The following is a 56,681-nucleotide window of genomic DNA, read 5'->3' as shown; positions in this document are numbered from 1 at the left end:
AGGCGTGGGCCGGCGGGTACTTCGCCCGCTCGGTGGTGCCGGTCCGTGACGGCAACGGGCTGGACATCCTCACCGTCGACGAGCACCCGCGCCCCGAAACCACCCGGGAGGCGCTGGCCAGGCTCACCCCGTCCTTCGCCACGATGGGCGCGGCGGCCGGCTTCGACGCTGTCGCGTTGCAGAAGTTCCACTGGTTGGAGGCGATCGAGCACGTCCACCACGCGGGCAACTCGTCAGGCATCGTGGACGGCGCCGCGCTGGTGCTGATCGGCTCGGGCGACGTCGGTCGGGACCTCGGCCTCACCCCGCGCGCCCGGATCGTCGGCGCGGCGGTCACCGGTGCCGACCCGACGCTGATGTTGACCGGCCCGATCCCGGCCACCCACAAGGCGCTCGCCGTCGCCGGGTTGACACTCGACGACATCGACCTGTTCGAGATCAACGAGGCCTTCGCCGCTGTGGTGCTCAAGTACGTCAGTGACCTGGGCCTCGACCCGGACCGGGTGAACGTCAACGGCGGCGCGATCGCGCTCGGCCACCCGCTCGGCGCGACGGGAGCGATGCTGCTCGGTACGGCGTTGGACGAGTTGGAGCGCCGCGACCTGCGCCGCGCCGTGGTGACCCTGTGCATCGGCGGCGGAATGGGCGTCGCCACGGTTCTCGAGCGCTGCTGACCCGGAGGACGACAATGACCAACACCATCCGGTACGACCGCGGCGTCGACGGCATCGTCACGCTCACCCTGGACGACCCCACCCAGTCCGCCAACACCATGAACCGGGCGTACGCCTCCTCGATGAGCGCGGTCCTCGATCGGCTGGAGGCCGAGCCCGATCTCGTCGGGGTCATCGTGACCAGCGCGAAGTCGACCTTTTTCGCCGGCGGTGACCTGCCCGAGATGATCCGGGCCACCCGCGCCGACGCGCCCGACCTGGCCGTCCTGCTCGGCACCATCAAACGGGACCTGCGCCGGCTGGAAACGCTGGGCCGGCCGGTGGTCGCCGCTGTCAACGGCTCGGCGCTCGGCGGTGGCCTGGAGATCGCGCTGGCCTGCCACCACCGGATCGCGTTGGACGTGCCCGGCAGCCGGCTCGGGCTGCCCGAGGTGACCCTGGGCCTGCTGCCGGGGGCGGGAGGCGTCACCCGGACGGTACGGATGCTCGGCCTGGCCGGCGCGCTGACCACTGTGCTGCTCACCGGCCGGCGGATGCGCCCGGCCGACGCCCTGTCCGCCGGGTTGGTCGACGAGGTGGTCACCACGCCGGCGGAGCTGCTGGAGCACGCTCGGGCCTGGATCGCGGCGAACCCGCACCCGGCGCAGCCGTGGGACCGGCCGGACTATCGGATGCCGGGCGGCACCCCGGCCAGCCGCTCGCTTGCCGCACAGCTGCCCGCGTTCCCGGCGACGCTGCGCAAGCAGCTCAAGGGCGCCCGGCTGCCCGCGCCCGAGGCGATCCTGGCCGCCGCCGTCGAGGGCGCGCAGGTCGACCTGGAGACCGCCCTGACCGTGGAGACCCGGCATCTGATCGGCCTGCTCACCGGGCAGGTCGCCAAGAACATGATCGGCGCGTTCTTCTTCGACCTGAAGGCCGTCAACGGTGGGGCGGCCCGACCGGCCGATGTGGACGCCCCGCCGGTACGCCGGGTGGCGGTGCTCGGGGCCGGCATGATGGGCGCGGGCATCGCGTACGCCTGCGCCAGCGCCGGGCTTGAGGTCGTGGTCAAGGACGTCACGCCGGAGGCCGCCGGCTGGGCCCGGGAGCACGCCGAGCGGTTGCTGACCCGGGCGGTACGCAAGGGCCGCACGACCGAGGCGGAAGCCCGCGCGGTCCTGGACCGGATCACCACCACCGACCAGGTGGACGCGCTGAACGGCTGCGACGCGGTCATCGAGGCGGTCTTCGAGGACCCGACGCTGAAACAGCAGGTCTTCGCCGAGGTGCTGCCCGTGCTGGCGCCCGACGCGCTGCTCGCCTCCAACACCTCCACCCTGCCGATCACCGGGCTGGCCGCCGGCGTGGACCGGCCGGCGGACTTCATCGGCATGCACTTCTTCTCGCCGGTGGACCGGATGCCGTTGCTGGAGATCGTGGTGGGCGAGCGGACCGGGGACGTGGCTCTGGCGCGGGCGTTCGACCTGGGCCGGCGGATCGGCAAGACCCCGATCGTGGTGAACGACGGCCGGGGCTTCTTCACCAGCCGGGTGATCGGCCGGTTCATCGACGAGGCGGTCGGCATGGTCGCCGAGGGTGTCCCCGCCGCGTCGGTGGAGCAGGCCGCCCTGCAGGCCGGCTACCCGACCGGGCCGCTGGCGCTGGCCGACGAGGTCAGTCTCACGCTGATCCAGCGGATCCGCCGTCAGTTCGAGGCGGCCAGCGAGGAGTTCCGACCGTTGCCGGCGCACCGGCTGGTGGACGAGCTGGTCGACGCGTACGGCCGGTCGGGACGCGCCACCGGACGCGGCTTCTACTCCTACGACGACGGCGCCCGGGGCCGGTTGTGGCCCGGTCTCGCCGACCTGACCAGCGACGCGGGCCGGTCGGTGCCGTTCACCGACCTCCAGGAGCGGATGCTCTTCGCCGAGGCGCTGGACGCGCTGCGCTGCCTCGACGAGGGGGTGCTGCGCACCGAGACCGACGCCAACATCGGCTCGATCTTCGGCATCGGTTTTCCCGCGTGGACGGGAGGGGTGATCCGCTACGTCCGGCAGTACGCGGGCGGCCCGGCCGGCTTCGCGGCCCGTGCCATCGAACTGGCCGACCGCTACGGCGACCGGTTCACACCCCCCGCCGACCTGGTCGACCGGCTCGCCGCCTCGGCCGACGGCCCCGCCGCACCGGTGGGGGTCGCGTGACGGCGGCGCGCGGCGGGCCACTGGCCGGGGTGCGGGTCGTCGAGTTGGCCAGCCTCGCCCCGGCGCCGTTCGGCTGCATGGTGCTCGCCGACCTCGGGGCGGACGTGGTGCGGGTGGACCGGCCGGGCGCCCCGGGAGCGGGCCGGCTGGCCGCACCGACCAGCGGGCCGTTGCAACGCGGGCGGCGGGTCACCGCGCTCGACCTGAAGTCCCCGGCCGGGGTGGCGGACCTGTTGCGCCTCGTCGAACGCGCGGACGTGCTGGTCGAGGCGTACCGGCCCGGGGTGGCCGAGCGGCTCGGCTTCGGCCCGGAGGTGTGCCAGGCCCACAACCCCCGGCTGGTGTACGCGCGGATGACCGGCTGGGGTCAGGACGGCCCGCTGGCAGCCCGCGCCGGGCACGACATCGACTACATCGCGGTGGCCGGGGCGTTGGAGCCGCTGGGACGGGCCGGCGAACGCCCGTACGCGCCGATGAACCTGCTCGGCGACTTCGGCGGCGGCGGCATGCTGCTCGCCGTCGGGGTGCTGGCCGCGCTGCTGGAACGGGAGCGCTCCGGTATCGGCCAGGTGGTCGACGCGGCCATGGTGGACGGCTCGGCGCTGCTCACCTCGTTCCTGCACGGGCTGCTCGGCACCGGCCTGTGGGCTGCCCCGCGCGGGCGCAACATGTTCGACGGCGGGGCGCCGTTCTACGACACGTACGCCACCGCCGACGGCGGATTCATGGCCGTCGGCGCGATGGAACCAGCCTTCTACGCCGTACTCCTCACCGGTCTCGACCTCGCCGACGACCCGGACCTGCCCGCCCAGTACGACCCGAGCGGCTGGGACGAGCTGCGCCGCCGGCTCACCGAGCGGTTCGCCGAGCGGACCCGGGACGAGTGGACTGCGGTCTTCGCCGACCTGGACGCCTGCGTCGCGCCGGTGCTCGCCCCCGGCGAGGCGCACCAGCACCCGCACAACGCCGCCCGGGGCACGTTCGTCGAGGTTGGTGGCGAGATCCAGCCAGCACCAGCGCCCCGCTTCGACCGCACCCCGACCGCCCGCCCAACCCCGGCACCAGACCCGGAGCGGGACGTCCAACCGGTCGAGGAGATCCTCCGCGAATGGCAGTGACCTGTCGAAGGCAGGCGGCGTCGACTTTCGCCCGATCCACATGGGACCTCTCAGGGCAGCCGCGCGAGCTCGCCGTTGATACCTTCAACAAGCGAGGTGGACTGCAAAACGTAGGGGGACGAGCATGGCGGGCACAATTGATCCCTCCGGTCTGAACCGCTCGCTCGAAGAGGCGATGCGCCTACTGAGCCAGGCCTCAGGTCTCACCGCCGCACCCACGGACGATGCTGACGAGCTGAACGGACAACCGGCTCCGCCGGCCGAGCAGACGATGGGGCGCGGCACTGGCGCGGATGGTCTTGTCGAGGCGGAAGTCTCCGCCTTCGGCGCGCTGCAGACCCTGGTGATCGACCCGAACCTGTCCCGGGCCGGCACCAGCGCGATCGCTGGATACGTCCTGGAGGCGGTCCAGGCGGCACAGGCCGACGAGCGCGCCCGGCGGGCCGAGCTGATGGCCGCCGGCCAAGTCGACACCTCGGCCCTGACCCAGCAGCTCGAACGGGTCTCCGACGACGCGTTCCGGGGTTTCCAGCAGATGATCGGCGACCTGGACGTGGTCACCCGCAGGCTGAATCAGCGCTGAGCCATGTCCGACGGGATTCAGGTAGACCTCGACGCTCTACACGCCGCGGCTGCGTCGCTCGCGAAGACCGGCCAGCAACTCGGCGAGGAGATCGCCAGCCTCGAGTCGACTGTCAACGGGGCGGGTAATCCCTGGGGTGACGACGAGGCGGGCTCGCTCTTCGGCGCCGCGTACGTCGAAGTTCTGACGCATGCGCTCGACGTCTACCGGTCGATGGCCGACCAGTTGTTGGAGGCCGCCGGGAATCTCGATTTCAGCGCCGACTCACACGAGGCGACCGACATCGCCAACGCGGAACTCTTCACGAGGATGGAGCTGCCCAGTGGGTATGCAGCTTCCTCCTGAGCTCACCGAAGCCCTGGGCTGGGTCGGATTCACCTGGCCGGCTGCCGACGAGGAGCTGCTCTTCCAAGCGTCCCAACTGTGGTTCGCGTTCGCCGGCCGGCTGCGCACGGCGGTCGGGGAAGCGGAGGCAGGCGCAGCCAAGGTCGGAATGACAAACAGCGGGGACGACGTTCGCGCGTTCGAGCAGGCGTGGCAGGGCGAGGAGGGTGCACCGCGCCGAATGGAGGACGGCGCTCAGGCAGCCGAACTGATCGGCATGGCGTTGCTGGTGATGGCCATCATCACCCTGACCCAGAAGGTCCTCGTCATCGTCCAGCTGACGATTCTGGTGGTTCAGGTAGCGATTGCGTTGGCAGCAGCGGCACCCAGCCTCGGCTCCTCGCTGGCCTCGATCCCCGTCTCGATCGGCCTGGCCCGGATGGCGATCCAGCGGATCATCAAGGAGATCATCGAGCGGGTGGTCAAGGAGATCATTCCGCGGTTGTTGAAGCGTGCGAAGACGCTGCTGCGACGTTTCAACCGCAAGGGCACGAAGCCGGGTGGCCCCGGACGACCCGGTGTGCCCGGCCCACACAGCACACCGCGCTACCACAACACCAAGCCGATGCTCGACAAGTACCGCAACGAGCACCTGCCCGGCGGGCATTTCCCGACGGCCGTACGCCGGCTCAGTCCGGAGGAACTCGAACAGCACCGAGTCTTCTTCGACACCAACGGCATGTTGCGCAGCGCCAGAAGCGGCGAACCGTTCGACACATCGGGCGCTCAGACCGTCTTCAGCGGAAACGGTCAGGCGATCTTCGTAATGGACCGGAACGGCAACCTCTATGCGTCCAACTACCAGAAGGTCGGCGACTTCCACCACTCGACACTGGGCAACGGGCAGCCGGTTGCCGCGGCGGGCGAGTTGGTCGTCAAGGACGGTAGGGTCCAGTACGCGACGGCGCGCAGCGGTCATTACCAGCCTGACGTGAGCCATATGGCCAATCTCGACGCCGAGTTCAAGCGCAACGGTGTGGGCGGGGTTCCGATCCTTGCCTGGGACGGCAGTCAGATCTTCTAGGGAGTCGACGAGCATGGTTACGGACAGTTGGAAGGGCCACGTCAACGGGATCCTCTACGGGATCCAGTTCGACCGGGTGCTCGACGACTCTGTAGTGACCCGGGTCGTCGACGGGGTGACCGCCGGGCTCTACCCGGGAGGCCGGGCCGAGACGCGGGACGCGCTGGAGGAGGCGCTGCGCTACTCGGGCCCACTGAACGACCAGGCTGAGACTCACCACAGTGAGGACGAGATCCGCTCGTTCCTCCGCCAACTCTCCGCCGCACTGGCAACCCCGCCTTCGAGCTGATCAAGAGGGTCACGTCAGGGCCTCGTCCTTCGGCGACGCAAACCTCTTGATCGAGTGAGCAGGGCGCGAGCGAGGGCGGTTGTACCAGGTGGCGAAGAGGGCCACGGCCAGGAGCAGCTCTGCCAGGTCGCCGCCGTAGTACATGAGTTGGGCGGCCGCGCGGAACGCTTCCGGGTCCCGGTCAGAAAGACCGGGTGGGAGGGTTTCGGCGTGCGCGTACAGGTACTTGGCCAGCACGGCGTGGCCGGCCGCCGCGCCCAGTAGCGCACCGATCCGTACCGCCAGGCCGGGGCGACGTGGCGCCGGGTCCGGCCCGGCCAGGGACCAGGCGAAGAGATAGCCGGCGGCCACGTAGTGCAGGTGCAGGGCGTGGTGCAGCGCGGAGTGCCGTTCGGCCGCCGCGTACAGCGGGGTGAGCAGCACCAGCGCCAGCCCGCCGGTGCTCAGCAGCGCGGCGGTGACCGGGTGGGCGAGCAGGTGCAGTGGGCGGGCGCCCAGCAGCCGGCCGACCGCCCGGCGTACCGGTGGTGGGGCGACCCGCAGCAACAGCGTCACCGGGGCGCCGAACACCAGGCCCAGCGGGGCCAGCATGCCGAGCAGGAGGTGCTGCGCCATGTGCCCGCGGGGGTCGTCGGGGAGTTGGGCCAGCGGTCCGACGGCGACCGCCAGCAGGGCGCAGCCGACCAGCCAGGCGGCTGTGCGGCGGTGGTCCCAACCCCGTGGTTCGCGGACGGCGGCCAGCACGTAGCCGGCCGCCAGCAACACGACCGGGAACAACGGGGACCACGCCGACCCGGCCGTGCCGTGCCCGGCGTGCGCCAGCTGCCCGGCAATCGTCATCGGGGACCAGCGCCGGGCCGGCGGGACCGGGCCCACCACAGGACAGCGACGCCGGCCAGCAGCAGGACCGCGCCGGCCACGTTCCACACCACGTCGTACGGCACCAGGTGTACGCCGTAGCGGATCTGGTGCAGCCGGAGCACCTTGTGGTCGACGAGCCCGTCGAAGAGCTGGAATCCTCCGGCGCCGAGCAGGAAGCCACCCCAGGCCAGTCGGCTCGACAGGGCGCGCCGACGACGCAGGTCGGCGAACCAGAAGAACCCGCCGACCAGGGCGATCACCTCGGCGGCGTGCAGCAGCCCGTCCGAGAGCAGCGCCACCGAGGGAGTGGAACGGTCGTAGAAGTGGTGCCAGGCGAGAAGCTGGTGAAAGACGATCTCGTCCACGGCGGCCATGATCGCGATGCCGATCAGGACGCCGACGAGAGTGGAGGCACGAACGTCGGCGCCGCGTGTCCTCGGCAGGCTCGAATCGACCACCACACACCTCGCAGTCAGCTCGGATCAGGTCACAAATACCCCGAACCCCATGAAACATGCCGAGCCGAACCGGCGGGAAGGCGCAATGGGCCGGCGGCACATCCCCGTTTCGTGACTCCCGGGCCACTGACGGCATGATCATGGAGCCTGAGGGGGCAGCGACAGTCAGATCCCGAGAAGAACGAGCCAGATCCCGAGAAGGAGGTGCCCGTGCCGGACGCGGACGAACTCGTCGCCAACGCGCTCGCGGCGGTGCGCGGCACTGACGTACGCCAGGCCGAACGGCAGCTGGACCAACTGATGGTCGGCACCGGCGACGCGGACGGCACCACGGCGGTGGACGTGGCGCTGCTGGGTCGCCTGGTCCGCGGCCTGGGCCGGCTCTGGCCGCGTGGTTGGCAGCCGGTCGACGTGGACCGGCTCACCGGTCGACGGCTCGACGCCCGCGCGGCCAGCCTGGTCCGGCACGCGCTGGCCGCCCAGCGGCGCGACCAGGCGGAGCCGGTCCCCGCCTGGTGGGACGACCAGCTACGCGAGCTGGCGGCCACCGAGGGTGGCGCCGAGCGGAGCGTGCTGAGCGGCTGGGCTACCAGGGAGGGGCTGGACCGGGCAGACGCGCTCCGGACGGCCGTGGACACTCTCGCGCTGGTGGAGAGCCTGCCGCCGATCGCTGTGCTGCGCCCGCCGCCGGGCACCAGCGGCGCGGCACTGCCCCGCACGGCCGGCGCGGCTCGCAGCGGGTCGCCGATGCTGGATCGGGTACGGGCGCTGCTGGCCAAGGCCGAGTCGACCACCTTTCCGGCCGAGGCGGAGGCGCTGACCGGGAAGGCCCAGGAGCTGATCGCCCGGCACAGCATCGACGAGGCGCTGCTGGCCGCCGGGTCCGAGCGCGGGGACGTGCCCGGCGGTGTACGCCTCAGCACCGACGCCCCGTACGCGGGCGCCAAGGCGCTGCTGGTGCAGGAGGTGGCGGCGGCGAACCGGTGCGAGGCGGTCTGGTCGGACGATCTCGGCTTCGCCACAGTGCTGGGCTGGCCGGCGGATCTGGTGGCGGTGGAGTTGCTCTACACGTCGCTGCTGGTCCAGGCCACGGCGGCGATGCTGCGTGGGCGGGCCGAGCGGCGGCCGGGGTCGGGGCGGCGGACGAAGGTCTGGGACGAGTCCTTCCTCAACGCGTTCGCGCTGCGGATCGGTGAGCGGTTGCGGGCGGCCACCGAAGCGGCCACTGACGCGGCGGACCGGGCGACGGCCGAGACGACCGGCGCGGAGCGGCTGTTGCCGGTGCTCGCGGCGCGCGGCAAGGCGGTCCGGGAGCGGCTGGACACGCTCTTCCCCGGCGTCACCCGGCACCGGCTCAGCGTGCGCGACGCCGAGGGCTGGTCGTCCGGCACCTCGGCCGCCGACCGGGCCTCGTTGGACGTCGGTGGCGGCCGGAAGCCCCGACAGGTGCCCGGCCGACCCGATCCGCGCTGAACCATCCGGCGTGGGAGCACCCCCGGCGGGCGTTTCTGCGATTTTCTTCGGTACGCGGTAGGGATCGGAGGAACGACTCCGACCCTCCGGTGAGCCGCGCCCCGATCGGGGTGCGACCAGAGCCTGAGGAGCATCGCCGTGAAGTACATGCTGCTGATCTGGAACCGGCCCGGCTTCACCGAGGGGCTGAGCGAGCAGGATCGCACCGCCCTCTTCGGTGAGGTCGACGAGATCATGAAGGAGCTGACCGAGACCGGCGAGCTGATCGGCGGCCAGGCGTTGGCCAACCCGTCGCAGACGTTGACGGTCCGGCTCGTGGACGGCAGCCCCGAGGTCCTCGACGGCCCGTTCATGGAGAGCAAGGAGCAGTTCGCCGGGTACCTGGCCGTCGAGTGTGACAGCCCGCAGCGGGCTGCCGAGATCGCCGCCCGCTGGCCGGACGTCCGGTACGGCGGCGCGATGGAGGTCCGCCCGATCATGGACGAGGCCGGGACGGAGATGTGACCGAGGACCGGACGGTCGAGGATCTGTTGCGCACCTTCGCGCCGCAGGTCCTCGGCCTGCTGGTCCGTCGGCACGGACAGTTCGACAGGTGCGAGGACGCGGTCCAGGAGGCACTGCTCGCCGCCGCGACGCAGTGGCCCGGACAGGGCGTACCGGACAATCCGCGCGCCTGGTTGCTCACAGTGGCCACCCGCCGGCTCACCGACGAGTGGCGCAGCGAGAGCGCCCGCCGGGACCGCGAGGTGACGGTGGCGCGGCGCGAGCCGGCGTACGCCGGGGTGGCGCCGGCGGCGGACGCGGAGCCCGACGTTCCGGCCGACGACGACACCCTCATGCTGCTGTTCCTCTGCTGCCACCCGGCGCTGCCCGGATCGGCGCAGGTGGCGCTCACCCTGCGGGCGGTCGGTGGTCTGAGTACCGCCCAGATCGCCCGCGCCCACCTGGTGCCCGAGGCGACGATGAGTCAACGGATCCGGCGGGCCAAGCAGCGGGTCGAGGCCGCCGGGGCACGGTTCACCATGCCCGGGCCGGCCGAGCGGGCCGAACGGCTGGGAACGGTGCTGCGGGTGCTCTATCTGATCTTCAACGAGGGCTACACCGCGTCCAGTGGCCCGGACCTGCGCCGGGCCGAGCTGACCGGCGAGGCGATCCGGCTCGCTCGCATCCTGCGCGGGCTGCTGCCCGACGACGGTGAGGTGACCGGGCTGCTGGCGCTGATGCTGCTGACCGACGCGCACCGGGCGGCCCGGGTGGGCCCGGACGGGGAGTTGGTGCCGCTGGCGGAGCAGGACCGTTCCCGGTGGGACACCGCCGCCGTCGCGGAGGGGATCGCGCTGATCACCGAGGCGTTGACCTGGTCGCCGCCCGGCCCGTACCAGCTCCAGGCGGCGATCGCCGCCGTGCACGCCGAGGCGTCGACGGCGGCGGAGACGGACTGGCGGCAGATCGTGGCGCTCTACCGACTGCTGGCCCGGATCGCGCCGAACCCGATGGTCACCCTGAACCAGGCGGTGGCGGTGGCGATGGTGGACGGGCCCCGCGCCGGGCTCGCCCTGCTCACGCCGTTGGACGCCGACGAACGCACGGCCGGGCACCACCGGCTGGCCGCCGTCCGGGCTCACCTGTTGGAGCTGGCCGGGGAGGTCGGCGCGGCGCGGGAGGCGTACCTGGCCGCCGCGCGGGGCACCACCAGCCGGCCCGAGCAGCGCTACCTGGAGGTGCGGGCGGCCCGGCTGACCGGGCAACCCTGACGGGTGCCCGGTCAGCAGCGGCGCTCACACCTCGGGTTCGACGGCTGGGCAGCTGGCACCCCGGGCGGGCACCACCTGATCGATCAGGTAGGAGTCGACGGCTCGTTGCACGCACGGGCTGCTGCTGTGGCTGCCGTGTCCCCACCCCTGGTAGGTGAGCAGCGCGCCGTGCCGGCCCAACTGTCGCGCCACGCTGCGCGCCCAGCCGTAGCCGCTGGCCGGGTCGTGCACCGTGGCGGCGAGCAGCAGCGGCACGGCGGTGTGGACCCGAAGCCGATGCTGCGGGTTGGCCACCGGAGTCGGGGTGCCCAGGCAGGTGACCAGGGCGAACAGCGCCGGCGGGTAGCGCAGGTCCGGCGCGATCCGGGCCGCCCGGCGCAGATGTCCGACGTACTCCCGGTAGTCGCGGACCGGCAGGCTCCAGTCCTGACAGAAAACCGCGAAGGGGTACGGAGCCACGGCCTGGTCCGCCGACGGACGGACGCTCGGCGTGGTGGTGGCGCCCTCCAGTCGGACGATCCACTCGGCCAGCCCCGGCCACCGCCACGTGTCGTAGAGCTTCTTGTGGGCGAGGCGGCTCAACTCGAACGGGGCGAGCGCTGCTCCGCCGCTGTCCGGGTCGGTAAGCGAGCCACGCTCGGCCCGGGCGTGCAGCCCGGCCCAGCTGGCACGGATGTCGCGACCGTGCAGGACGCAGTCGGCCGAGCGGGCGCACCAGGCCAGGAACTCGTCGAACGGGCCCTCGGCGGTGGCGGCCTGGGTGTCCAGGAAGGCGCGGGTGCCGAGGCTGTGGTCCATCGCGGCCTCCAGCACCATGGCCCGGACCCGGTCGGGGTACAGCTCGGCGTACCGCTGCCCGAGCAGGGTGCCGTACGAGCTGCCGTGGAAGGTCAGTTGCCGTTCGCCGAGCGCGATGCGGACCGCCTCCAGGTCGCGGGCGGCGCTCGTGGTGTCGACGTGGTCGTAGAGCGCCCCGGTGCGGGCCCGGCAGTCGGCACGCAGCAGCGCGTTGTTGGCCAGGACGGCGTCGAACTGGGCCTGGTCGGCGATCAGCTGCGGTTGCCGGACGAGCAGGTCCCGGGCGCAGACCACCGGGTGGCTGTCGCCGGTGCCGCGTGGGTCGAAGCTGACGATGTCGAACCGGGCACGCAGGTCGGCACTGAACCGGGAGCTGCCGTTCACCACCCGGTCGACCCCGCTGTCGCCCGGCCCCCCGGGCCCGAAGACCAGCGCACCTTCCCGGGTGGCCGGGTTGGCGACCCGGCGGGCCAACGACAGGTCGAAGCGCTCGCCACGGGGCCGGTTCCAGTCCACCGGCAGCGACAGGGTGCCGCACTCGGCGCCGGTGTCCGTGGCGCAGGGCCGCCAGTCGATCGTCGGTGCGGGCTGTGGTCGGGCGGCGGCCGGGCTCGCCGGGGTCAGGCCGGCGGCCGTGAGGGCCAGGGCGACCGCCCAGCCGACTGCGGATTTGCGTACGCGCAGCATGAGGTGCTGTCCTCTCCTCGAAGGAGCGTTGCCTGTGAAACTCGCCCACCGGGCGAGGTGATGCTGCTTCCACCCGGGCCGTCGAGTAGCCGCTCGACGGCCCGGGGCCGCTCTCGTCCGCCGGGTCAGTCGACCTCGCGCAGGACGCGTTCGAGCGTGGTCATCCGGGTTTCCATCCCGCCCAGCCGGCCGTCCATCGCCGCGAGCAGTCGGGTGTTCTCCGCCTGGGCCTGAGCGGCCGTCTCGGCGAGCCGGCGGTAGTCGTCCGCGCGGGCCGCCTCGTACCGTGCCCGCCGGGTCTTGGCGAGTTGGACGACGGTCACCGTGAACACGCTGATCAGGAAAGCGAAGATGCCGATCGCGCCGACCACCTCGGTCCAGTCGTGATCGCTCATCGCTGTGTCCCTGGCTGTTCGCCCGAGTCGGGCACGGTCAGCGTCGCGACCGCCGCCGCGATGACCGCGGGGGTGAGTGTGAGCACGAACGGCTCCACCTCGTAGTAGTTCATGGCCTTCCCGTCCTCCGACAACTCCAGGCGGGCGGTGACCAGCCCGGCCGCCGCCAGCTTCCGTAGGTGGACCTGCAACAGCGCCCGGCTGATGCCCAGTTGCCGGGCCAGCCCGCTGACGTACGCACGCTCGCGGGCCAACGCGGCGACGACCCGCAGCCGGTGCGGGTTGGCCAGGGTGGCCAGCACCCGGACCAGGTCGTCGCCGGTCGGCGGCGGAGCGGTGCTCATAACCAGCCCTTGCACATGCCAAGGAAAGTTAGCAGGTGCCGCCGTGCGGCGCTACCTGACGGAAGCGGGATCAGGGAGATCTCAGGGTCGACGAAAAGGGTCACACACACAGCACGCCGGGCCGGTGATGATCACCGGCCCGGCGTGCGGGTTACGTCGTACGTCAGCTCTTGAAGGCGTCCTTGATCTTCTCGCCCGCCTGCTTGAGCTTGGAGGTGGACTGGTCAGCGCGACCCTCCGCCTCCAGCTGCTCGTTGCCGGTGGCCCGACCGGCGCCTTCCTTCAGCTTGCCGGTCGCGTCCTCGGTGGCGTTGTTGATCTTGTCGTCGATACCCATTGCCAACCTCCATTGCAAGCGTCGCTACGACCACAGAGGTACCCCCGCCGTCGCCGGCCCAACCATTACCCCCGTCACAGATCGGCAGCGGCCGAGCGAAAGCGACGCAGGCGCAGGCTGTTGGCCACCACGAAGACCGAGGACAGCGCCATCGTGGCACCGGCGATCATCGGGTTGAGCAGCCCCGCGGCGGCCAACGGCAGGGCCGCCACGTTGTAGCCGAACGCCCAGAACAGGTTGCCCCGGATGATGCCGAGCGTGCGTCGGGACAGCCGGATGGCATCCACCGCCGCGTCCAGGTCACCCCGGACGAGTGTGAGATCGGCCGCCTCGATCGCCACGTCGGTGCCGGTGCCCATGGCCAGCCCCAGGTCGGCCTGGGCCAGCGCCGGGGCGTCGTTGACCCCGTCACCGACCATCGCCACCGACCGCCCCTCGGCCTGGAGCCGCTTGATCACGTCGACCTTCCCGGCCGGCAGCACCTCGGCGATCACCTCGTCGATGCCCACCTCGGCGGCGACCGCGCGAGCCACTGTGGTGTTGTCCCCGGTCAGCAGGACCGGGGACAGCCCCAGCCCGCGCAGCCGGGCCACCGCCGCCCGGCTGCTCGGCCGGACCACGTCGGCGACCGCGAGCACGCCGCGGGCCCGTCCGTCCCAGCCGGCGACGATCGCCGTACGGCCGGCGGCCTCCGCGTCGCGCACGGCCCACTCGACCTCCGGCGGTACGTCGATCTCGTGCTCGCGCAGCAGCCGGACCCGGCCGACCAGCACGGCCCGCCCGTCGACAGTGCCGGTCACACCCAGCCCTTCGAGGTTGCCGAAGGCGGTCACCGGGGGCAGCGCGCCCTCGTCGCTGGCAGCGGCGGCGACCGCACGGGCGATCGGGTGCTCGGAGGCGGCCTCCACCGCCCGGGCGAGCCGCAGCAGCTCGGCCCGGTCCACACCGCTGGCCGGCACCACGTCCACCAGTGTCATCCGGCCGGTCGTCACGGTGCCGGTCTTGTCGAGCACCACGGTGTCCACCCGGCGGGTCGACTCCAGCACCTCCGGGCCCTTGATCAGCACGCCGAGCTGGGCGCCCCGACCGGTGCCGACCAGCAGCGCGGTCGGTGTGGCCAGGCCGAGCGCGCACGGACAGGCGATGATCAGCACGGCCACGGCGGCGGTGAACGCGGCGGTCGGGCCGGCCCCGGTGCCGAGCCACCAGCCGAGCGTGCCGACGGCGAGGGTGATGACGATCGGCACGAAGACCCCGGAGATCCGGTCCGCCAACCGCTGCACGGCCGCCTTGCCGCTCTGCGCCTGCTCCACCAGGTCGGCCATCCGGGCGAGCTGGGTGTCCGCGCCGACCCGGGTGGCGGTGACGATCAGCCGCCCACCCGCGTTGATCGTGGCGCCGACCACGCCGTCACCCGGGGCGACCTCGACCGGCACCGACTCGCCGGTGAGCATGCTGGCGTCGACCGCGGAGGTGCCCTCGTCCACCACCCCGTCGGTGGCGATCTTCTCCCCGGGGCGGACCACGAACCGGTCACCGACGACCAGCCGGTCCACCGGGATCAGGGTCTCCACGCCGTCGCGCAGCACCGCCACGTCCTTGGCACCGAGGTCGAGCAGGGCACGCAGGGCGGCACCGGCGGTGCGCTTGGACCGTGCCTCGAAGTAGCGACCGGCCAGGATGAACACGGTGACCCCGGCCGCCGCCTCCAGGTAGATGTTGCCGGCGCCGTCGGTGCGGGTGATGTCGAAGCGGAACGGGTGCGTCATCCCGGGCATGCCCGCGTCACCGAGGAAGAGCGCCCAGAGCGACCAGCCGAACGCCGCCAGGGTGCCGAGCGAGACCAGCGTGTCCATGGTCGCCGCGCCGTGCCGCAGATTCGTCCAGGCGGCCCGGTGGAACGGCAGCCCACCCCAGACCACCACCGGGGCGGCCAGGGTCAGCGACAGCCACTGCCAGTAGTCGAACTGCCACGCCGGAACCATTGCCAGCAGGACCACCGGCACGCTCAGGGCCACCGAGACCCAGAGCCGGGTACGCGGGCCCCGCAACGGGTCCACCGGGGGTTCCGCGCTGGGCGGGGCCGGCAGCGCCGCCGTGTAACCGGTCTTCTGGACGGTCCCGATCAGGTCGTCCGGCGTGACGCCGTCGGCGTACCGGACTGTCGCCTTCTCGGTGGCGTAGTTGACTGTGGCGCTCACCCCGTCCATCCGGTTGAGCTTCTTCTCGATCCGGGCGGCACACGCGGCACAGGTCATCCCGCCGATCGCCAGTTCGATCCGGTTCGGCGCCTCGGGCAGCGGTCTGCTGGTGGTGGTCATCGTCTGGTCCCGTCAGTTGTGTCCGTGCCCGGGCGTGCCGTGGTCGGCCTCGCCGGTCGGTGCGGGCCCGCTCGGGGTGGGGACGTCGCCGGTCGGGGCAGCGCCGGCGACCACAGTGAACTCGGCGGTGTGCACCCGCCCGCCGTGTTGGAAGTCGAGATAGAGGCGGTAGCTGCCGGCCGAGGGCACCTCGGCGAGGAAGGTGACGGCCGGACCGGGCCGGGTGCGCCCATCGCCGGGCGTCCCGTCCGGGTGCACGTGCAGGTACGCCAGATCACCCCGGCGCAGTGCCACCAGGTGCCCGTACGCGCCCAGGTAGGGCTCCAGGTCGGTGACCGGCTGCCCGTCCCGGCTGACGGTCAGCGTCAGCGACGACGTGCGGCCGGGCTGCGGCGCACCGGTCAGGATGACCGTGTAGCCGTCGACGGTGGTGCTGCTCGCCGGGGCGGGCAACTGCCGTTCGGTCAACTCCCCGGGGACTGTCACGTCCGCGCCGAGGGTCAGCGGCTCGCCCCCGGTCGGCGTGAAGTCGGCGAACGCCCGCCACTGCCCGGGGCCGGTCAGCGGGGAGTCGACCCGCCAGGTGCCGTCCGGGGCCAGTTCGGGATGGACGTGGCGGAAGCCGGAGAGGTCCCGGCGGGCGACGATCAGGTGCATCAGCTTGTCGTGCGCCACCTCGTACCGGGTGACCGGCCGGCCGTCCGGGCCGGCGATCCGGAAGGCGAACTCGCCGGGCGGGGCGTCGACCGGTTCGAGGGTGTAGCCGCGCTCGGAGACGAGCAGCCCACCGGGGAGCCGGTCGGCCGTCCCGCCGCGCTCGTCCGCCGACGGGGCGGCGGCGCCGTCGTGCCGGCTCTCGGCGACCGGGGCGGGGTCGACGACCCGGCCGACCCCGTACGTCGCGCCGAAGACCGCCGCCAGGCCGACGGCGAACCCGGCCAGTCTCGTCACCGTACGCACGCCGGCCCTCCGATCACGCGTCGACGAGGTCGTAGCCGGCCTCGTCGACGGCGGCCCGGACAACCGCGGTGTCCAGCGGCTGGTCGCTGCTGACGGTGACCCGGCCGGCCGCGAGGTCGACCTGGACCTCACGCACGCCCGTGATGGCGCCGACCTCGGCGCTCACCGCGCTGACGCAGTGCCCACAGGTCATGCCCTGCACCTGGTACGTGGTGTTGACCATCGGATCGTCTCCTTACGGTACCGGTACCCCGTGGGGGTATCTCATCAGACCACGACCGTACCATACCCCCTGGGGGTACGCTATCCTGGTCGACATGACCGCACCCACCCCGATCCGCGGATACACCGCCAGCAAGGACCAGCTGCTCGCGCGGCTCCGCCGCGTCGAGGGGCAGGTCCGGGGCATCGAGAAGATGGTCGACGACGACCGCTACTGCATCGACGTGCTCACCCAGATCTCCGCCATCCAGGCCGCCCTCGACAAGGTGGCCCTCGGGCTGCTCGACGGGCACGCCCGACACTGCATGCACGAGGGCGCCGCCGAGGGCCGGGCCGACGAGATGGCCACCGAGATGATGGCGGCGGTCGGCCGGCTCATGAAGCGCGGCTGACGGCCCGGGGGCCGCCGCGCGGGCTGTTCGACCGCCCGACACTCCGCCACGACCTGCAAGCCCCGGGTCGGCTGGCTAGCATCTCCCACGATGGTCTTCCGTATGCCGCTGCACAGTCGGGCACCGGCGACACCACCACGTGGCGTCGCCCCCGGCCGACCGAGCCGAGCACTGACCGTCCGTGATCAAGCGTTGATCAGGCAGCGATCCGCCCCGCCGTCCGCCGCGTTTCCCACCGAAACGGTGAACCGTCCGGCCCGCTGACCCGTACCACGCACCGGATCGTTGGGAGTCCCGCCTTGGCCGCCGACCACACTCACCCTGCTCCGTCCGCCCCACCACGGGTGCGACGGATCCTCGTCCTGACGGTCGTACCCCTCTTCGTCGCCACCGTGCTGGCCGCGGCGCTGCTCTGGCCGCGCGGCGGGTCACCGCAGACCGATGGTGGTGCGGACGTGCCGCGCTACCCCGGCACCGTCACCCGGGTGGTGAGCGAGCCGTGCCCGCCGGTGCCGTCGGTTCCCGAGGGCACGCCGAGGGTCGGCGACGGGCGGTGCGGCACCGTCGACGTCCGGGTGGACGACGGGCCGACCGCCGGCCAGCAGGTCCAGACGCCGGTGCCCGACGGACCCGGCGCACCCCGGGTCGAGGTCGGCGACGAGGTCATCCTTGTCGAACTGGCCGACCCGACCGATCCCACCACGAGCAACTGGAACATCGCCGAGCACCAACGCGGCACCCCGATGGTGTGGCTGGCGGTGGTCTTCGCGGCCGCGATCGTCGCGTTCGGTAGGTGGCGAGGTCTGGCCGCGCTCGCCGGGCTGGCCGCCAGCTTCGCCATCCTGCTCACCTTCGTGCTGCCCGGCATCGGCGCCGGCAGGTCACCACTGCTGGTGGCGGTGGTCGGCGCGGCCCTGATCATGTTCGTGGTGCTCTATCTGACCCACGGGGTCTCCGCACAGACCTCGGTCGCGGTGCTCGGCACCCTGGGCAGCCTGGTGCTGACCGGCGTGCTCGCCACCATCGCCACGGCCGCGACCCACCTCACCGGCTTCGGCAGCGAGGACGCCACCACCCTGTCGATGTTCCAGGGCGACGTGGACCTGCACGGTCTGCTGCTCGCCGGAATCATCATCGGATCGCTCGGTGTGCTCGACGACGTGACGGTCACCCAAGCGGCCACCGTCACCGAACTGGCGAACGCCAACCCCGGCCTGACCCGGTTGCAGCTGTACCGTGCGGCCACCCGGGTCGGCCGCGCGCACATTGCCTCCACAGTCAACACCATCGTGCTGGCGTACGCGGGCGCGTCGCTGCCCCTGCTGCTCCTGCTCACTGCCGACTCGCGGCCGATCGGGCAGATCCTCACCAGTGAGTTCCTCGCGCAGGAGATCGTCCGCAGCGCGGTCGCCACCCTCGGTCTGATCGCCGCCGTGCCGCTGACCACCGGGCTGGCCGCAGTGGTGACCGCAGCCGGCCGCACCGATGCGACGCCGTCCACCGATGCTCCCGCCCGGCGACCCCAGCCGGACCGCACCGAGGCACTCGCCGCACTCAGCTCACCGCGAACCGCCGGCTCCGACGAGCCGGACCAGCCGCGGACCGCACCCCCATCCCAGGCCACCGACAGGTGGCCGGAGTCGAACAGGAGCACGGATACGGCATGGTGACACTCCTCAGCGTGACCAGATCGGGCATCCACCCTGAGAACCACGTCACTGGTCACTCAACGCTATGGCGAAATGACGCTTTTGGTCGGCATCCAGGCGTAGCTCACCCGGTCGACTCTCGGGTAACCTCGCTGCCGGTTACCGATGAAGGCGCGAAGCGGCGCCTGCGGTGCCACCGCCCAATCGCCAACCGGCGAGCCGGGGACCCAGGTACCTGGGGTGAATCCGCGTCAGCGGTAGGGGCCACTTCCGCCCCGAACCCGTCAGCTAACCCGGTCGGCGGTCGACGGAAGGGAACATTGTGACGGCACCCCTACGCCGCTGGTTGACTCCCGTGGTGGCCGTGATCGCCGCACTGACAGTGCTCGCCGGGCCGCTCCCGGCGCACGCCGCCCCGACGACCCCCACACCGTCCGGGCACGAGGAGGACGGCGAGCCCAAGCTGCTCAACGACGTCATCGAGCAGGCCAACCGCGACTACTCCGCCGCGAAGTCCAAGCTGGACAAGTCCAAGAAGCGGCAGGGCGAGTTGGCGGCGGAGGTCGACCGGGCAAAGGCCGACCTGGACGCGTTGGCCCCGCAGGTCGCGCAGATCGCCGCCCAGGCGTACCGGACCGGCCGGATCGGAGCGGTCGCGCTGCTGCTGGAGAGCGACGCGCCCGACTCGTTCGTCCAGCGTGCCGGGATGCTCGACGAGATGAACATGGTCAACGAGAAGAAGCTCTCCGAGGTCAACGAGGTGAAGGCCCGCGCCGAGCAGGCCAAGCTGGCCCTCGACACCGAGGTCCGCGAACAGCAGAAGCAGACCGCCCTGATGGCGAAGCGCAAGAGCGAGGCCGACAAGGCGCTCTCCCTCGTCGGCGGCAAGGGTTTCACCGGCGGCCTGGTGGACGCCACCTCCAAGGTCGCGAAGATCGGCCCGGGTCGCACGGCCGACGGTGACTGGAAGCCCCAGTCGTGCAGCGAGAACGACCCCACCACGTCCGGTTGCATCACGCCGCGCACGCTGCACGCGTACAAGGAGGTCAAGGCGGCCGGCTTCAACCGGTTCGTCGGCTGCTACCGCTCCGGCGGGCCGTGGGAGCACCCGAAGGGCCGCGCCTGCGACTGGTCGCTGCAGAAGAGCGGCTTCTCACCGTGGCACAACAACGACACCCGGACGTACGGCAACAACGTCGCCGCGTTCCTCATCCGTAACGCCGACCGTCTCGGCATCTACTACGTGATCTGGAACCGGCAGATCTGGTTCCCGGCCACCGGCTGGAGTTCGTACAGCGGACCGTCGAACCACACCGACCACGTCCACATGTCGCTGCTCTGACCCGCACGATCCCGGTCGAGGGCCGTTCCGCGCGTGACGCGGAGCGGCCCTCGTCGCGTCAGACGGCGGCAGGGGCAGCCGGGTCGGTCGATTCGGCCGGGGCGTCCAGCGTCGCGAAGCCAGCCGGCACGGCGGCCACCGGGCGCACCGCTCCGGCCGCTAGCCGGTAGGACACGCCCACCACCGCACACCGCCCCCGCGCCACCTCCTCGGCCAGCACGGGGGACTGCCCGAGCAGCGTCTCGACGGTCTGTGCGATGTGGATGTCGACGATGCCGTCGATGTCGTCCACGCCCTCGGCCTCGGCCCGGCGCAGGCTGGGCAGCACGGCGTCGACCACCGCGCGCAGATGCCCACTCGGTGCGGTACCTGTCGCCGCGGACTCTCGGGCGGCCTGCACCGCACCGCACGAGTCGTGGCCGAGCACCACCACCAGCGGAGTGCCGAGCACGGTCACCGCGTACTCGACACTGCCGAGCACCTCGGGGCCGGCGGTGTGTCCAGCCGTGCGGACCACGAACAGGTCCCCCAGCCCCCGGTCGAAGATGATCTCGGCGGCCAGCCGGGAGTCGGAACAGCCGACGACCACCGCGAACGGGTGTTGCCCGTCGGCCACGGCGGCGCGGCGCCCGGCATCCTGGTTGGGGTGGCGGGGGGCGCCACTGACGAAGCGCCGGTTGCCGGCGACCAGCTCGGCGTACGCCAGGGTCGGCTCGCTGAGCGCGGACGCCCGGTCGGTGATCCGCTGCGAACCCGGCTGACCGCCGACGCTCCCGGTATGACTCATCCCGCACCTCGTCTCGACGCGTCTGACCTGGTCAAGCCGGCTCGCCGCCGGCCGGGTGGCGGGCGCTGGCTCGTGCTCCACCGTCACACGTACCGTAAGATGCGTCAAGATATGCGTGATTTAGATTTCATACGTTGACCCCGGCCGCCCCCTGGGCAACCGTGACGGGGCAGGGCGGACCAGACTCTCCCGAGGGCAGGCGGACACCCCGAAAGGCGGTCAGACGATGGCGAGCACGGTGACGGGCGACACCGACGGCGGGCGGAACTGGACGTTCCTCACCAATCACGGGCACGTCCTGCTGGCCATCGCCCGCGACCCGACCGCCCGGCTGCGTGACGTCGCGGCCGAGGTCGGCGTGACCGAACGGGCCGCGCAGGCGATCGTGGCCGACCTGGAGGCGGGCGGTTACCTGCACCGCACCCGGGTCGGGCGACGCAACGAGTACACCCTCAACCCGGCCGGCCGCTTCCGGCACCCCGCCGAGGCCGACCGGCAGGTCGGCGACCTGCTCGCGCTCTTCGCCGACACTCCCAGCAAGAAGGCACAGCAGCAGGCCTGACCCACGTCACCGGGGGCCGCTGCCCGACCCGTCACGGCGGTAACCTTTGCGGGTGCGCGAATGCCCGCCGTTGAGCGCGACCCGGTCCCGACGTGCCCTCCGCGGCGTCCTCAGTGGAGCGCTGGCGGCCCTGCTCGGCGCCGGCCTGGTGGCACCACCCTCCCCCGCGACCGCGGCACCACCCATCTGCGGCCCCAGCGGCGCCGAGAGCCTGACCCAGATGCCGTGGGCGCAACGCCGGCTGGAGCCGTCCTCGGCGTGGCCGCTGTCCCGGGGCGCCGGGGTCACGGTGGCCGTGATCGACTCCGGAGTCTCCGCCGCCCACCCGCTCCTCAAGGGGCAGGTGCTCGAGGGTCGCGACTTCAACGGCCTGACGGCCCGACAGGGCCAGTGCGACGAGGCCGGGCACGGCACGCTGATCGCCGGCATCATCGCGGGCCGGGAGGGCACCGTCGTCCCCTTCAGCGGCATCGCCCCGGCCGCCCGCATCCTGCCGATCCGGGTCCTTCCGCAGCTCGGGGCGGTCAACAACCCACAGCTTCCCGCGGAGATCGCGGCGGCAATCGACTGGGCGGTCACGCAGGGCGCCGACGTGATCAACCTGTCCCTGACGACAATTCCCCGCCCCGAACTGACGGCGGCCGTCGAGCGCGCGCTGGCCAAAGGGGTGGTGCTGGTCGCCGCCGCCGGCAACCGGTCGGAAGACTCCCAGAACCTGCCGGGCTACCCGGCCGCGTACCCCGGGGTGATCGCCGTCGGCGGAGTGGACGAGCAGGGCAACCACGTCGGCACCTCGATCAGCGGCGACTACGTCGACATCGCGGCGCCGGGGATGAACATCGTCGGGCCGGCACCCGGCAACAGCGGCTACCGCACCGTGCCGGAGGGCGGCACCAGCTACGCGGCCGCATACGTCTCAGGAGTCGCCGCGCTGGTGCGGGCCGCCTACCCGAGTCTCAACCCGCAGCAGGTCGCGGATCGGCTGAAACGCACAGCGGACAACCCACCCGAGGGTCAGAACGCCGACATCGGCTACGGGATGGTCAACCCCTACCGGGCGGTGTCGAGCCTGCTCGGCACCCGGGCGAACCCGCCCGCCGGTGCGCTCCCGGCACCCGCCGTGCGGGACGACCCGCTGAGCTGGCAACGCCCCGCCGCGATCTGGGCGGCGGTCATCGGCGCCCTGCTCGCCGGGCTGCTGCTGGTCGCGCGACCGATCATGGCCCGGGGCCGCCGACGCGCCTGGCGCCCCGGCCGACACACCGACGCACCGACTGCCGGCTGAGCGTCGCACCGCGGCGAGGTGGCGACGCCTACGCCAACACAGAGCGGCTCCGGGCCGGGTGAACCGGACCGGAGCCGCTCGTGCGAATGCCTCAGCTCCACACCTTGGAGTTGCTCATCTCCGTGGTGAGGTAGTTTTCGCGGGCGATGCCCACGGCACCGCCGATCTCGTTCAGGATCCGGTTGATGTCCCGGACCGCCGCGTCCCACTTCGCCTGGTGCTGCTCGTAGGCAACCCGGTCCTCGCCGTCCCAGTGCAGCTTGGTCAGCATCGACCGCAGCGTGTCAAGCTTTTCCTCGAGGGTCTTCGAGATGGCCTGCATCTGCTGGTTGCTGCTCTCGAGGACCGCATAGTCAACTTTGATCGTCACGATTTCCTCCTCTGCCGGCTACGGATCACGGGTTGAGAGCAGAGTGGAACTTGTCCAGCATCTGCTGCTGCTCTTCGTCGTTGACCTGGTGCGTCGTACCCGACTTGTCGAGCAGGTCAGCGATGCTGTCCATCGCCGTCAGCAGTTTGACGGTGTCCTCGTTCCAGCGCGTCATCAGCGACTGGAAGCCCGTGGACGCCTGACCCTTCCACGCGATGGCCAGGTCGTCGACGACGTTCCACAGCTTCTTCAGCTCGCCATCGACATCGCTGCGCGTGGACCGCACGTCACTCGCGGCGGTATGCAGAGTCGCAGCTTCGACCTCGAACGCCATGCTTCACACCCTTCCGTCTGTTGTGGTGGCGGCTTCGCCGCACCCCTCCCCCGCGGCAAGGCAGCAACACCCCACCGACGGACACTCCTGTGAAGACCGTAGCGGAACCTGTCCAGCCCTCGCAGCCCTGACCGGGGACGTTCGATGGATGGTGGTGAATCGGACCGAGAAGGCCCGCCACCACCTACCGAACGACCGACCGCGCTCAGGCCGGCTCAGACCAAGCGGTCTGAATCAGCTGCTGGCCGTCACGACGGCGAACCAGGGTGCCCCGACCGGGCGGTTGCGGGCTCGGTCGCAACGTGCCGAAGACCGCGCCCTCCTCCCGGTTGCCGGACATCAGCAGGCCCGGCGAGTCCAACTCACGCAGCCGTTGCAGCACCGGCTCGTAGAGTGCCCTGGACACACCGCCGACCCGACGCGTGACGATCAGGTGCAGACCGATGTCGCGGGCCTGCGGCAACAACTCCTGCAGGGCGCTGAGCGGGTTGCTGCCGCCGGACGCCACCAGGTCGTAGTCGTCCACCAGGATGTACAGATCCGGACCCTTCCACCAGCTCCGATCGCGCAGCTGGGCGGTGGTCACGTCCGGGCCGGGCAGTCGGTTGGAGAGCGCGCTGCGGATCGACCCGAGCCCCTGGGCGAACGCCTGGTTCGACGGGGCGTAGTCGAGCAGGTGGTCACCCTCCACCGCCCCCAGCAGGCCACGCCGGTAGTCGGCGATCACCAGCCGGGCCTGCGCCGGCGTGTACCGCTCGGTGATCCCCCGGGCGATCAGGCGCAGCAGGTTGGTCTTGCCGCACTCCGCGTCGCCGAAGACCGTCAGGTGCGGCTCGTTGGTCAGGTCCAGGTAGACCGGCGCGAGTGCCGACTCGTTGACACCGACCGGGATCCCCGGCGCCGACCGGTCGATGATCCGGGCCAGCTCCGCCACCGGCAGCCGGCGCGGCAGCAGCCGCACCTTCGGCGCCGGGCGGCCCGACCAGTTCGCCGCCACGTGCCCGGCCAGGGACAGCGAGGCCTCACTCAGATCCTCGATGTCACGACGACCGTCGATCCTCGAGATGGCGGTGAGGAAGTGCAGCTTGTCGCGGGTCAGGCCCCGACCGGGCGACTTCTCCGGCACGTTGTTCGCCGCGCGGCGGTCGATCTCGGACTCCGACGCGTCGCCGAGGCGCAGCTCCAACTTGGTGCCGAGCAGGTCCCGCATGTTGATCCGGATCTCCGCCCACCGCACGGCGGTGAGCACCACGTGCACACCGAAGCCGAGGCCCCGGTTGGCCAACGTGGTGATGGTCTGCTCCAACTCCTCGTACTCCTGGCGCAGTGTGTTCCACCCGTCCACCACCAGGAACACGTCGCCGAACGGGTCGTCCGCGAACTCACCAGCGGCACGGCGACGGCGATAGCTCGCCACCGAGTCGATGCCGTGCTGGGCGAAACGACTCTCCCGCTCGTCCAGAACGGCGACCACCTCGGCCACCGTCCGGCGGACCGCCTCGACGTCGCGCCGACCAGCCACCCCGGCCAGGTGCGGCAACCGCTCCATGCTGCGCAGCGCGCCCCCGCCGAAGTCCAGGCAGAAGAACTGCACCTCACGTGGCGTGTGCGTGAGCGCCAGCGAGGCGAGCAGCGTACGCAGCATCGTGCTCTTGCCACTGAGCGACCGACCGACGATGACCACGTTGCCGCCGGCCCCGGCCAGCTCGACCATCATCGGGTCCCGGCGCTGCTCGTACGGGCGGTCCACGACGCCGACCGGGACGGTCAGCCGCCCTCGCCCGGGCCAGGACGCGGTGCACAGTCCGTAGGTCGGGTCGACCGCCAGCGGGCCGAGCAACTCACCCAGGCCGGGCGGGTCGGCCAGCGGCGGCAACCACACCTGGTGGGCCGGGCGGCCCCGGCCCTTGAGCTGGTCGATCAGCACGTCGAGCATCGCCACGGCCTTGCCGTCGGCCGGCTGCTCCGGCTCCGGGGCGGTGTCCACCGGCACCTGCGGGACCTGCGCCGGAACGAAGTCGAGGCCGTACGGCACGATCCGCCGCTGCACCAGCGCCTGCGAGGCGGATGCCTGCTGCCCCGGTGCCCGATACGCCCCCGACACGTACGCGGCCCGGAACCGCAGCATGGTGCTGGTGTCCGTCTTCAGGTAGCCGTGGCCCGGCGCGTTCGGCAACTCGTACGCGTCAGGTACGCCGAGCACGATCCGGCTCTCCACGGCGGAGAACGTGCGCAGACCGATCCGGTACGACAGGTGCGTGTCGAGGCCCCGCAGCTTGCCCTCCTCGAGGCGCTGGCTGGCCAGCAGCAGGTGCACGCCGAGGGAACGACCCAGCCGGCCGATCATCACGAACAGGTCGATGAAGTCCGGTTTGGCGGCGAGCAGTTCGCTGAACTCGTCACAGATGATCAACAGGCTGGGCATCGGAGCCAGCGGCTCACCTGCCGAACGCGCCTTCTCGTACTCGAAGCGGGAGACGTAGTTGCCGGCCGCCCGCAGCAGCTCCTGCCGGCGCACCATCTCGCCGGCGAGCGCGTCGCGCATCCGGTCGACGAGCGGCAGTTCGTCGGCCAGGTTGGTGATCACCGCGCTGGTGTGGGGCAGCGCCTCCAGCGAGGCGAAGGTCGCGCCGCCCTTGAAGTCCACCAGGACGAAGTTCAGTTCCTCCGACGAGTGGGTCACCGCCAACGCGGCCACCACCGTACGCAGCAGCTCGCTCTTGCCGGACCCGGTCGCGCCGATCACCAGACCGTGCGGGCCCATGCCCTCGTGTGCCGACTCCTTGAAGTCGAGCTCGACCACGTTGCCGTCCGGGCCGACACCGAGTGGGATGCGCAGCCGATCGCGGTGACCACGCGGACGCCAGGTGTTCTGCACGTCCACCGCCGCGGCGTCACCGACGCCGAGCAGGTCCGGCAGCTCCGTGCTGCGGGCCAGCGGCTCGTCGCCTCCGGTCTGCTGCTGGGAGAGCCGGTAGGGTGCGATCTGTCGGGCCAGCCCCTCGACGGCCTCGGCGCTGAGCCGGTCGGGCCGACCCAACGTCGACGACGAGCTGCCCCGGACCAGATCGAGTGAGTCTCCGTCGCCCACGTCCAGGCAGAGCAGCCAGCGGCCGGCGTCGCGGGGCACCGTCCCGGAGAGGTCGATCACGGTGGCGCCGAGCAGCCCCGGGCCCACCAGCTGGCAGGTCGGTGAGATCTCCCCACCGTCGATCACCACGACCAGGTGCGGCGCGGTGGTCAGCGGCTTGGCCTCCGGCGCGAACCGGGGCCGCCCGGCCAGCTCGGCGGCGAGCGACGCCTCGGCCTCGGCCAGGCTGGCGAAGACCAGTCGGCGCGCGCCGGCCGCGTCGGTACGACCGCTGTGGTGGGCGTGTGGCAGCCACTTCACCCAGCCCCAGGCCGATTGCCGGTCGGGGGCGGCGACCACCGCGATCACCAGGTCGTCAGGTGCGTGGAAGGTGGCCAGCTGCCCCAGCGCCGCCCGGGTCAGGTCGAGCACTGGCTCGCGGTCGCCGCGCAGCACCACCCGGCTGAACGCGCGCACCGACAGTGCCGTCGGTAGTTCGGGCACCGTGGAGTGTGCCCGGACGAACCGGCGCAGCGCGATGGCGCTCATCGGCTCCAGGTCCTCCACCGGCTTCGTCTCCGGTGGGACGATCTCCACGGCGAGCCGCTGCGGGCCGAGGGCGATCCGGGTCTCACCGAAGTCGTCCTCGGTGATCCGCCGCTCCCAGAGTCGCCGGGACGCGGCGATCGACCAGAGCGCGTCGGGCTCCGGGTGCCGCCAGGCCATCGCGGCCCGCTGCTGCTCGGCGGCACGCCGGGTGCGCTTGCGCATCTGCGCCAGGTAGCGCATGTAGTCACGGCGATCGGCGTTCAGCTCGGCCTTGTCCTTGCCACCGCTGTTGGCCAACGAGCCGATCGCCATGCCGAGCATCGAGACACCGAACAGGCCACCGGCGACGTAGGTCATCATGCCGCCGCCCTTGCCGGCGTACAGGAACGCCATGGCACCGACTCCGCAGAACATCGGCAGGATCATGAGCAGCTGCCCCATCCCGCGGGGTGTCGGCTCGGGCAGCTCGGGAGGCGACTCCAACAACACCTCGCCGCGCGGCAGGGCAGGCCCCGGCTGACGCGGGAGCCGGCGGAACACCACAGTGCTCACGGCTGTCTCCTCCCCAGAAGCGGCCCTGATGACGTGCGGCCGCGGAACACCGCCCGCGGGTGGGCATCGTACGTGCCGTCATCGTAGGTAATCTGCCGTGTGCGCGGTGGACCCGGACCGCAGCATCACAGACAGCCGATCACAGACGCACACCTGGAGGCCACTGTGGCGACGAAGACGGCGACCGGTGGTCTGAGCCGGATCACCATCGTGGCTCCGCGTACCCGGATGGATCTGGCGCTGCCGTCGGACGTTCCGATGGCGGATCTGCTCCCCACCCTGCTGCGCTACGCCGGCGAGGACATGGCCGACGAGGGTGCCCGGCACGGCGGCTGGGCACTGTCCCGGTTGGGTGGTGCGCCACTCGACGGTGGTCGTACCGCTGCGCAGCTCAGTGTCCGGGACGGTGAGGTGCTCTACTTCAACCCCCGGTCGGAGGCCGCGCCGGAGATCGTCTTCGACGACGTGGTGGACGCGGTCGCGACCGCGACCAACCAGCGCCCCGGCGCCTGGCAGGTCGGTGCGACCCGCTCCTTCGCGGTGATCTTCGCGGCGGCGGCGCTCGGCGCCGGCGCGCTGGCCGCCCTCTTCGCCGGCCCGCCGCACCTGCCCGGCGCGCTGGCCGCGCTGCTGGTCGCGGTGGCGTTGTTGGTGGGCGCCGCGGTGCTGTCCAGGGCGGCCGGTGACAGCGGTATCGGCGCGGTGCTGGCCCTGGTCGGCCTGGTGCACGCGGCCACCGGCGGCCTGCTGCTGCTCGCCGACGATCGATCGCTGACCCAGTTGGCCAGTCCGCATGTCCTGCTCGCCGCGACCGCCGCGCTGGTGGCCGGCGCGGTGGCCGTACTGGCGGTCGGCGACCGGTACCCCCTCTTCTTCGCCGCGATCGGGGTCGCGGCCGCGACCGGCCTGGGCGCGATCCTCTGCCTGGTCCTCGGCCTCGACGCGGCGGCCTCCGCCGCGGTGGTGGCGGCGGTCGCGTTCGGCGTGGTGCCGGCGCTGCCGATGATGGCCTACCGGCTAGCCCGGCTCCCGGTGCCGTCGATCCCGACCGGTCCGGAGGACCTGAAGACCGACAGCGAGTCGGTGGACGGCCGGCAGGTGCTCCAGCAGAGTGAGCGCGCAGACCAGTTCCTGACCGGTCTGCTGTGGACGGTGTCCCTGCTGGTGCTGGGCGCGCAGTTCGTGCTGGCCCTGGACGGGCGCCTGCCGGCGGTGCTGCTGTGCCTGGTGCTGGCCCTGCTGGCGCTGCTGCGGGCTCGCCCCCTCCTGGGCCGGGCCCAGCGCACCCCGGTGCTGCTGGCCGGCACCGTGGGTCTGGGCCTGGCCGCCGCGGCCACCTTCGCCGGTGGGTCGCTGCCGGTACGGCTCGGCCTGATCCTGGGCGGGCTGATGCTCGCCGCCGTGATCAGCCTGATCTACGGTCTGACCGTCGCCGGCAAGCGCATCTCGCCGGTCTGGGGCCGCCTGCTCGACATCGCCGAGATCCTGCTCATCATCTCGCTGGTGCCGCTCGCCTTCTGGGTCTGCGGTCTCTACGGCTGGATCGTCAACCTCCGACCCTGACCTCGCCTCGCCGCCCGCACCGGTCAGCGCGACCGCGGACCGGTGGAGACGCCCAACGCCGACGCGACCGGAGCGGCGGCGTAGACGCCCGGAGCATGCTGACCGTCCATCGGCCGGGTGGACGCGCCGACCCGGTCGGCGACCTCGCGCACCACCTTGACCAGGGCCTCGACGTGGTTGTCCATCGCCGCGACCCGCAGCAGCGGTGCCGCCACCCGACCGTCCGCCGAGACGCTCACGGCCACCGTGTGCGACGGCGCCGAGGTGGCGGTGATCGCGTCCACGAGGGGGCCCAGCGGCGCGTCGGACCGCCCTCGCAGAGCCATGACGCGGTGCGTCCAGCCGCCGCCGCGCAACCCGTGCCAGCTCTCCGCCGGCGCCTCCGGCACCAGGTCCAGACCGGCGGCCGAGACGATCGCCGCGCGTAGTTCCTCACGGCCCAACGGGCGGTGGGACAACCCCGCCGAGGTCAGCGCCTTGCCGAGCCGGCCGATACCGGCGGCCACCGTCCGGTGCACGCCGGTCAGCCCACCGCCCCGGCTCACCGCCTCTACCCGGGCGTCCCGGACGGTGAGCCGCACCGCCACCCAGACGGTCCGGTGTGCCGCCGGTGGAGCACCGGGTGCCGGGTACCAGACCAGCGTGTGCGCGACGACCTGGGCCCGGGAGACCGGGGCGCTGAAGTCCGCGAGCACCCCCAGCGCGCGGTCCACCGCGGAGGCGTCGACGGAGCCGACCGCCGCACCGGTGGCGGACTGCAGGGCGACGGCCGCGAACCAGCCCTGGTCGTCGCGCCCGATGCCGAGCCTGGTGCCTCGGTCGGTCAGCTCGATGACACTCAACTCCGGGGCGAGCGCAGCCAACCGCGGGTCGGTCGCCGTGCCGCCGGCCAGCACGGCCGACGCCCGCTCGCCGCGTCGCCGCAGGCGTCGGCGCAGCAGCAGGTCCTCGAACCACCACCGGCCACCTCGACGGGCGAAGGCCGCAAGGACCACAAGCAGCGCCGCCGCGCCCACCGCGGCGAGCACCCAGCTGGGTCCGGCCGTGGCGGCCCAGACGCCGACCACACACAACTCCAGCACGACGAGCTGCCCGACCAACACGGGACCGACCCGTCCACGGCCGGGCCGTTCGGCCGGCGGCACCGACCGGGTCGGAACGTCGACAGGGTCCGTGACCGCTCGGGCGGGTGGCGCCTGAACCTGCGTCATCGCTGACTGTCCCTCCTGCACGGTACGGCTCTGCGCCGGGTCGGTCCGGTGCCGGCCACGAGCGGTGGTCCCAAGGAACCACCGTCGGCCCCTTATCGTAGGGAAGCCCGCGACGGCACCTCGACCTGATCGTCGCGGAAACACCCCGCCGGAGGTAAGTCATGCGGACCCGCCGCGATCAGGTGCAGGCGTACCGCTTCGTCACCCGCCGCATCGTCTCCGCCTTGCTGTCGGGCGACCCGGAGACCACCAACCTGCCGATGCGACGGCTCGGCATGGCCGTCTTCGGCAGCGTCCTGACCGCGGCCATCGTGCTCGGTGGGGTGGGCGCCTACGGCCAGTTGACCGGCGGCGCGGCGCCGCTGGACGACAACACCCTGGTCATCGAACGGGAGACCGGCGCGACGTACGTGTTCATCGAGGGGAAGCTGCACCCGACGCTCAACTACACGTCGGCGCGCCTCATCGTGAACGACGCGAGTGCCGCGGTGCGGACGATGTCCCAGGCGTCGCTGCGGGACCGGCCCCGCGGCGTCACAGTCGGCATCGTCGGGGCACCTGACGCACTGCCGGACCGCAAGTCGCTGACCGGTCTGCCCTGGTCGGTCTGCGACGTGCCCGACCCGGTCGACCGGCAGCGGTCCAGCACCCGGCTGGTGATCGACCGTGCGCTGCCCGGTGGCACGCCGCTGGGCGACCGGGCGGTGCTGGTCTCGGTGGACGACCAGCGGTACCTGATCGCCAACAACACCCGGCTCCAGCTGCTCGACCCGTCCCGCACGATCACGGCCCTGCGGATGGCCGGCACCGACCGACTCGAGATCGGGCAGCAACTGCTCAACGCCGTACCGGCCGGGCCGCCGCTGCGCAGGCCGTCGCTGGCCGGTGAGGGCGAGCCCAGCAGCCGCAAGGTGGGCGGGCAGTCGTACGACGTCGGTTCGGTGTTCAAGGCAGCCGGGCGGCACTACGTGCTGACCCGGGACGCTCTCGTGTCGATCAGCGAGATCACCGCGTTACTCCTGATCAGCAACGGCGGGCGGATCACCGACATCACCCCGAACCAGGCCAGCGAGGCGTTCGAGGAGCGGCGGATCGAGGAGGAGGGGGTGCCCCCGACGATGCCCGCTCTCTACCCGGCCCAGCCCGGTCAGACGACGCTCTGCGCGACGTACCGGAAGGGCAGCGCGGGCGGCCCGCCGACCACCACGATGGAGGTCTTCGACCGGGTGCCGGACGAGCTGACCGACAGCGATCCGGGGCTGGTGCCGGTGCGCCAGACCAGGCGCGACGCCGTACGCACCGCCGAGGCGGTGCTGCTACCCGGCGGCAAGGGTGTCATCGCGCAGGCCTCGCCCGGTGCCGGGACCAGCGGGTCCGGCGCCGCCGGGTCGACGATCTACCTGATCAGTCCGCAGGGCATCCGTTATCCGCTCGGCTCGGCGGCGACACTCGACGTACTCGGCTACGGCGGGATCACTCCGCTGGCGGTGCCCGGCTCCCTGCTCGCACTGATCCCGACCGGGCCGACTCTGGACCGCGAGGACGCGTTCGCCGTCTTCGCTCCGGACGGACCGGCGCCGGCCGCTCCGCCGTCGAGCGCGCCGCGGTCGGGCTCACCGTCGCCGGCGCCGCCCTCGGGCTCGTCGTCCGCGGCGCCACCGTCCCGGTCGTCGTCCTCCGCGCCACCGTCGGGCTCGACACCGTCGACTCCGGCCAGTGGCGCCCCGTCGAGCGGCGGGACCGGCGGCGGGGGGTCCACCGAATCGACAGACACTGACGGCTGAGCAGGTTCGACGGGTCGCCCGGAGTCGCACGGGTGGACTAACCTGGATGTCGCTGACGGTTGTCAACCAGAACGACGGGGATGTTGCCATGGCCGGGCGTACGGAAGTCGACTTGTTGTCCCTTGAGGACTTCCACGAGCACCTGGCGTCGCGGTTGAGCCAGGCCGAGTCGGTGCTGCGCAAGCTCAACACCGAGATGCAGTGCCGGCCTCCGGCGTTGGGCTCGTTCCTCGACGCCACCGACAACGCGCGTCGCTACAGCGAGGTGCACCAGTCCTATGTCGACCAGGCCGAGCGGATCCGACAGGCGGTGCTGGCGGCACAGCAGGCGACCAGCACGATCCTGAGCAACTACCGCACCGCCGAGGCGCGTAACGCGGCCAACTCCGACGATGTCACCGCCGCGCTGACCCCGGTCGACCGGGCGTTGCAGCCGAAGGAGGACGGGCGTGTCTGAATACACCCAGCGCTACCAGGGCAACAGCCACCAGCAGCTGTACGACGGCCTGATGGCGGGCAAGCCGGAGCAGATCGAGGGCGTGGCCACCCAGTGGGCCGAGCTCAAGGGCATCCTCGACGGCCTCGGCCGGGAGTTGAGCGGCGACCTCGACAAGCTCGGCAACACCTGGACGGGTTCGGCAGGTCAGGAGTTCCACCGGCGACTCAGCTTCATCGTCGCCCACACCAACGCGTTGGGCGAGGGGATGGCCGGCATCAAGCAGGGGTTGACCATGATGGCCGACCATCTGCGCGCCGCCCACAAGCAGGCCGAGAGCCCGGAGGAGACCGACGACAACGACAAGGCGATCGGCGGCGCGATCAAGGGTGGCGCGGTCTTCGGTCTGACCGGTCTGATCGTCGGGGGCATCGCGGGTCACCAGCAGGACAAGGCAGAGCAGGAGAAGGCCCACCAGCGGATGGTGAACCTGGTGGCCGACCTGGCCAGCAGTTACGACATCTCCGCCTACGACCGGGTGGTCGACCCGCCCCCGCCCGACCCGGATACTCCGAACACCGCCCGCAAGGATCCGACGACGCCACAGAGTGTCTCGGCCATCGCCAGGGTGACCGGCGGTCCCGACACCGGCGCGGACACCGGGCACACCGGCGACGCGACCATCTCGTCGCCCGACCGGGTTGCCCAACTGCCGGGCGACGGGTCAGCGCCGGGCGAGGTCGGCTCGGGCACCGGGGGCAGCCCGGCTGTCGGCGCCGCTCCGATCGGCGCTGGCAGCGACCTCGCCGACCCCGGCACCTCCCTCGCCGGAGCGGACCCACTTGTCGGCGGCGCGCTGCTCGGCGGGGGTGCCGCCGGGCTGGTCGGCCTGTCCGGGCCGGCCGGCGCGCCCGCCGGGGCGAGCACCGGCCCCGGCCTGCTCTACGCGGGGCAGGGCGGGTCACCGGCCGGCGGGGTGTTGCGCAGCGGCGCGCTCGCCGGCTCGGGCAACGCACCCCCCACCTCGGCTCGACCGACCGGCGGTGGTGCGGCCCCGGCGGAGACCCGTGCCGCCAACGGGGTCGGGCGCAGCATCGACGGCCAGCGCGGTGGGAGCGGCGGACGCCCGGCCATGACCGGTGGCAACGCCCGACCGGGGTCCGGCGGCGGCCGTCCCGGTGTGCTCGGCGGGCAGGGTCGAGCGCAGGACGACGACTCCGACGAGCGGCTGACCTGGTTGACTGAGGACGAGATGGTGTGGCAGGGCAACGAGAAGGCCGCACCCCCGGTGCTCGGCACCGGCGACTGACCACGGCCCACCCCGGCGCGCGCGCACCACACCCGGACGACGCGCGGTGCCCCCGATCGGACCCGATCCGGTCGGGGGCGCTGCCGTTCCCGGGCCCCGATCCACGGCGTCCACAGTGCGCATGGTGGTGGCGGTCACGCCCGCGCGGTCCTTCGCCGTGCTGCGATACGCCAGGACGGGCGATAGGTTGGTCGGGTGTCGTCCGCAGCGTTTGCCCGCCCAGCCCGGTGGGCTGTTCTGCGGTCACTGCGGGAACTGACCCGCCTGGCGGTCACCGCGCTGGTGCTCGCGGTCGGCCTCGGTGCCGCTCTCGCCGCGACCCCACCGCCCGCCCCCACGCAGCTCCGGCCCAGTGCGGTGAGCAGCCGGGTGGCAAGTGTCCGCCCCGACGCCGGCCTGGCCGTCGAGCGGGCCGGCCAGCCCACTGTCGCCCCGCCGGCAGGCACGCGCGATGCCGCCACGGCCGATACCGCCACGGCGACCGGTCCGGTCGCGGCGGGCCTGGTGCAGGCCCCGGCCATCGATCCCGGCCGTGGCACCCCTACCCGACGCGGCCCGCCCGCCCGCTGAGCCAGGCCCGGCGATCCCCGGGGCCCGATCCCGGCTGATCCCGTACGGCAGCTGAGTTCGCCGTCGACGGGACGACCCCGCCACCGGGCCGACCGGTGCTGCCGCGCCTTCCTGCCGCCCGTCGATACCCGCCTTCGACCGCGAGGTGCTGATCATGCAAACCATCCTCTCCGCCGTCCTGCCAGACCTCTCCCGGGTTGCCGTCATCTGGCTGAGCCTGCTCGGCGTGGTCACCGTCGCCGTCTCCGCTCTCCTGCTGCGACCCGGCCGGTTCCGCTTCGATCCGGGCTCCCGGATCCGTCGCGCGGCCATGCCGAGCCAACTCGAGCAGGCGCAGGAGGAGCGGGAGCAGAGCCGTTACGCGCAGGAGGTCGCGGTGGCCGCGGAGAGGGCGACCACCACAGCGCAACGCCGCCGCGCGGAGTGGGTGGCCGCGCAGGAGGAGGTCGAGGCGGCCTGGTTGCCGTACGAGTCGGCCGAGGCCGGCGTGCGGCGGCTCGACGCGGCGGCTGCGATGCCGCTGCCGCACACCGCGCGGACCCCCGCCGAGTACGCGGACCGCGAGCGCTACCTGCACCGGGCGGCGCTGGATGCGTACTGGCGGCGGGAGCTGTCGGTGGAGCAACTCAGCGGCGTCTTCGCGCACCGCGACGGCTGGGACCCGCGACTGCACCCGGTCGAGCAGGAGCTGGTGCTCCAGCGGGCGATCCGGGACAACCTGGCGGCCAAGCACGCCGCGGCCCGCGAGCGGGAGCAGGCCGCGTGGCGGGCGGCGGAGTTGGCGGTGGCCGCGGCTCGCAGTCTGCGCGAGGAGGCGCACGCCGCGACCGGTCGACGGGTCGCCGAGTCAGCGTCGGTGCTGCCGCTCAGCGAGGTTGCCCGACCGGTGGGCGCGCAGATCCGGGAGAACGTCGAGCAGACCCGGGAGAACAAGGTGACGGCTCGCGGTCGTGCGACGGTGCCCGCGTTCTGAGCCGAGCGGGGTCGGGTGGGTTAGCGTGACGGCATGTCCCGACAGGCGTGGGTCCTCGTGGTGGTCGCCGGCATCCTGGCGCTCGCCACACTTGTCGGTGCCGTGGTGCTGGCGGTGCGGGTGGTGCGTACGCGGCGGATGCTGACCGGGCTCGGCGCGGGCGGCAAGGTTGCCTTCTACGGGGCGCTGATCTACACGATCTTCCCGGTCGACGTACTGCCGGACCCGATCTACCTGGACGACATGGGGGTCCTTGCCGCCGCGTTGATCTACCTGACCCGGCTGGTGCACAAACGTCGGGCGGCGGGTCGGCAGTTGCCCGGTCAGCCGGACGCCCTGCCGGATCGGGACCGGGCGCGCCGCGTGCCATGATCAAGGTCGGCTCGGCGGACAGGGGACGGGCATGACGGGCGATCATCGGTTGGACGTGCACGATGACCGTGTTGTCGCCTTCTGCGCAGAACGGCACCTCGCGACGCTGACCACAGTGCGGGCGGACGGCACCCCGCACGTCGTACCGGTCGGCGTGACTCTCGACCCGGCGGCCGGGCTGGCCCGGGTCATCACCTCCGGCGCCTCCCGCAAGGCCCGTCAGGTGGCGGCGGCCGGCGCGGCGGGCGCGGCGGTGGCCGTGTGCCACGTGGATGGCCGCCGCTGGCTGACGATCGAGGGCCGGGCGGTGCTGCGGTCGGATCCGGCCGCCGTGGCGGAGGCGGAGCGACGGTACGCCGAGCGGTATCGGACACCACGCCCGAATCCGGAGCGGGTGGTCATCGAGATCACCGTGACCAGGCTGCTGGGGAGCCTCTGAGCTGACCGCGCGTCCCCAACGTCCGGTTCGGCAGGGCATGGACACCGCGCGACCCCCGGTGCCCCCGGCCGGCGGAATTCTCCGTGGAGCAGAGCGGTTACGCCCTCGGTACGCCCAGGGCCGAGACCACCGATGGTCGGCCCCCGTGTTGCGCCGAGCGCCATTCCCGGTGCTGCCGCCCTCCGCCCGCCGGAGGCGCCAACCCCCGAACGGAGACTCGACCATGAACCCGATCGTCCAGAAGAGCGGTCTGTCAGTCGTCGGCCTGCTGGTCGCAGGCGGTTGCGCCCTCGGCCCGGCGGTGGCCGCGCAGGCCGCCCCGGTGCAGGCCGCACCGGCCTCGGCGAACCAGAACGACCGACACGCCGAACGGATCCTCGGCGTCGACTACCAGGCCCAGCCGAACTTCTACTACTGCGGTCCGGCCGCGACCCGGATCGCGTTGTCCGCCCAGGGCAAGGCGCTCTCCCAGGACGAGGTGGCCCGACTGCTCGGCACCACCGAGGCGGGTACCCCCTCGGCCCTGGACACCACCCGGGTGCTGAACGAACTGACCGGCGGCAAGTACCGGACCACCGAGATCCGTGATTCGGTGGCCCGCCCCGACCAGGTCGAGCAGCTGCGCCGCGACGTGCTGGCCGCTGTCGACGCCGGCCGGCCGGTGGTGGCCAACATCAAGGGCACGACAGTGGACACCGACGGCAACCCGCACTCGTACGAAGGCGGCCACTACCTGACCCTCGTCGGCTACCGCGACGGTGGTGACACGATCCGGGTCGCCGACCCGGCAGACCCCGCGTTGGGCGAGTACTGGATGAGCCTGCCGAAGATCGCCAACTGGATCGCCGAGCGCGGCTACTCCTCCTGACCGTTCACCGGGCCGGCCTCTCCCGTGCGGGGAGGCCGGCCCGACCGTCGTTACGGGTCCGGGCGGCGAGGTGCGCGCGTCGACGGGCGCGGGCAGCCCGCGTTGGTCGGGCCCGGTGCAGGTGTCGCCGGACCGGCGGGTGGATCTCCGCTTCCCCGGCACCGGTTGCCCGGCGCACGATCCGGTTCGCGTCGTCGGGTTCGGAACCGGCCGCCCGGAGCAGGTCACTGGCTGCGGTGCGCAGTCCGGTGACGAGGGACTCGCCGAACGACCTGACCCCGCTCGCGGAGGCCCGCCCGGCCAACTCGGCGCACTCCTCGACCAACCGGCGGGTCCGCTGAGGGTCGTCACCGGCCTTGCACTCGGAACGCATCACCGCCACCGCCTGACCCAACCGGGCCATCGCGTCCGGCAGCTCCGGCGGAATCGGCTCGTCGTACTGCAGGGCGGTCGTCGACCAGCGGGCCATGGCACGAGTGTCCAACAACAACCGCTCCAGGTGATCCGCGCTGCGGGCGTACCTGTGGTACTGCTGCCGGCGGTGCCAGCGCGCCGGAGCGATCGTCACCACCTCCTCGGCCCCGCTGAGCGCATCGTGCAGCCGACTCAGGTCGCCGTCGGTGCCCCGTAGTCGCTCCAGGACTTTCAGGGTCCGGTCGCCGTCGCGCTCGCGCATCGATTGCGCCAGCTCGGCGAGTTGCTCGCAGAGGATCGTGAAGATCGGGGCCGCGGCCCGGTCCAGCACTCGCATCGGGTTGATCGGCAGCAACAGCGCGACCACCACCAGGCCGACCGCCCCGCCGACGAGCGCGTCGAAGATCCGGGGCAACTCCAGGCCACGTTCCATCGGGGCCAGTGTCGCGATCAGCACTGCGGTACCGCCGGCCTGACCGACCAGCGGACCACCCTTCCCGGCCACCAGCAACGCGGCGGCGATGGCCAGCGCGACCACTGCGCCGGTCTGCCACGGGCCCGAGCCCAGCACGAAACGCAGCGTATCGCCGATGATGATGCCCAGGCCGACGCCGCCCAACAGCTCGAAGGTGCGCCGAGCCCGCTGCCCGATGGCGGTGGCGATCGTACCGACGGCAGCGGCGGGAGCGAAGACGTGCGACCCGGGGCCGAGCAGGTTCTTGGCGAGCAGCGCGGCGATCGCCGCGGCCAACCCGGCCTGGACGGAGATCACCAGGGTGACCTCCCACTGCCGGGCCCGGATCCGGCCGGCCTGCCCGCCGCGGTTCCGCGCCTGCCGCACCTGCCGAACCGTCCGCTCGGCGGTCTCATCGAGTCGCGACTGATCACGGTCGGCGGGTGGGTGGTCGTCGGCCATGGGGGCGGTTACCCCGGCGACGGCAGGGCAATCGCGGCGGGGTCGGCACCACCGCCACCACCGACACCATCGAACACATCGTCACCCGTGGGTTTGTGCAGCCCCGTGGGGGTACCAGAGCCACACACCTCCCACCGATCCGCAACCGGTAAGGGGCCGTGACATGACCAACCCAGCAACCGCCGACGACCACGATGCCGTCGACATCCTGGTCGCCGATCATCGTGAGATCGAGGCAGTCCTCGTCGAGTTGGCGACCCGGCGGGGCACCCCCGAGCACCGCCGGCACCTCGTCGACGTAGTGATCGCCGAACTCGTCCGCCACTCGGTGGCCGAGGAGGCGTACGTCTATCCGATCGCCCGCAAGGCGCTGCCCGACGGCGACGAGATCGCCGACCGCGAGATAGCGGAGCACGCCGACGCCGAGCGGACCATGAAGGAGTTGGAGTCCACCGAGCCGTCCGACCCCCGCTTCGACGAGCTGCTCGCCCAGCTGACCAGCACCGTCCGACACCACGTGGCGGACGAGGAGAAGGAACTCTTTCCGCGGCTACGCGCCGCGACGGCCCGGGAGGAGTTGGTCGAGGCTGCCGCCAGGGTGACGGCGATCAAGAAGATCGGGCCGACCCGGCCACATCCGGGGAGCCCGGACAGCCCGCCGGCGACCAGGCTGCTCGCCCCCGGCATCGGTCTGGTCGACCGGCTGCGCGACGCGTTGAGCGGCCGACCCACCTCGATGGACGAGCTACGCGACAGGCAACAGCGCTGACCCGATTCGCGAACACCCGCCCGCGGCACTCCGGCCGACGTACGATCCGCGCGGGCGACGGCCAGCGATTCGGGTGTCGGGGCACGACCAACCGGGTACCGACCTCGTCGAGATCGAGGAGGACCGACATGGCCGCAGAGGACCCCGGACCGACAGGCGGCCCCGGGCCGCGCCAGACCTGGGCGGCGCTGCCCTGGCTGGTCCGAACCGCGGTGTCGTGGAGCGCCTGCCTGGTGGTGGTCGCCGCCGGGCTCTACCTGGTGGGCCGGATCGCCGTCCTGTTGGCGCCGCTGGCCATCGCTCTGGCCGCCACCATCTTCCTCACCGCGCTGCTCGATCCGGTCCTGCTTCTGCTGCGCCGGTTGCGCCTGCCGGCGGCGCTGGCCGCGCTCTGCACCGTACTGCTGCTGCTCGGCATCCTGGTCGGCGTCGGCGCCCTGGTGTGGAATCTGACCGCCAGCCAGTTCGATCAGCTCAGCCAGGAGCTGACGCAGGGGGTGGAACGCAGCCGGGACTTCGTGACGTCCACGCTGCCGGTCAGCGAGGCACAGCTGGATCATCTGGTCGACCAGGCCCGGCAGGGTCTCAGCGGCAGCTCTCCGGACCCGGTGGCGGGCGCCCGGACCGCCACGGAGGTGTTCGGCTCCGCGCTGCTGGCTCTCGTGCTGCTCTTCTTCCTGCTCAAGGACGGCCGGTCGATGTGGCACTGGGTGCTGTCCCGGGTGTCCGGCCAGACCCAGCCGGTGCTGGCCGAGGCCGGCAGGAACGGTTGGCAGACGTTGGGCGCGTACAGCCGGGGCACCATGTTCATCGCCGCGATCGACGCGCTGGGCATCGGGCTGGCCCTCGTGGTGCTGCGGGTACCACTCGCCCTGCCGCTGGCATTGATCACGTTCCTCGGCGGCTTCGTGCCGATCATCGGGGCGACGGTGGCCGGCGCGGTGGCGGTGCTGGTGGCGCTGGCCGCGAACGGTCCCACCACCGCGCTGCTCACCCTCGCGGCGGTGATCGCCGTGCAGCAGATCGAGGGCAACCTGCTGGAGCCGCTGGTCATGAAGCGGCAGGTCCGACTGCATCCGGCGGTGATCCTGGTGGCGGTCACCGCGGGCACGCTGATCGCGGGCATCGCTGGCGCCTTCGTCAGCGTCCCGATCACCGCCGTCCTCTGGCGCGTCATCGACACCGTCCAACAGCGCCGCTCGGCCTCGGCAATCCTGCCCGCCGACTGATCATCGGCCGAGGTGCGTGGTGAACCAGGTGCCGGCCTGGTCGGCGACCTGCTCAAGGGTGCCGGGCTCCTCGAAGAGATGGGTGGCGCCGGGGATCACCCGCAGCTCGCCGACCTCCCCCAACTCGGCCAGCGCCCGTTCGTTGAGCGTGATCACCTCTTCGTCCAGCCCGCCCACCAACAGCAACGTCGGGGTACGCACCTGGGCCAGCGCGTTCCCGGCCAGGTCCGGCCGACCACCTCGGCTGACCACGGCAGCCACCCGGTCGGCGCGGGACGCCACCGCTACCAGGGCAGCGGCGGCACCCGTACTGGCTCCGAACAGACCGATCGGCACGTCACCGGCAGGACGTTCGACGGCGAGCCAGTCGACGATCCCGGCCAGCCGGCTGGCCAGCAGCCCGATGTCGAAGCGCAGTTCCGCGGTTCGCGCGTCCACCTCGTCCTCGGCCGGGGTGAGCAGATCCGCCAGCACCGTGCCGAGCCCACTGTCGTTCAGCGTCCGGGCCACCGCCACGTTGCGCGGGCTGTGCCGGGAACTGCCGCTGCCGTGCGCGAACAGCACCACGCCCACCGGCTGGGCGGGCAGCGTCAGGTCGGCGGGGAGCTGGACGTCCCCGATCGGAATCGTCACAGTGCCGCGCTGCTCGTCCATGCCCCCACCTCCGTGTGCTCGCCGGTGGTCCGGGTACCCCGCCCGCCGCCCGGCACGCACGCGGCGGCGGCGTCACTCCGCAGCGCGTGGGCGGGCCGCCGGGCCGCGTTTGCCCGATGGGGCGTCGGGTACGCGACGAGCGACCGCAGACCGTGTCGGCGCAACCGCGCCCCGACGGATCGCGAGGATCGCCATGGCCAAGCAGCAGATTTCCCGGCAGCAGCAGCTGACCGAGCAGTCCCAGCGTGAACAGGACGCCGAGCGCAATCAAGACTTCGGGGACCAGGATTTCGGGGACCAGGCCGCTTCTGCGCGGCTGCCCGACGATCCGAAGGCGGCGACGCCCCGGGACGCGATCGGACGTCCGTCCACCGGCGAGCCCATCTGACCTACACGGGACCGGCGAGCCGGTCTGACCCACCGGCGTGGGCGGGCGGGGCGGGAGCACTCCCGCCCCGCCCGTCACTGTTCGCGTTCGGGCAACCGCAGCAGCGGAGACCGGCCCGGTGGCTGCTCGGGCGGAGGGCCGGTCGGCTCGGCTGGCGGCACCGGCACCGTCACCGGTTCGTCGCAGGTCACCCGCAGCTTCTGGTCGTGGTGGCGCAGCTCCACCGCGTCGTCCGGGCCGCCGTGGCGCAGCGAGTATGTCGTCTGGTGCGGCCGGACATCCACCCGCAGCGCCAGCCCCCGCCACTGGAGCGAGAACTCCAGCCGGCTGAGTCGGCTGGAGAGCCGGGGGGCGAAGGACAGCTCGCCGTCGTGGTCCCGTAGACCACCGAACCCGCTCACCAGGGCGAGCCACGAGCCGGCCAACGACGCCATGTGTACGCCGTCGCGGGTGTTCTCGTTGAGGTCGTGCAGGTCCATGAGCGCGGCCTCACGCAGGTAGGTGTGCGCGAGTTCCGGGTGGCCCACCTCGGCGGCGAGCACCGACTGGGTGCAGGCCGACAACGACGAGTCGCGTACGGTGCGGCGCTCGTAGTAGAGGAAGTTGCGCACCTTCTCCTCGGGCGTGAAGGCGTCCCCCCGCCAGTGCATGGCAAGGACGAGGTCGGCCTGCTTCACCACCTGCTTGCGGTACAACTCGAAGTACGGGTAGTGCAGCAGCAACGGGTACTTCTCCGCCGGGGTGTGCGTGAAGTCCCACTCCTGGAGTCGGGTGAAGTCCGCCACCTGCTGGTGGACGTCGAGCTCCTCGTCGTAGGGCACGTACATGGAGGTGGCGGCGTCCCGCCAACTCGCGGCCTCCTCGTCGGTGACCCCGAGGTGGAACGCCTCGTCCCGGTAGCGCATCACCACGTCGGCGGCGGCGAGCAGGTTCCGTTGCGCCATCAGGTTGGTGTAGATGTTGTCGTTCTTCACCGCGGTGTACTCGTCCGGCCCGGTGACACCGTCGATGTGGAACTGCCCGTGCCGGTCGTGGTGGCCGATCGAGCGCCACAGCCGGGCGGTCTCCACGAGCAGCTCCAGCCCGATCTCCCGTTCCAGCTGGGTGTCCCCGGTGACCATCACGTAGCGACGCACGGCGTCGGCGATGTCGGCGGCGATGTGGAAGGCGGCAGTGCCGGCCGGCCAGTATCCGGATGATTCCGGGCCCTCGATGGTCCGCCAGGGGAAGGCTGCGCCCCGGAGGTTGAGCGTCTCGGCGCGTTCCCGCGCCGACTCCAGCGTGCTGTGCCTCCACTGCAACGCGCTGCGCACCGCGCTCGGCTGGGTGTACGTGAGCACCGGCAGGACGAACATCTCGGTGTCCCAGAAGGCGTGGCCGTCGTAGCCGGGGCCGGTCAGCCCCTTCGCCGAGATCGGCCGCTGCTCGGCGCGCGCGCCGGCCTGCAAGACGTGGAAGAGACCGAATCGGACCGCCTGCTGCACCTCCGGGTCGCCCTCGACGAGCACGTCGGAGGCGTCCCAGAACGTGTCGAGGTAGTTGCGCTGCTCCCGGTGGAGCCCGTCCCACCCGTCCAGCCGGGCGCCGGCCAGTGCCGCGCCGACCTGGTCACGCAGCGCCGGCAGGGAGCGACGGCTCGACCAGCTGTACGTCAGATACTTGATCACCCGCAGCTTCTCGCCGGGCTGGAGGACGCAGGCGACGGTGGTACGCACCCAGTCCTGGTATCCCTCGGACTCGATGGTGGTGTGGTCCGGGCCGTGCACCTCGTGTTCCATGGCGGCGGCGACCCGCAGCCCGGAGACCTTGGTGCGGTGGATCAGCTGACCACCGTCCGGGGTGGTCAGCTCCTCCTCGGCCTGGAGCGGCGACTCCAGGACCGCCGCGACCCGGGGGTCCTTGCTCTGCGCGGGCAGCGACTCGTTGGCCACCAACTCGGACTGCACGATCAGCCGCAGCGGGCGGTCGACGGCCTCCACCTCGTAGCTGATGGCGGCCACGGACCGCTGGGTGAACGAGACGAGGCGGGTGCTGCGGACCTTTACCTCGCGGCCGGCGGGCGAGCGCCAGTGCAGCTCCCGGTGCAGCGTGCCGGCCCGCAGGTCGAGGATCCGCTCGTGGGCGAGCAGCTCTCCGTAGCGCACGTCGAGCGGTTCGTCGTCGACCAGCAATCGGATCAGTTTGCCGTTCGTGACGTTGACGATGGTCTGCCCGGACTCGGGGAAGCCGTAGCCGGCCTCCGCGTACGGCAGCGGACGCAACTCGTAGAACGAGTTGAGGTAGGTGCCGGGCAAGCCGTGCGGCTCACCCTCGTCGAGGTTGCCCCGCAGACCGATGTGCCCGTTGGAGAGCGCGAACACCGACTCCGACTGGGCCAGCACGTCCATGTCCAGCCGGGTCTCCCGGACGTGCCACGGCTCGACCGGATAGGCGCGTTCACGAATCATGCGGGGCCTCGTTCGGCGGCGAGCGGGTCGGTATCGGTGCGGGTCGGCGCCGGCGGGTCGGCGACGTCGAGCAGGTCGGCGAGGTCCTTCACCACGATGTCGGCGCCGTGGGCGAGCAGTTCGTCAGCCTGCCCGACCCGGTCGACGCCGACCACGTAACCGAAGCCGCCTGCGCGACCGGCGGCCACTCCGGAGAGCGCGTCCTCGAAGACGGCGGCCTGTGTCGGGTCGACGCCGAGCAGCCTGGCCCCGGCGAGGAAGGTGTCGGGGTGTGGTTTGCCGCGCAGCCCCTCAGCGCGGGCGACGAGCCCGTCGACCCGGGCCTCCAGCAACGGCTCGAACCCGGCGGCGGCGACCACCTCACCCCCGTTCGCGCTCGCGGTGACCACGGCTCGGCGAAGCCCGGCGGCGGTCGCCGCCTTCAGGTATCGCACCGAGCCCGGGTAGACCTCGACACCGGCGGTACGCAGCTGGTGCAGCAGCAGGACGTTCTTGCGGTTGCCGAGGCCGTTGACGGTCTCGGCCTCCGGCGGGTCGTCCGGGCCGCCCTCGGGCAGCACGATCCCGCGGGAGGCGAGGAACGTCCGGACGCCGTCGGCCCGAGGTCGGCCGTCGACGTAGCGGTTGTAGTCCGGGCCCGGATCGAACGGTTGGAACGGCTCGCCGGAGACCGTGGCGCGCTGACGAAGAAACTCATCGAACGTCTGCGCCCAGGCGGCGTTGTGTACGCGGGCGGTCTGCGTCAGCACACCGTCCAGATCGAAGAGACAGGCGGTCACGTGAGCAGGTAGGCCCAGCACGGTACGAATCTATCCACCCTGCTGGGCCCGCAAACCCGTTTCCGCCGCCCTGAGGCGTTTCAGTTCGGTCGCAGAGTCCAGATCACGGTCATCACGGCTGTCGGTTTCCCGTCCTCGGTGGCGATTTCCACAGCGACGGGGAATTCCGGGCGCTGACCGGCCTCCAGTTCCTCGATCACCTCGACTGCGGGCCGGCCGAGTCGCGCGGTGGCCAGCACCGGACCCATTGCGAGTTTCCGATAGGCGATCTCGGCCCGGACGGCCAGCGGCACGGCTCGGTCGAGCAGCTGCCCGAAGGCGGCAAGCACGACCGCGCCGGAGGCCGTCTCGCCGACTGTGAACATGGCGCCGGCGTGCGGTCCGCCGATGTGGTTGTGGGTGGCCGGCGAGTCGGGCAGCCGGACGACCGCCCGCACGCCGCCCTCCGCCTCGGGCGCCACCTCGACGAACTCGAGACCGAGCGTACGAGCGAACGGCACCGCTTCCAGCATGCCGGCCGCCACCTGGCGGGAGTCGATAGTCATGGCCCGACGTTACTCATCGGTAACCAGGCCGGCAACCAGCAACTCTCGCCGGCGGCGGCACGCTCAGAGGTTGGCGATGGTGCGCAGGATCTCCGCGTAGAAGTTGCCGTCGATGCTGCGGAAGAAGGCGAAGTCCTGGCCCGGGTCGCCGAAGAACGGACGCAGCGTCCAGGCCAGTTGGGTGCCGACGAACCCGAAGAGCAGGATCCAGATGTAGAGCAGCGTCATGCTGGCCGGTCGTTGCGCCGGCTCGCCGCGTCGGGCGGTACGGCCGTCCCACGGGCGTTGCGCCACGTAGCCGGGCGGCAGCATGCCCGGCGGGAACGAGGCACCGGCGGGCTGCCCGGCCCACTGCGTCGGAACCTGGGCCGGAGCCTGGGTCGGAGCCGGCGCGGTCGTCACGGCGCCGTTCGGCGTCGACTCGGCCACCGTGGCTCCGGCCGGCACGGCGACCGGTTCGGCGCCCTGGCCGGCGGCCGGCGCCGCTGCCGGCGTCGCCCCGACGGCCACCGCGGCCGGCACGGCCTGGACCGGCGCCTGGGCGGCGGCCTGCTCGCCCACCTTGGCGTTGGCGGCCTCCGGCGCGAGCAGGCCGTGGTCGTTGAGCACCTGCATCCCGCTGGTCAGGAAGCGCAACCCGACAAGCGCCGACAGGGTCAGGATCGCCACGTTGAGCAGCTTGAAGAACCCGTAGTCGTTGGCGGTGATCAGGAAGAAGAGGCTGATCGGCGCGAACGCCACCGCGAGCATCGAGGTGACAGTGATCGCCACCATCACCAGCGCCAACGACTGCCGCACCGAGAGTCGGGCGCCGAAGACCAGGTTGAACAGGTAGAGCGTGGGCAGGCAGATGGCCAGCGTGACCAGGAACAGCAGTGGCAGCTTCAGCGCCGAGGTCAACGCCATCAGCGGACTGTGGAAGAAGCCCAGCACCGCCCCGTAGCAGGCCAACGCGATTGCGGAACTGGTCAGCATCCGCCCGGTCAGGGCGTTGAGGTCACGCTCGGCCACGATCTGCTGCCAGATGCCCTCGCGATCCCGCAGGATGCGCTCGATGACGAGCGGGCTGGGACGGTCACCCGACACGGGTGCACCCCTCTCGGTGGACTTTCACAGTGGACTGGGTGGGCAGACGGTAGGACACGGGGTGGCGAGCCCGCCACCCCGCTCCGGCGCGTCGTCAGCGCCAACCCACGTCGATCCGGTCGCCACGCTCGTCGAAGAAGTGCAGCGCGTCCATCCGCACCGAGACGGCGAGCGGGTGACCGGCGCTGACCGCCGGGTACGGCGCAAGCCGCACCGCCAGCTCCGCCGGGCGTCGGTGGTGCCGGCCCGGATCGGGGAGCACGCTGGTCTGGACGCCGCTGACCGGGGGCTCCTGCGCCTCCACCGGCTTGCCGGTGAGCCGCTGCATCACCGAGCCGAACCGGCGCAGGCCGCGCTGGCCGACCGGCGGCGGTTCGAGCGGTGCGCCCATCTCGTCGACCACGATCGCTGTCGCGCCGATGTCGAGGAACGCCAACGACTCGTGCCCGTGGTGCTCCAGGTAGCGGATCCGCCCGCGCAGCACGTCGCCGGGGCTGTCCGGTGCGACAGGGGTGAGCGCCTCGGCCCGCATGCCGACCACGATCCGCTCACCGTGGTAGTGCGCCACCGCCCGACTGCGGATGTCGTTCCAGGGCAGGTAGAGCGACTGGTCACCGAGGTTGAGCGTGACGTACCGGTCGAGGTGGACGTAGACCGACGCCTCCAGCAGGTTCATCCGTGGGCTGCCCAGGAACGCCGCCACGTAGAGCGTCGCCGGCCGGCCGTACACCTGGGTTGGTGTGCCCACGTCCTGGAGCACGCCGCGGCGCATGATGGCCACCCGGTCGGCCATGGTGAGCGCCTCGGCCTGGTCGTGCGTGACGTAGACGGTGGTGACGCCCAGCTCCCGGGTCAGGCCCGAGATCTCCGCCCGCAGCTCGGCCCGGAGACCGCTGTCCAGGTTGGACAGCGGCTCGTCCATCAGGAACAGGCCGGGCCGGCGGACGATCGCCCGGCCCATCGCGACCCGCTGCCGTTGGCCGCCGGAGAGCTGACCCGGTTTGCGGGCCAACACGTCGCCGATGCCCAGCGCGCTCGCCACGTCACTGACCCGTTCACCCCTCGGCTCGGGCTCGATCCCGGCCAGCCGCAGCGGAAACGCGATGTTGTCGCCGACTGTCATGTGCGGGTAGAGCGCGAAGTCCTGGAAGACCATGGCGATCTTGCGGTCCCGTGGGGGGAGGTCGTTCGCCAACTCCCCGTCGAGCATGACCGCGCCGGTGGTCGGGTCCTCCAAGCCGGCGATCATTCGCAGCACCGTCGACTTGCCGCACCCGGACGGCCCAAGCAGCACCATGAACTCGCCGTCGTTGACATCGAGATTGATGCTGTCGACGGCAATCGTGCCATCCCGGAAAACCTTGGTCACATCCTTGAGCGTGACGGTGCTCACCGTCTTCCCCCTCAGCGCGTCGGCCGAACCCCACAAGACTGTGACCAGGATCATGGGTTTGTGACATCGGGTAAACGTCTCATGTTCGATCGATGACGCTGCTATTAAACGACAGAAATCCGATCAACAGCGCGTGGACCGCTCGCCCGGCTCTCCGAGGAACACCCGGCGCACCACCCGCTCTGCCGCCCGCCCGTCGTCCAGCGTGCAGAACCGGGCCCGGAAGTGCTCGCGGGCCTTCGCCGCCGCGTCCGAGCGCACCGCGTCGGTACGGAACAGGTCGAGCAGATCGGCGAAAGTGGACGCCACAGCGCCCGGCGGTTCGGCCGTGACGTCGAAGTAGACCCCCCGAGCCAGCCGGTAGGCCTCCCAGTCCGGGGTGTAGAGCACGATCGGCCGGTCCAGCACCGCGTAGTCGAACATGGCCGACGAGTAGTCGGTGACCAACACGTCCGCCACCAGGTAGAGATCCTCCACCCGCTGGTGGCCGCTGACGTCGCGAACCCGCTCCCAGTCCTTCGGCCGGCCGGGACGTCGATCACGGTCGTGGAAGTAGTGGCTGCGCATCAGCAACCGGCCCGAGTCACCGAGCGCCTGGACGAACCGGTCCGGATCGAACGGCGGCCGGTAGCCGGGCAGGTGCTCGCGGTGCGTCGGGGCGTACAGGACGACAGGCTCGTCGGGGGCGAGGCCGAACTCCGCGCGGAGTCGGCGCACCTCGTCCGGGCCGGCGGTGACCAGGCGGTCGTTGCGCGGGTACCCCACCTCCAGGGTGGTGTACGTGGCCGGGTACGCCCGGTCCCACATCTGGGTGGAGAAGCTGTTGGCGCTGACGCTGTAGTCCCAGCGGTCCACCCGGCGCAACAGCCCGGCGAAGTCCATCCGGCCCGCGCCGATCGGGTGGCGTTGCTGATCCAGCCCCATCACCTTGACCGGCGTGCCGTGGTGGGTCTGCACGTGCACCTGTTCCGGTCGCTTGCGGACGAAGTCCGGGAAGTTGACGTTGTTGACCAGCCACCGGGCGCGGGCGAGCACCCGGTAGTACGCCGGCGTGCCGGCCACCACGTACTCCACCCCGGTCGGCACGGTGTCGACCCGGTCCCGGCGCACCACCCACACCCCGCGCACCTCCGGCGCCAACCGGCGGGCGACCTCGTAGATGGCCGCCGGGTTGCAGGAGTATCCCCGGTACCAGTACGCGGCGTACACCGCGAGCGTCGGGTCGACCGGCCGCCGCAACTCGGCCCGGTAGTACTCGCGCAGCAGCCCGTCGCGGGTCAGCCGGGCACCGCGCCGGGCGACCGGGCCGACAGTGCGCCGAGCGGTGCGGGCCCGCCGGCGGGCGGTGTCACGTGCCCGGCTGGCGGCCCGCAACGCGCTGAAGGTGCGCCACCGGCCGGACGCGACGAGCTTGTGCTTGATCCCCTCGACCCCGTCCGGCACCGGATAGCCGCCGGGCGGCAGCCAACGCTCGTAGTCGGCGGTGATCTGCGCGAAGAACGCCTCCCGCAGCTCCGGCGCGATCCGCTGACCGTTGCCGAGCACGGTCAGGTAGTGCCAGATCATCCGTTCGAAGACCGCCGGCCGCAGGGCCTCCGTCGCCGGCCCCCACGAATCCATCAGGTGGAAGACCCGGTGCCACTGCGGAAAGACCTCGAAGTGGCGGTCACCCCGGGTCCGGGTGATCGCGCCGGCGCGGCGTTGGCGGTAGTTGACGCAGACCCGGTCCAGTACGCCGATCCGGTGCGCGGCCATCAGCACCGGGTAGCTGAACGAGACGTCCTCGTACCAGCCGGGCGCGAAGCGCAACCCCAGGTCGACGAGGAACTCCCGCCGGACCAGCCGGTTCCACGCGGTGTGCAGCAGGTGCATCGCCCGCGGCCGGTCCCGCAACCGGAAGGTGCCCGGGCCCGGTGCCTCCGGAAACACCTCGGCCATCGCGCTGCGGGTGGCGGTGTCGTTCCAGTGGGAGCGGACGTGGTCGACAAGCAGGACGTCCGGGCGGGTGACCCGCAACCGCTCGGCGACCTCGGTCAGGCACTCCGGAGCCAGCCAGTCGTCACCGTCGAGGAACCACACGTACTCGCCGACGGCCCGGTCCAGCCCGATGTTCCGGGCCGGACCGAGACCGACGTTCTCCGCCAGCCGGACCGAACGGACCCGCTGGTCGCGGGCCGCGTACTCGTCGATGATGTCGCCGCTGGCGTCCGGCGAGCAGTCGTCGACGGCGATCACCTCGATGTCGGTCTCCGGCTGACCGAGGATGGAGTCCAGGCATTCCCGCAGGTATCCCTGCACCCGGAAGGCCGGCACCACGAAGCTGATCAGGGTCATCCGGCCGTCCCTCCGTCAGCGCGGCGCGGCACCTCCAGCGCCCGCCGGCGCCACCGACGCCCGCGCGCTACGGGCCGGTCGCACGAACCAGGCCAGGACGACGCTCACCACGAAAACCACGAGAAGGTACGCACCGAGTGTAGCCAGTCCGATACCCGCAATTCCGGCGATCGCCGCGAGGGCCAACAGCACCGAGCGGCCGCCCCAACCCAGCGTCGCCGCGTGCAGAGGCGGTGCCACCTGCCGCTTCTCCAGCCGGGCGGTCAGGTCGTAGTGGTGCACGGTGAGCACGAAGACATACCCGAAGATCAGCCAGCCGGGCGTCCCGCCGACCACTCCGACCGCGATGGCGAACAGGTACTCGGCGGCCCGCAACGCGGCGGGCACCAGCCAGTCCAGCGGACCGTTGTGCGCCGCTCCCGCGCCCAGCCCGGCGACGAGCAGCACCAGCAGCGCCACCGGCACCGCCCAGCGCAGCCCCTCGGGCGCGTCACTCAGCAACGCCCCGACCAGTAGCACCGCCGGGCCGAGCGCGGCGATCACCGCCAGGGTCAGCGGCCCCATCGGGCGGACCACCGGCAACCAGCGGGCCAACAGCCCGTCGTCGCGGTGCAGGGTGGCGTCGACAGTGTCCAGCACCGGCACCCACATCCAGCGGGCCCGCAGCGTCCGCAGAGCCCCGGTGTACGCGAACGCCAGCACCCCCCAGACCAGCACGGCGATCAGGCTGACCAGCGGGTTGAACAGCGCCACTGTCACCGCGATCAGCGCCCAGCGCTCACCGATCGGGAAGACCACTGTCCGCTTCAGCCAGTACGACACCGACCCGGTGTCCGCCTGCACCCGCGTCGACGCCGCGTTGAGCCGGTCACCGATCCCGCCGCTGGCGTTCGTCGCCGTACGCGGCCGGCGGGCCGCCTCGTCGTGCAGCACCCCGTACCAGGTGTCGGTCATGTGCCGGACGGTCTGCAAGGTCATCGCGGCGATCGCGAGCGCCCACCCGTTGCCCAGCCCGGCGTGGCTCACCCCGAAGCCCAGCCCCGCGTAGACCAGGTACTCCTTGGCCCGGTCCGCCATCGTGTCCAGCCAGCCGCCCCAGGCGCTGAAGTGCCGGGTGTAGCGGGCCAGCTGGCCGTCCACGCAGTCCAGCACGAAGCCGAGGTAGAGCAGCACCGCGCCGGCGACCAGCGCCGGTCGCCCACCGACCCCGAACAGCACCGCCGCGCCCAACGCGAAGAGCACCGAGATCACCGTCACCCCGGTCGGGGTGAGCCGAAGCCGGGCCGAGAGCCGGACCACGTACGGCGACCAGGTGCTGACGAAGTAGGTGGAGAAGAAGTCGTCCTTCTCCTTCACCGACAGCCGCAGCTCCGCCCGGTCCTCGTCGACAGCTGTCACCGCCGCCTCGGCAGCGGTCAGCCCGGCCTGGTCCTCGACCCGGTGGGCGACGAGCAGGCGTACCCGCTGGGCGAAGATCAGGGTGCCGAGCGCCGCGAGGCCCGCGAAGAGCCGGTCCACGGCGGACCCGGGGCCACCGGCCGCGACCGACCCGCCGGGTCCGGCCCCGCCGGTCGCCGGCAGCGGCGCCACGTCGCCGGCCGGGCCGATCGGGGCGGCGACGGGGAGCAGCCCGGACGCGGCGGCCCGGGCGGCGGCCGCGAGGGTCGGCAGGTCGTCCACGCCGACCCGCAGCGCGCCGCCGAACACGCCTGTGGCGTCTCCGTCGAGGGCGTCCAACGCGGCGGCGTCGACCACCTGGCCGCGTTCCTCCCGCACGGCGGTCCGACCGGGCACCGGCGGGTCGCCGAGCACCAGCGCCACAGTGGGTCCCACCGGGCTGGTGGCCAGGTGCCGCAGTACGGCGGTGTGCGCGACCAGGTCCGTGCCGGTGATCAGCACGGGCGCGATCGCGGTGGCGACCAGGTCAATCAGCTCGTCGAGGTTGGCGGCGAAGCGCACCTCGTTTGCCCCGGCCTGGCGCAACTGGGCGGCCAGGCGGTCGGCCAGCGGCTCGCCGGTGGCCGTGGTCAGGCCCGCCGCGGGCCTCCCGGCGGCGAGCACGATCGCGAGCGTCACCGCGGGACCGCGGCGTGGTACGCGTCGAGCGCCTCGGCGATGGTGCCGTCGAGCGTCAACCGGCCCGCGTCGAGGTACAACCCCCGACGGCAGAACCGGGTCAGGTCCTTTTCGTTGTGTGACACCAGCACCAGCGTGCGCCCCTCCCCGAGCAGACGATCAATCGTCGCGTAACACTTCTTGCGGAACTCCGCGTCCCCGACCGCTGTCACCTCGTCCATCAGCAGGATCGGGTGCGGCAGGTGCGAGATGATCGCGAAGCCCAGCCGCACCTTCATCCCCGACGAGTAGTGCCGCACCGACGTGTCGATGGCCCGTTCCACCTGCTCACCGGCGAACTCGACGATGTCGTCGAAGTGCCGCTTCAGGTAGCTCGTCGACAGTCCGTGCAACCCACCGACCAGGTGCAGGTTCTCCCGCCCGGTCAGGTCGTTGGAGAAACCGGCGGACAACTCCAGCAACGGCGCCACCGCGCCGTGCACCCGGATGCCGCCCTCATCCGGAATGAGCACTCCGGCGATCAGCCGCAGCAGGGTGCTCTTGCCGGTGCCGTTGCGACCGATCACCCCGACCGTCTCGCCGGGCTGGACGGTGAACGACACGTCCCGCAGCGGCCAGAACTGGCCGGGCAGCGCGCCACGGGCGCCCCGGTGGATGAACAACTCGCGTAGCCGCAGCTGACGGCGACGGTTGCGGACGAACCGGATGCCCAGGCCGTCCGCCTCGATGATCGGCGCGGCCACGTCAGAGCTCCTTGAGCACGGCGGGCTCCAACCGGCGGAACGACCACCAACCGGCGGCCAGCACCAGCAGACTGCCGACGATCGTGGTGGCGAGCAGCCGGGCGTCCGGGAACTCGTCCGGGTACCAGATCGCGTGGTGCAGCTGGAAGATCCCGACCAGCGGGTTCAGCTCGTAGACCACCTTCAGCCAGCCGGGCAGGCCGGACTCCCGGACCAGGCTGAGCGGATAGATGATCGGCGTGGCGTAGAAGAGCACCCGGATGATCAGCCGCATCAACCGTTCCACGTCGCGCATCAGCACGTTCCACGCGGACAGCAGCAGGGCGAGCCCGGTCAACAGGACGGCCTGGACGGTCACCGCCAGCGGCAGGGAGAGCAGCGACCAGCCGGGGTGGATCCGACCGTGCACCGCGTAGATCACCGCGATGGCGATCAGGATCGGCAGGCCCGCCGCGTACTCGGCGAACCGGCCGGTGACCCGGCCGATCGGAAAGACCTGCCGCGGCACGTTCATCGTGGTGATCAGCCGGGACTGGCCGGTCAGCGCGTTCGTCGCCTCGCTCAGCGCCGAACTGGTCCACATCCAGGCGAAGATGCCGGTGATCAGGAACAACGGGTACGACCCGGCCGCCTCACCGAGGTGCCGACCGGTGTCCCGGGAGTAGAGCACCCCGAAGACGAACCAGTAGATGGCGCCCATGCCGAGCGGCTCGATCAACGACCAGAAGTAGCCCAGCACCGACTGCTGGTACTTGACCGCCAGATCCCGCCGGACCAGGATGCGCAGCGAGTTGCGGTGCGACCACAACGCCGCGACGCCAGCGGTCACCGCGAGCCTCCCGCCTCCTGAAACGGACGACAGGTTAGCAGTCGGTGAACGATTGCCCCGAATCGACCGGACTCAGCACTCGATCACGTTGACGGCCAGACCGCCACGCGCCGTCTCCTTGTACTTGACCTTCATGTCGGCGCCCGTCTCCCGCATGGTCTTGATGACCTTGTCCAGCGACACCTTGTGCACACCGTCGCCGCGCAGCGCCAGCCGGGCGGCCGTGATCGCCTTGATGCTAGCCACCGCGTTGCGCTCGATGCAGGGGATCTGCACCAGGCCACCCACCGGGTCACACGTCAATCCGAGGTTGTGCTCCATCCCGATCTCGGCGGCGTTCTCCACCTGCTCCGGGGTGCCACCGAGCGCCTCGGCCAACCCCGCCGCCGCCATCGAGCACGCCGAACCGACCTCACCCTGGCAGCCCACCTCGGCGCCCGAGATCGACGCGTTCTCCTTGAACAGCACACCGATCGCGCCCGCCGTCAGCAGGAACCGCACCACGCCCTCGTCATCGGCCCCCGGCACGAACCGGGTGTAGTAGTGCAGCACCGCCGGAATGATCCCGGCCGCGCCGTTTGTCGGCGCGGTGACCACCCGGCCGCCCGCCGCGTTCTCCTCGTTGACAGCGAGCGCGAACAACGTCACCCAGTCCATCACGTGCAGCGGGTCGGCCGACCCGGCCTCCGCCTCCAGGCCACGCCGCAGCTCCGCCGCGCGCCGCCGCACCTTCAACCCCCCAGGGAGTACGCCGTCCCGCTCGCAGCCACGCTGCACGCACTCCTGCATCACCCGCCAGATCTCCAGCAGACCGGCCCGGATGTCCGCCTCGCTGCGCCAGGACCGCTCGTTGGCCAGCATCACCTCGCTGATCGACAGACCGGTACGGGTGGTGACGTCGAGGAGCTGCGCCCCGGTGAGGAAGGGGTACCGCACGACTGTGCTGTCCGGCTTGATCCGGTCCGCGCCGGCCGCCGCCTCGTCCACCACGAAACCGCCACCGACTGAGTAGTAGGTGCGGCTGCGCAACTCGGCACCGGCCCCGTCGTACGCCACGAAGGTCATCCCGTTCGGGTGGTACGGCAACGACCGACGGCGGTGCAGCGTCAGGTCCCGATCCGGATCGAAGTCGATCTCGTGCGCGTCCAGGATGTTGAGCCGCCGCTCGGCCCGGATCCGCTCGACCCGAGGACCGACGGTGTCCGTGTCGACAGTCTCCGGCGACTCGCCGGCCAACCCGAGCAGCACCGCCGGACCGCTGCCGTGGCCGTGCCCGGTGGCACCCAGGGAGCCGAACAGCTCGGCCTGCACCCGCGCCGTGTCAGTGAGCAACCCGTCGGCCTTGAGCCCGCCGACGAACGTCCGCGCGGCCCGCATCGGCCCCACCGTGTGTGAGCTGGACGGCCCGATACCGACGCTGAAGAGGTCGAAAACACTGATCATGGCTGCGCTTCCTCGCCGTCGTCCCGGCGTACGGGACCCGGCCGGGTCGTGACCACCGGTCTGGCGGCCCCGATGGTGACCGTCCGGGGTATGGGGTGCCGGCCCTCCGGGGTGTGGAAGACCGATCAGCCAGCCTACCCGCCCAGCTCACCGCCCATCCGGTCCGGGACGTGAACACCCGACCGCCGTCTCCCCCGCCCGGCGCACGCCTCCCCCCACCCCGTCCCGCTCCACCCCGTCCCGCTCCGCCCCGCCCCGCTCCGCCCCGCCCCGCCCCGCCCCGCGCCCGGCGCGGCCCTGGCCGCCCGGCGCCGCCTCGCCCGCCCCAGTCGCCCGCTCGCTCCGCAAGATCGTGCTCGATCCAGGATGTAGTGGTGTCCGCCCGCCTCGATGCCACTACAACCAGGATCGAGCACGATCTCCGCCCGGCTGCGGCGGGCGAGGCTGGCCGGGAGGGGGCGGCGGCCGAAAGCGGCGGCAGGCGCGGAGGCGTCAGCGGAGGGTTGCCCGGGTAAAGCACCTACGGGTCCACGGGTTGCCGCTCCTCCTCGGGACCGAGGGCGAGGTGGTCATCCCTTTCTACCGTGGATTGCAGACGCGGCGCACCGCCGCAGAGTGGGAGTACGACGATGAGTCGCAAACTGGTCCGGCCCCGCGAGGGGCGCATGATCGCCGGTGTCTGCGCCGGCCTCGGACGGCGGTTCGGCATGTCGGCCGGAATGGTCCGGCTGCTGTTCCTGCTGTCGCTGTTACTGCCCGGCACACAGGTGATCGTCTACCTGATCCTGTGGGTGCTGATGCCGAACGAGGACCGCTACCTGGCCTCCACCGGCCACTGACCCGCCCCGCACACCTGACGTAATCGCAGATCTTGGACAGTTTCCGTTAGCTGCTAACGGAAACTGTCCAAGTTTGCTCGGTCCGCCACCGCGACGATGCCTCATATCCGGCGAATCGGCCGCGCGCCCCAGCAGCGGACCTCCGGATCTCTCGGCTGCCGTTCCTCACGTCCCTTCCGCGCGCACCCACCCCTCGTCCGGTCCACAGCGCCGGTTCCACCGAGGGCTCCTGGCCTCCACCGGGCAATGCCCCCGGCCATGGCGCACCCCGGGGCGGCAACTTCAGGGAAGTTGCTGCCTCAGGGGCGCTGGAGGGACCAACATCCCGGAAGTTGCGCGGATCTTGGGCAACGGCGCGCCGGGCAGAGACGGGAGCGCCCGCTCCGACGACCTTGAGTTCCACCGGTCGTTGCAACACCCCTACCTCGATGGGGTGTCATGGAGTTCGAGCAGCGCAAGGACCGGAGTTCAGGATCGGCGGGAGTAGGCCGCGGGCTCGTTCGTGAGCGGGCGGCATA

General features: G+C 71.9%; 54 protein-coding genes and 1 riboswitch (1 of these 55 running past the window's edge). Of the genes, 28 read left to right on the top strand and 26 right to left on the bottom strand.

Annotated elements, in window-relative coordinates; genetic code table 11:
• From KBX71_RS24485 to KBX71_RS24455, 7 genes are all read left to right on the top strand, one after another.
• Positions 1–674: the 3' portion of an acetyl-CoA C-acetyltransferase gene (locus KBX71_RS24485; RefSeq protein WP_210820245.1), read on the top strand. The gene continues 541 nt to the left of window position 1, outside the view; the window shows 674 of its 1,215 coding nt (coding positions 542–1,215); its start codon lies beyond the left edge, outside the window; its stop codon occupies positions 672–674.
• Positions 675–688: 14 nt separating this feature from the next.
• Positions 689–2,854, top strand: coding sequence for a 3-hydroxyacyl-CoA dehydrogenase NAD-binding domain-containing protein (locus KBX71_RS24480; protein ID WP_210820244.1), 2,166 nt, complete (start codon positions 689–691; stop codon positions 2,852–2,854).
• Entirely contained in the window at positions 2,851–3,972 is a 1,122-nt protein-coding gene (locus KBX71_RS24475; RefSeq protein ID WP_210820243.1) for a CaiB/BaiF CoA-transferase family protein, read from the top strand. Before KBX71_RS24480 ends, KBX71_RS24475 begins: the two co-directional genes overlap by 4 nt.
• A 124-nt stretch (positions 3,973–4,096) precedes the next feature.
• A complete protein-coding gene (locus KBX71_RS24470; protein WP_210820242.1) occupies positions 4,097–4,555 on the top strand; it encodes a YbaB/EbfC family nucleoid-associated protein in 459 nt (152 codons plus the stop codon).
• 3 nt (positions 4,556–4,558) lie between these two features.
• Positions 4,559–4,900 carry a hypothetical protein gene (locus tag KBX71_RS24465; RefSeq protein ID WP_210820241.1) on the top strand — a complete coding sequence of 114 codons (342 nt, stop codon included), beginning with the start codon at positions 4,559–4,561 and terminating at the stop codon, positions 4,898–4,900.
• Positions 4,878–5,963 (top strand): hypothetical protein, encoded by a 1,086-nt coding sequence (locus KBX71_RS24460; RefSeq protein ID WP_210820240.1) that lies wholly within the window; start codon positions 4,878–4,880, stop codon positions 5,961–5,963. Before KBX71_RS24465 ends, KBX71_RS24460 begins: the two co-directional genes overlap by 23 nt.
• 13 nt (positions 5,964–5,976) lie before the next feature.
• Positions 5,977–6,252 (top strand): hypothetical protein, encoded by a 276-nt coding sequence (locus tag KBX71_RS24455; RefSeq protein WP_210820239.1) that lies wholly within the window; start codon positions 5,977–5,979, stop codon positions 6,250–6,252.
• A gap of 9 nt (positions 6,253–6,261) precedes the next feature.
• On the opposite strand, the gene KBX71_RS24450 is transcribed toward KBX71_RS24455, so the two are convergent.
• Together KBX71_RS24450 and KBX71_RS24445 are read right to left on the bottom strand one after the other, a co-directional pair.
• Positions 6,262–7,092, bottom strand: a complete 831-nt coding sequence (locus KBX71_RS24450; RefSeq protein ID WP_210820238.1) for a cytochrome c oxidase assembly protein — start codon at positions 7,090–7,092, stop codon at positions 6,262–6,264.
• The gene (locus tag KBX71_RS24445; RefSeq protein ID WP_210820237.1) at positions 7,089–7,571 is read right to left on the bottom strand and encodes a DUF2243 domain-containing protein; all 483 of its coding nucleotides are present in this window, start codon (positions 7,569–7,571) and stop codon (positions 7,089–7,091) included. The genes KBX71_RS24450 and KBX71_RS24445 overlap by 4 nt, the downstream gene beginning before the upstream one ends.
• A 210-nt stretch (positions 7,572–7,781) precedes the next feature.
• On the opposite strand from KBX71_RS24445, the gene KBX71_RS24440 reads away from it, so the two are divergent.
• The 3 genes from KBX71_RS24440 (at position 7,782) to KBX71_RS24430 (ending at position 10,798) form a co-directional block, all read left to right on the top strand.
• The gene (locus KBX71_RS24440; RefSeq protein WP_210820236.1) at positions 7,782–9,044 is read left to right on the top strand and encodes a DUF2786 domain-containing protein; all 1,263 of its coding nucleotides are present in this window, start codon (positions 7,782–7,784) and stop codon (positions 9,042–9,044) included.
• A gap of 147 nt (positions 9,045–9,191) precedes the next feature.
• Positions 9,192–9,548 carry a YciI family protein gene (locus KBX71_RS24435; RefSeq protein ID WP_240639083.1) on the top strand — a complete coding sequence of 119 codons (357 nt, stop codon included), beginning with the start codon at positions 9,192–9,194 and terminating at the stop codon, positions 9,546–9,548.
• On the top strand, positions 9,545–10,798 hold the full coding sequence (locus KBX71_RS24430) for an RNA polymerase sigma factor (protein WP_210820235.1): 1,254 nt from the start codon (positions 9,545–9,547) through the stop codon (positions 10,796–10,798). The genes KBX71_RS24435 and KBX71_RS24430 overlap by 4 nt, the downstream gene beginning before the upstream one ends.
• Positions 10,799–10,822: 24 nt before the next feature.
• Here the strand turns inward: KBX71_RS24430 and KBX71_RS24425 are convergent, their stop codons facing one another.
• From KBX71_RS24425 to KBX71_RS24395, 7 genes are all read right to left on the bottom strand, one after another.
• A complete protein-coding gene (locus KBX71_RS24425) occupies positions 10,823–12,283 on the bottom strand; it encodes an alpha/beta hydrolase (protein ID WP_210820234.1) in 1,461 nt (486 codons plus the stop codon).
• Between the two features lie 125 nt (positions 12,284–12,408).
• Positions 12,409–12,678 carry a hypothetical protein gene (locus KBX71_RS24420; protein WP_210820233.1) on the bottom strand — a complete coding sequence of 90 codons (270 nt, stop codon included), beginning with the start codon at positions 12,676–12,678 and terminating at the stop codon, positions 12,409–12,411.
• A complete protein-coding gene (locus KBX71_RS24415; protein ID WP_210820232.1) occupies positions 12,675–13,022 on the bottom strand; it encodes a helix-turn-helix domain-containing protein in 348 nt (115 codons plus the stop codon). The genes KBX71_RS24420 and KBX71_RS24415 overlap by 4 nt, the downstream gene beginning before the upstream one ends.
• Before the next feature lie 163 nt (positions 13,023–13,185).
• Positions 13,186–13,359 carry a CsbD family protein gene (locus tag KBX71_RS24410; RefSeq protein ID WP_196928600.1) on the bottom strand — a complete coding sequence of 58 codons (174 nt, stop codon included), beginning with the start codon at positions 13,357–13,359 and terminating at the stop codon, positions 13,186–13,188.
• Positions 13,360–13,433: 74 nt separating this feature from the next.
• The gene (locus KBX71_RS24405) at positions 13,434–15,680 is read right to left on the bottom strand and encodes a cation-translocating P-type ATPase (protein ID WP_210820231.1); all 2,247 of its coding nucleotides are present in this window, start codon (positions 15,678–15,680) and stop codon (positions 13,434–13,436) included.
• A 12-nt stretch (positions 15,681–15,692) separates the two neighbouring features.
• Entirely contained in the window at positions 15,693–16,640 is a 948-nt protein-coding gene (locus KBX71_RS24400; RefSeq protein ID WP_210820230.1) for a hypothetical protein, read from the bottom strand.
• Positions 16,641–16,653: 13 nt separating this feature from the next.
• Positions 16,654–16,863: a heavy-metal-associated domain-containing protein gene (locus KBX71_RS24395; protein ID WP_124818372.1), complete on the bottom strand. Its 210-nt coding sequence runs from the start codon at positions 16,861–16,863 to the stop codon at positions 16,654–16,656.
• A 94-nt stretch (positions 16,864–16,957) separates the two neighbouring features.
• On the opposite strand from KBX71_RS24395, the gene KBX71_RS24390 reads away from it, so the two are divergent.
• The 3 genes from KBX71_RS24390 to KBX71_RS24380 all read left to right on the top strand — a co-directional run bounded on the left by KBX71_RS24390 (position 16,958) and on the right by KBX71_RS24380 (position 20,245).
• On the top strand, positions 16,958–17,254 hold the full coding sequence (locus KBX71_RS24390) for a metal-sensitive transcriptional regulator (RefSeq protein WP_030329541.1): 297 nt from the start codon (positions 16,958–16,960) through the stop codon (positions 17,252–17,254).
• Positions 17,255–17,553: 299 nt separating this feature from the next.
• Positions 17,554–18,924, top strand: coding sequence for a YibE/F family protein (locus KBX71_RS24385; protein ID WP_210820229.1), 1,371 nt, complete (start codon positions 17,554–17,556; stop codon positions 18,922–18,924).
• A 166-nt stretch (positions 18,925–19,090) separates the two neighbouring features.
• A riboswitch (cyclic di-AMP (ydaO/yuaA leader) is annotated at positions 19,091–19,221 on the top strand.
• 4 nt (positions 19,222–19,225) lie between these two features.
• On the top strand, positions 19,226–20,245 hold the full coding sequence (locus KBX71_RS24380; protein WP_210820228.1) for a hypothetical protein: 1,020 nt from the start codon (positions 19,226–19,228) through the stop codon (positions 20,243–20,245).
• 58 nt (positions 20,246–20,303) lie between these two features.
• Here the strand turns inward: KBX71_RS24380 and KBX71_RS24375 are convergent, their stop codons facing one another.
• Positions 20,304–21,032 (bottom strand): carbonic anhydrase, encoded by a 729-nt coding sequence (locus tag KBX71_RS24375; RefSeq protein ID WP_210820227.1) that lies wholly within the window; start codon positions 21,030–21,032, stop codon positions 20,304–20,306.
• Between the two features lie 226 nt (positions 21,033–21,258).
• On the opposite strand from KBX71_RS24375, the gene KBX71_RS24370 reads away from it, so the two are divergent.
• Together KBX71_RS24370 and mycP are read left to right on the top strand one after the other, a co-directional pair.
• Positions 21,259–21,594: a MarR family winged helix-turn-helix transcriptional regulator gene (locus KBX71_RS24370; protein WP_210820226.1), complete on the top strand. Its 336-nt coding sequence runs from the start codon at positions 21,259–21,261 to the stop codon at positions 21,592–21,594.
• 52 nt (positions 21,595–21,646) lie between these two features.
• A complete protein-coding gene (gene mycP, locus KBX71_RS24365) occupies positions 21,647–22,879 on the top strand; it encodes a type VII secretion-associated serine protease mycosin (RefSeq protein WP_307847285.1) in 1,233 nt (410 codons plus the stop codon).
• Positions 22,880–22,970: 91 nt separating this feature from the next.
• Here the strand turns inward: mycP and KBX71_RS24360 are convergent, their stop codons facing one another.
• From KBX71_RS24360 to eccCa, 3 genes are all read right to left on the bottom strand, one after another.
• Entirely contained in the window at positions 22,971–23,249 is a 279-nt protein-coding gene (locus tag KBX71_RS24360) for a WXG100 family type VII secretion target (protein ID WP_030329555.1), read from the bottom strand.
• Positions 23,250–23,274: 25 nt separating this feature from the next.
• On the bottom strand, positions 23,275–23,583 hold the full coding sequence (locus KBX71_RS24355; protein WP_210820225.1) for a WXG100 family type VII secretion target: 309 nt from the start codon (positions 23,581–23,583) through the stop codon (positions 23,275–23,277).
• A gap of 205 nt (positions 23,584–23,788) precedes the next feature.
• Positions 23,789–27,754, bottom strand: coding sequence for a type VII secretion protein EccCa (eccCa, locus tag KBX71_RS24350; RefSeq protein ID WP_210820224.1), 3,966 nt, complete (start codon positions 27,752–27,754; stop codon positions 23,789–23,791).
• Positions 27,755–27,919: 165 nt separating this feature from the next.
• Here eccCa and eccD point away from each other — a divergent pair, with 165 nt between their 5' ends.
• On the top strand, positions 27,920–29,317 hold the full coding sequence (gene eccD, locus KBX71_RS24345; protein WP_210820223.1) for a type VII secretion integral membrane protein EccD: 1,398 nt from the start codon (positions 27,920–27,922) through the stop codon (positions 29,315–29,317).
• 23 nt (positions 29,318–29,340) lie between these two features.
• On the opposite strand, the gene KBX71_RS24340 is transcribed toward eccD, so the two are convergent.
• Positions 29,341–30,528 carry a type VII secretion protein EccE gene (locus tag KBX71_RS24340; protein WP_210820222.1) on the bottom strand — a complete coding sequence of 396 codons (1,188 nt, stop codon included), beginning with the start codon at positions 30,526–30,528 and terminating at the stop codon, positions 29,341–29,343.
• A 161-nt stretch (positions 30,529–30,689) separates the two neighbouring features.
• Here KBX71_RS24340 and eccB point away from each other — a divergent pair, with 161 nt between their 5' ends.
• The 8 genes from eccB (at position 30,690) to KBX71_RS24300 (ending at position 37,279) form a co-directional block, all read left to right on the top strand.
• The gene (eccB, locus tag KBX71_RS24335; protein WP_210820221.1) at positions 30,690–32,312 is read left to right on the top strand and encodes a type VII secretion protein EccB; all 1,623 of its coding nucleotides are present in this window, start codon (positions 30,690–30,692) and stop codon (positions 32,310–32,312) included.
• Between the two features lie 46 nt (positions 32,313–32,358).
• Positions 32,359–32,769 (top strand): hypothetical protein, encoded by a 411-nt coding sequence (locus KBX71_RS24330; protein WP_231396403.1) that lies wholly within the window; start codon positions 32,359–32,361, stop codon positions 32,767–32,769.
• Positions 32,762–34,057, top strand: a complete 1,296-nt coding sequence (locus tag KBX71_RS24325) for a WXG100 family type VII secretion target (protein WP_210820220.1) — start codon at positions 32,762–32,764, stop codon at positions 34,055–34,057. Before KBX71_RS24330 ends, KBX71_RS24325 begins: the two co-directional genes overlap by 8 nt.
• A 195-nt stretch (positions 34,058–34,252) precedes the next feature.
• A complete protein-coding gene (locus KBX71_RS24320) occupies positions 34,253–34,627 on the top strand; it encodes a hypothetical protein (RefSeq protein WP_210820219.1) in 375 nt (124 codons plus the stop codon).
• Between the two features lie 154 nt (positions 34,628–34,781).
• Positions 34,782–35,600, top strand: coding sequence for a hypothetical protein (locus tag KBX71_RS24315; RefSeq protein WP_210820218.1), 819 nt, complete (start codon positions 34,782–34,784; stop codon positions 35,598–35,600).
• A gap of 33 nt (positions 35,601–35,633) precedes the next feature.
• Positions 35,634–35,972 carry a YkvA family protein gene (locus KBX71_RS24310; protein WP_196928613.1) on the top strand — a complete coding sequence of 113 codons (339 nt, stop codon included), beginning with the start codon at positions 35,634–35,636 and terminating at the stop codon, positions 35,970–35,972.
• 31 nt (positions 35,973–36,003) lie between these two features.
• Positions 36,004–36,411 (top strand): pyridoxamine 5'-phosphate oxidase family protein, encoded by a 408-nt coding sequence (locus tag KBX71_RS24305; RefSeq protein ID WP_124817079.1) that lies wholly within the window; start codon positions 36,004–36,006, stop codon positions 36,409–36,411.
• Between the two features lie 223 nt (positions 36,412–36,634).
• Positions 36,635–37,279, top strand: a complete 645-nt coding sequence (locus KBX71_RS24300; RefSeq protein ID WP_210820217.1) for a C39 family peptidase — start codon at positions 36,635–36,637, stop codon at positions 37,277–37,279.
• A gap of 4 nt (positions 37,280–37,283) precedes the next feature.
• Here KBX71_RS24300 and KBX71_RS24295 read toward each other — a convergent pair whose 3' ends face one another.
• Complete coding sequence (locus KBX71_RS24295; protein ID WP_307847284.1) at positions 37,284–38,534, bottom strand: FUSC family protein; 1,251 nt, start codon at positions 38,532–38,534, stop codon at positions 37,284–37,286.
• A gap of 238 nt (positions 38,535–38,772) precedes the next feature.
• On the opposite strand from KBX71_RS24295, the gene KBX71_RS24290 reads away from it, so the two are divergent.
• Both KBX71_RS24290 and KBX71_RS24285 read left to right on the top strand, forming a co-directional pair.
• Complete coding sequence (locus KBX71_RS24290; RefSeq protein WP_210820215.1) at positions 38,773–39,378, top strand: hemerythrin domain-containing protein; 606 nt, start codon at positions 38,773–38,775, stop codon at positions 39,376–39,378.
• Positions 39,379–39,506: 128 nt separating this feature from the next.
• Positions 39,507–40,607: an AI-2E family transporter gene (locus KBX71_RS24285; protein ID WP_210820214.1), complete on the top strand. Its 1,101-nt coding sequence runs from the start codon at positions 39,507–39,509 to the stop codon at positions 40,605–40,607.
• On the opposite strand, the gene KBX71_RS24280 is transcribed toward KBX71_RS24285, so the two are convergent.
• A complete protein-coding gene (locus KBX71_RS24280) occupies positions 40,608–41,261 on the bottom strand; it encodes a dienelactone hydrolase family protein (RefSeq protein ID WP_210820213.1) in 654 nt (217 codons plus the stop codon).
• Between the two features lie 193 nt (positions 41,262–41,454).
• On the opposite strand from KBX71_RS24280, the gene KBX71_RS24275 reads away from it, so the two are divergent.
• Positions 41,455–41,649, top strand: a complete 195-nt coding sequence (locus KBX71_RS24275; protein WP_210820212.1) for a hypothetical protein — start codon at positions 41,455–41,457, stop codon at positions 41,647–41,649.
• Between the two features lie 74 nt (positions 41,650–41,723).
• Here the strand turns inward: KBX71_RS24275 and KBX71_RS24270 are convergent, their stop codons facing one another.
• From KBX71_RS24270 to KBX71_RS24225, 10 genes are all read right to left on the bottom strand, one after another.
• Positions 41,724–44,096 carry a glycoside hydrolase family 65 protein gene (locus tag KBX71_RS24270; protein WP_210820211.1) on the bottom strand — a complete coding sequence of 791 codons (2,373 nt, stop codon included), beginning with the start codon at positions 44,094–44,096 and terminating at the stop codon, positions 41,724–41,726.
• Entirely contained in the window at positions 44,093–44,896 is an 804-nt protein-coding gene (locus tag KBX71_RS24265) for an HAD family phosphatase (protein ID WP_210820210.1), read from the bottom strand. The genes KBX71_RS24270 and KBX71_RS24265 overlap by 4 nt, the downstream gene beginning before the upstream one ends.
• A 59-nt stretch (positions 44,897–44,955) precedes the next feature.
• Complete coding sequence (locus KBX71_RS24260; protein ID WP_210820209.1) at positions 44,956–45,420, bottom strand: DUF4442 domain-containing protein; 465 nt, start codon at positions 45,418–45,420, stop codon at positions 44,956–44,958.
• Between the two features lie 63 nt (positions 45,421–45,483).
• Complete coding sequence (locus tag KBX71_RS24255) at positions 45,484–46,506, bottom strand: hypothetical protein (protein WP_210820208.1); 1,023 nt, start codon at positions 46,504–46,506, stop codon at positions 45,484–45,486.
• Positions 46,507–46,600: 94 nt separating this feature from the next.
• A complete protein-coding gene (locus KBX71_RS24250) occupies positions 46,601–47,899 on the bottom strand; it encodes an ABC transporter ATP-binding protein (protein ID WP_124817101.1) in 1,299 nt (432 codons plus the stop codon).
• Between the two features lie 123 nt (positions 47,900–48,022).
• Positions 48,023–50,233, bottom strand: coding sequence for a bifunctional glycosyltransferase family 2 protein/CDP-glycerol:glycerophosphate glycerophosphotransferase (locus KBX71_RS24245; protein WP_210820207.1), 2,211 nt, complete (start codon positions 50,231–50,233; stop codon positions 48,023–48,025).
• A 15-nt stretch (positions 50,234–50,248) separates the two neighbouring features.
• Positions 50,249–52,309, bottom strand: coding sequence for a DUF5941 domain-containing protein (locus KBX71_RS24240; RefSeq protein WP_210820206.1), 2,061 nt, complete (start codon positions 52,307–52,309; stop codon positions 50,249–50,251).
• A complete protein-coding gene (locus tag KBX71_RS24235; protein ID WP_210820205.1) occupies positions 52,306–53,052 on the bottom strand; it encodes an ABC transporter ATP-binding protein in 747 nt (248 codons plus the stop codon). The genes KBX71_RS24240 and KBX71_RS24235 overlap by 4 nt, the downstream gene beginning before the upstream one ends.
• A gap of 1 nt (position 53,053) precedes the next feature.
• On the bottom strand, positions 53,054–53,881 hold the full coding sequence (locus KBX71_RS24230; RefSeq protein ID WP_196928628.1) for an ABC transporter permease: 828 nt from the start codon (positions 53,879–53,881) through the stop codon (positions 53,054–53,056).
• Between the two features lie 72 nt (positions 53,882–53,953).
• Positions 53,954–55,324 carry an L-serine ammonia-lyase gene (locus KBX71_RS24225; RefSeq protein WP_210820204.1) on the bottom strand — a complete coding sequence of 457 codons (1,371 nt, stop codon included), beginning with the start codon at positions 55,322–55,324 and terminating at the stop codon, positions 53,954–53,956.
• A gap of 629 nt (positions 55,325–55,953) precedes the next feature.
• Here KBX71_RS24225 and KBX71_RS24220 point away from each other — a divergent pair.
• Complete coding sequence (locus KBX71_RS24220) at positions 55,954–56,163, top strand: PspC domain-containing protein (RefSeq protein ID WP_030486383.1); 210 nt, start codon at positions 55,954–55,956, stop codon at positions 56,161–56,163.
• The last annotated feature ends 518 nt before the right edge of the window (positions 56,164–56,681 follow it).

This window comes from Micromonospora sp. D93 (assembly GCF_018070365.1).
GTDB lineage: Bacteria > Actinomycetota > Actinomycetes > Mycobacteriales > Micromonosporaceae > Micromonospora > Micromonospora ureilytica.
This window is presented reverse-complemented; position numbering and strand designations above follow the sequence as displayed.

Excerpts from the sequence above, each read along its gene's own strand:
- KBX71_RS24480 (WP_210820244.1), top strand. The coding sequence starts at position 689 with ATGACCAACACCATCCGGTACGACCGCGGCGTCGACGGCATCGTCACG.
- KBX71_RS24355 (WP_210820225.1), bottom strand. The coding sequence starts at position 23,583 with ATGGCGTTCGAGGTCGAAGCTGCGACTCTGCATACCGCCGCGAGTGAC.
- KBX71_RS24370 (WP_210820226.1), top strand. The coding sequence starts at position 21,259 with ATGGCGAGCACGGTGACGGGCGACACCGACGGCGGGCGGAACTGGACG.
- KBX71_RS24375 (WP_210820227.1), bottom strand. The coding sequence starts at position 21,032 with ATGAGTCATACCGGGAGCGTCGGCGGTCAGCCGGGTTCGCAGCGGATC.
- KBX71_RS24280 (WP_210820213.1), bottom strand. The coding sequence starts at position 41,261 with ATGGACGAGCAGCGCGGCACTGTGACGATTCCGATCGGGGACGTCCAG.
- KBX71_RS24395 (WP_124818372.1), bottom strand. The coding sequence starts at position 16,863 with ATGGTCAACACCACGTACCAGGTGCAGGGCATGACCTGTGGGCACTGC.
- KBX71_RS24420 (WP_210820233.1), bottom strand. The coding sequence starts at position 12,678 with ATGAGCGATCACGACTGGACCGAGGTGGTCGGCGCGATCGGCATCTTC.
- KBX71_RS24450 (WP_210820238.1), bottom strand. The coding sequence starts at position 7,092 with ATGACGATTGCCGGGCAGCTGGCGCACGCCGGGCACGGCACGGCCGGG.
- KBX71_RS24455 (WP_210820239.1), top strand. The coding sequence starts at position 5,977 with ATGGTTACGGACAGTTGGAAGGGCCACGTCAACGGGATCCTCTACGGG.
- KBX71_RS24410 (WP_196928600.1), bottom strand. The coding sequence starts at position 13,359 with ATGGGTATCGACGACAAGATCAACAACGCCACCGAGGACGCGACCGGC.
- KBX71_RS24220 (WP_030486383.1), top strand. The coding sequence starts at position 55,954 with ATGAGTCGCAAACTGGTCCGGCCCCGCGAGGGGCGCATGATCGCCGGT.
- KBX71_RS24305 (WP_124817079.1), top strand. The coding sequence starts at position 36,004 with ATGACGGGCGATCATCGGTTGGACGTGCACGATGACCGTGTTGTCGCC.
- KBX71_RS24275 (WP_210820212.1), top strand. The coding sequence starts at position 41,455 with ATGGCCAAGCAGCAGATTTCCCGGCAGCAGCAGCTGACCGAGCAGTCC.
- eccB (WP_210820221.1), top strand. The coding sequence starts at position 30,690 with ATGCGGACCCGCCGCGATCAGGTGCAGGCGTACCGCTTCGTCACCCGC.
- KBX71_RS24225 (WP_210820204.1), bottom strand. The coding sequence starts at position 55,324 with ATGATCAGTGTTTTCGACCTCTTCAGCGTCGGTATCGGGCCGTCCAGC.
- KBX71_RS24300 (WP_210820217.1), top strand. The coding sequence starts at position 36,635 with ATGAACCCGATCGTCCAGAAGAGCGGTCTGTCAGTCGTCGGCCTGCTG.
- KBX71_RS24285 (WP_210820214.1), top strand. The coding sequence starts at position 39,507 with ATGGCCGCAGAGGACCCCGGACCGACAGGCGGCCCCGGGCCGCGCCAG.
- KBX71_RS24310 (WP_196928613.1), top strand. The coding sequence starts at position 35,634 with ATGTCCCGACAGGCGTGGGTCCTCGTGGTGGTCGCCGGCATCCTGGCG.
- KBX71_RS24390 (WP_030329541.1), top strand. The coding sequence starts at position 16,958 with ATGACCGCACCCACCCCGATCCGCGGATACACCGCCAGCAAGGACCAG.
- KBX71_RS24330 (WP_231396403.1), top strand. The coding sequence starts at position 32,359 with ATGTCGCTGACGGTTGTCAACCAGAACGACGGGGATGTTGCCATGGCC.
- KBX71_RS24315 (WP_210820218.1), top strand. The coding sequence starts at position 34,782 with ATGCAAACCATCCTCTCCGCCGTCCTGCCAGACCTCTCCCGGGTTGCC.
- KBX71_RS24260 (WP_210820209.1), bottom strand. The coding sequence starts at position 45,420 with ATGACTATCGACTCCCGCCAGGTGGCGGCCGGCATGCTGGAAGCGGTG.
- KBX71_RS24245 (WP_210820207.1), bottom strand. The coding sequence starts at position 50,233 with ATGACCCTGATCAGCTTCGTGGTGCCGGCCTTCCGGGTGCAGGGATAC.
- KBX71_RS24270 (WP_210820211.1), bottom strand. The coding sequence starts at position 44,096 with ATGATTCGTGAACGCGCCTATCCGGTCGAGCCGTGGCACGTCCGGGAG.
- KBX71_RS24425 (WP_210820234.1), bottom strand. The coding sequence starts at position 12,283 with ATGCTGCGCGTACGCAAATCCGCAGTCGGCTGGGCGGTCGCCCTGGCC.
- KBX71_RS24415 (WP_210820232.1), bottom strand. The coding sequence starts at position 13,022 with ATGAGCACCGCTCCGCCGCCGACCGGCGACGACCTGGTCCGGGTGCTG.
- KBX71_RS24465 (WP_210820241.1), top strand. The coding sequence starts at position 4,559 with ATGTCCGACGGGATTCAGGTAGACCTCGACGCTCTACACGCCGCGGCT.
- KBX71_RS24405 (WP_210820231.1), bottom strand. The coding sequence starts at position 15,680 with ATGACCACCACCAGCAGACCGCTGCCCGAGGCGCCGAACCGGATCGAA.
- KBX71_RS24290 (WP_210820215.1), top strand. The coding sequence starts at position 38,773 with ATGACCAACCCAGCAACCGCCGACGACCACGATGCCGTCGACATCCTG.
- KBX71_RS24340 (WP_210820222.1), bottom strand. The coding sequence starts at position 30,528 with ATGACGCAGGTTCAGGCGCCACCCGCCCGAGCGGTCACGGACCCTGTC.
- KBX71_RS24435 (WP_240639083.1), top strand. The coding sequence starts at position 9,192 with ATGCTGCTGATCTGGAACCGGCCCGGCTTCACCGAGGGGCTGAGCGAG.
- KBX71_RS24470 (WP_210820242.1), top strand. The coding sequence starts at position 4,097 with ATGGCGGGCACAATTGATCCCTCCGGTCTGAACCGCTCGCTCGAAGAG.